The organism is Streptomyces sp. NPDC021115, assembly GCF_044333065.1.
Classification (GTDB): domain Bacteria; phylum Actinomycetota; class Actinomycetes; order Streptomycetales; family Streptomycetaceae; genus Streptomyces.
This window is the reverse complement of record NZ_JBIRQF010000017.1, coordinates 56802-113931: the sequence shown is the minus strand read 5'-3', so window position 1 is coordinate 113931 and position 57130 is coordinate 56802. Positions and strand designations below refer to the sequence as shown.

The 57130-nt window shown below is 71.0% G+C and carries 47 protein-coding genes and 1 pseudogene (2 of these 48 only partly in view); 22 read left to right on the top strand and 26 right to left on the bottom strand.

Annotated features, from left to right (window positions below; all coding sequences use genetic code 11):
- The 7 genes from ACH4TL_RS35545 to ACH4TL_RS35515 form a co-directional block, all read left to right on the top strand.
- Positions 1–996, top strand: the 3' portion of a protein-coding gene (locus tag ACH4TL_RS35545) for an ROK family protein (protein ID WP_398324746.1). The gene continues 231 nt to the left of window position 1, outside the view; 996 of the gene's 1227 nt are visible here — the last part of the coding sequence; the start codon falls outside the window, past its left edge; its stop codon occupies positions 994–996.
- Positions 997–1039: 43 nt separating this feature from the next.
- Positions 1040–1147, top strand: coding sequence for a putative leader peptide (locus tag ACH4TL_RS35540; RefSeq protein ID WP_398324743.1), 108 nt, complete (start codon positions 1040–1042; stop codon positions 1145–1147).
- Positions 1148–1301: 154 nt separating this feature from the next.
- On the top strand, positions 1302–2891 hold the full coding sequence (locus ACH4TL_RS35535) for an ABC transporter substrate-binding protein (protein WP_398324740.1): 1590 nt from the start codon (positions 1302–1304) through the stop codon (positions 2889–2891).
- Positions 2892–2893: 2 nt separating this feature from the next.
- Positions 2894–3838, top strand: coding sequence for an ABC transporter permease (locus ACH4TL_RS35530; protein WP_398324737.1), 945 nt, complete (start codon positions 2894–2896; stop codon positions 3836–3838).
- A gap of 20 nt (positions 3839–3858) precedes the next feature.
- Positions 3859–4722 (top strand): ABC transporter permease, encoded by an 864-nt coding sequence (locus ACH4TL_RS35525; protein WP_398324734.1) that lies wholly within the window; start codon positions 3859–3861, stop codon positions 4720–4722.
- Positions 4719–6545, top strand: coding sequence for a dipeptide ABC transporter ATP-binding protein (locus ACH4TL_RS35520; RefSeq protein ID WP_398324731.1), 1827 nt, complete (start codon positions 4719–4721; stop codon positions 6543–6545). The genes ACH4TL_RS35525 and ACH4TL_RS35520 overlap by 4 nt, the downstream gene beginning before the upstream one ends.
- Entirely contained in the window at positions 6542–7564 is a 1023-nt protein-coding gene (locus tag ACH4TL_RS35515; protein WP_398324728.1) for an LLM class flavin-dependent oxidoreductase, read from the top strand. Before ACH4TL_RS35520 ends, ACH4TL_RS35515 begins: the two co-directional genes overlap by 4 nt.
- Positions 7565–7643: 79 nt before the next feature.
- On the opposite strand, the gene ACH4TL_RS35510 is transcribed toward ACH4TL_RS35515, so the two are convergent.
- A complete protein-coding gene (locus ACH4TL_RS35510; RefSeq protein ID WP_398324725.1) occupies positions 7644–8213 on the bottom strand; it encodes a sigma-70 family RNA polymerase sigma factor in 570 nt (189 codons plus the stop codon).
- A 49-nt stretch (positions 8214–8262) separates the two neighbouring features.
- On the opposite strand from ACH4TL_RS35510, the gene ACH4TL_RS35505 reads away from it, so the two are divergent.
- Positions 8263–8487, top strand: a complete 225-nt coding sequence (locus ACH4TL_RS35505) for a zf-HC2 domain-containing protein (RefSeq protein ID WP_398324722.1) — start codon at positions 8263–8265, stop codon at positions 8485–8487.
- A gap of 218 nt (positions 8488–8705) precedes the next feature.
- Here ACH4TL_RS35505 and ACH4TL_RS35500 read toward each other — a convergent pair whose 3' ends face one another.
- Positions 8706–9422: a PE-PGRS family protein gene (locus ACH4TL_RS35500; protein WP_398425416.1), complete on the bottom strand. Its 717-nt coding sequence runs from the start codon at positions 9420–9422 to the stop codon at positions 8706–8708.
- Positions 9423–9613: 191 nt separating this feature from the next.
- Between ACH4TL_RS35500 and ACH4TL_RS35495 the strand changes: the two genes are divergently transcribed.
- Together ACH4TL_RS35495 and ACH4TL_RS35490 are read left to right on the top strand one after the other, a co-directional pair.
- Complete coding sequence (locus tag ACH4TL_RS35495) at positions 9614–9844, top strand: hypothetical protein (protein WP_398324716.1); 231 nt, start codon at positions 9614–9616, stop codon at positions 9842–9844.
- Positions 9844–10197 (top strand): annotated as a pseudogene (locus ACH4TL_RS35490) (cation transporter); the annotation flags it as partial. The gene ACH4TL_RS35495 and the pseudogene ACH4TL_RS35490, both read left to right, overlap by 1 nt.
- A 287-nt stretch (positions 10198–10484) precedes the next feature.
- On the opposite strand, the gene ACH4TL_RS35485 reads toward ACH4TL_RS35490, so the two are convergent.
- The 6 genes from ACH4TL_RS35485 to ACH4TL_RS35460 form a co-directional block, all read right to left on the bottom strand.
- A complete protein-coding gene (locus ACH4TL_RS35485) occupies positions 10485–11468 on the bottom strand; it encodes a trypsin-like serine peptidase (protein ID WP_398324713.1) in 984 nt (327 codons plus the stop codon).
- A gap of 176 nt (positions 11469–11644) precedes the next feature.
- The gene (locus tag ACH4TL_RS35480; RefSeq protein ID WP_398324710.1) at positions 11645–12565 is read right to left on the bottom strand and encodes a carbohydrate ABC transporter permease; all 921 of its coding nucleotides are present in this window, start codon (positions 12563–12565) and stop codon (positions 11645–11647) included.
- On the bottom strand, positions 12562–13533 hold the full coding sequence (locus ACH4TL_RS35475; protein WP_398324707.1) for a carbohydrate ABC transporter permease: 972 nt from the start codon (positions 13531–13533) through the stop codon (positions 12562–12564). Before ACH4TL_RS35475 ends, ACH4TL_RS35480 begins: the two co-directional genes overlap by 4 nt.
- Positions 13534–13575: 42 nt before the next feature.
- On the bottom strand, positions 13576–14925 hold the full coding sequence (locus tag ACH4TL_RS35470) for an ABC transporter substrate-binding protein (RefSeq protein ID WP_398324704.1): 1350 nt from the start codon (positions 14923–14925) through the stop codon (positions 13576–13578).
- Complete coding sequence (locus ACH4TL_RS35465; protein ID WP_398324701.1) at positions 14922–15881, bottom strand: sugar phosphate isomerase/epimerase family protein; 960 nt, start codon at positions 15879–15881, stop codon at positions 14922–14924. The genes ACH4TL_RS35470 and ACH4TL_RS35465 overlap by 4 nt, the downstream gene beginning before the upstream one ends.
- A complete protein-coding gene (locus ACH4TL_RS35460; protein ID WP_398324698.1) occupies positions 15878–17005 on the bottom strand; it encodes a Gfo/Idh/MocA family protein in 1128 nt (375 codons plus the stop codon). Before ACH4TL_RS35460 ends, ACH4TL_RS35465 begins: the two co-directional genes overlap by 4 nt.
- 402 nt (positions 17006–17407) lie before the next feature.
- Here ACH4TL_RS35460 and ACH4TL_RS35455 point away from each other — a divergent pair, with 402 nt between their 5' ends.
- Both ACH4TL_RS35455 and ACH4TL_RS35450 read left to right on the top strand, forming a co-directional pair.
- Positions 17408–18631, top strand: coding sequence for an ROK family protein (locus tag ACH4TL_RS35455; RefSeq protein WP_398324695.1), 1224 nt, complete (start codon positions 17408–17410; stop codon positions 18629–18631).
- 93 nt (positions 18632–18724) lie between these two features.
- Complete coding sequence (locus tag ACH4TL_RS35450; RefSeq protein WP_398324692.1) at positions 18725–21175, top strand: Orn/Lys/Arg decarboxylase N-terminal domain-containing protein; 2451 nt, start codon at positions 18725–18727, stop codon at positions 21173–21175.
- Here ACH4TL_RS35450 and ACH4TL_RS35445 read toward each other — a convergent pair.
- Both ACH4TL_RS35445 and ACH4TL_RS35440 read right to left on the bottom strand, forming a co-directional pair.
- On the bottom strand, positions 21124–21444 hold the full coding sequence (locus tag ACH4TL_RS35445; protein ID WP_398324689.1) for a VOC family protein: 321 nt from the start codon (positions 21442–21444) through the stop codon (positions 21124–21126). The genes ACH4TL_RS35450 and ACH4TL_RS35445 overlap by 52 nt on opposite strands.
- 24 nt (positions 21445–21468) lie before the next feature.
- A complete protein-coding gene (locus tag ACH4TL_RS35440; protein WP_398324686.1) occupies positions 21469–22341 on the bottom strand; it encodes an MOSC domain-containing protein in 873 nt (290 codons plus the stop codon).
- A gap of 88 nt (positions 22342–22429) precedes the next feature.
- On the opposite strand from ACH4TL_RS35440, the gene ACH4TL_RS35435 reads away from it, so the two are divergent.
- Positions 22430–23599, top strand: coding sequence for an MFS transporter (locus tag ACH4TL_RS35435; RefSeq protein WP_398324683.1), 1170 nt, complete (start codon positions 22430–22432; stop codon positions 23597–23599).
- A gap of 3 nt (positions 23600–23602) precedes the next feature.
- Here ACH4TL_RS35435 and ACH4TL_RS35430 read toward each other — a convergent pair whose 3' ends face one another.
- Together ACH4TL_RS35430 and ACH4TL_RS35425 are read right to left on the bottom strand one after the other, a co-directional pair.
- Positions 23603–24124, bottom strand: coding sequence for a hypothetical protein (locus ACH4TL_RS35430; RefSeq protein ID WP_398324680.1), 522 nt, complete (start codon positions 24122–24124; stop codon positions 23603–23605).
- 126 nt (positions 24125–24250) lie between these two features.
- Positions 24251–25981 (bottom strand): cellulase family glycosylhydrolase, encoded by a 1731-nt coding sequence (locus tag ACH4TL_RS35425; RefSeq protein ID WP_398324985.1) that lies wholly within the window; start codon positions 25979–25981, stop codon positions 24251–24253.
- A 106-nt stretch (positions 25982–26087) separates the two neighbouring features.
- Between ACH4TL_RS35425 and ACH4TL_RS35420 the strand changes: the two genes are divergently transcribed.
- Positions 26088–27176, top strand: coding sequence for a LacI family DNA-binding transcriptional regulator (locus ACH4TL_RS35420; protein WP_398324677.1), 1089 nt, complete (start codon positions 26088–26090; stop codon positions 27174–27176).
- A gap of 87 nt (positions 27177–27263) precedes the next feature.
- Entirely contained in the window at positions 27264–28784 is a 1521-nt protein-coding gene (locus tag ACH4TL_RS35415; RefSeq protein WP_398324674.1) for a glycoside hydrolase family 43 protein, read from the top strand.
- 23 nt (positions 28785–28807) lie between these two features.
- Here the strand turns inward: ACH4TL_RS35415 and ACH4TL_RS35410 are convergent, their stop codons facing one another.
- The 7 genes from ACH4TL_RS35410 to ACH4TL_RS35380 form a co-directional block, all read right to left on the bottom strand.
- On the bottom strand, positions 28808–30304 hold the full coding sequence (locus tag ACH4TL_RS35410; RefSeq protein WP_398324671.1) for an aldehyde dehydrogenase (NADP(+)): 1497 nt from the start codon (positions 30302–30304) through the stop codon (positions 28808–28810).
- 49 nt (positions 30305–30353) lie between these two features.
- Entirely contained in the window at positions 30354–30896 is a 543-nt protein-coding gene (locus ACH4TL_RS35405; RefSeq protein WP_398324668.1) for a flavin reductase family protein, read from the bottom strand.
- A 64-nt stretch (positions 30897–30960) separates the two neighbouring features.
- The gene (locus ACH4TL_RS35400; protein ID WP_398324665.1) at positions 30961–32250 is read right to left on the bottom strand and encodes a flavin monoamine oxidase family protein; all 1290 of its coding nucleotides are present in this window, start codon (positions 32248–32250) and stop codon (positions 30961–30963) included.
- A 39-nt stretch (positions 32251–32289) separates the two neighbouring features.
- Positions 32290–33717 carry an LLM class flavin-dependent oxidoreductase gene (locus ACH4TL_RS35395; RefSeq protein ID WP_398324662.1) on the bottom strand — a complete coding sequence of 476 codons (1428 nt, stop codon included), beginning with the start codon at positions 33715–33717 and terminating at the stop codon, positions 32290–32292.
- 320 nt (positions 33718–34037) lie between these two features.
- Complete coding sequence (locus ACH4TL_RS35390; protein WP_398324659.1) at positions 34038–34832, bottom strand: IclR family transcriptional regulator; 795 nt, start codon at positions 34830–34832, stop codon at positions 34038–34040.
- Between the two features lie 145 nt (positions 34833–34977).
- A complete protein-coding gene (locus ACH4TL_RS35385; protein WP_398324656.1) occupies positions 34978–35406 on the bottom strand; it encodes an NUDIX domain-containing protein in 429 nt (142 codons plus the stop codon).
- A gap of 99 nt (positions 35407–35505) precedes the next feature.
- A complete protein-coding gene (locus tag ACH4TL_RS35380) occupies positions 35506–36876 on the bottom strand; it encodes an MFS transporter (protein ID WP_398324653.1) in 1371 nt (456 codons plus the stop codon).
- A gap of 340 nt (positions 36877–37216) precedes the next feature.
- On the opposite strand from ACH4TL_RS35380, the gene ACH4TL_RS35375 reads away from it, so the two are divergent.
- From ACH4TL_RS35375 to ACH4TL_RS35360, 4 genes are all read left to right on the top strand, one after another.
- Positions 37217–38008: a 2-keto-4-pentenoate hydratase gene (locus ACH4TL_RS35375; RefSeq protein WP_398324650.1), complete on the top strand. Its 792-nt coding sequence runs from the start codon at positions 37217–37219 to the stop codon at positions 38006–38008.
- Between the two features lie 64 nt (positions 38009–38072).
- Complete coding sequence (locus ACH4TL_RS35370; protein WP_398324647.1) at positions 38073–38852, top strand: SDR family NAD(P)-dependent oxidoreductase; 780 nt, start codon at positions 38073–38075, stop codon at positions 38850–38852.
- 58 nt (positions 38853–38910) lie between these two features.
- Positions 38911–39411, top strand: a complete 501-nt coding sequence (locus ACH4TL_RS35365) for a flavin reductase family protein (protein ID WP_398324643.1) — start codon at positions 38911–38913, stop codon at positions 39409–39411.
- Positions 39412–39441: 30 nt separating this feature from the next.
- Positions 39442–39861 (top strand): ester cyclase, encoded by a 420-nt coding sequence (locus ACH4TL_RS35360; RefSeq protein WP_398324640.1) that lies wholly within the window; start codon positions 39442–39444, stop codon positions 39859–39861.
- Positions 39862–40282: 421 nt separating this feature from the next.
- Here ACH4TL_RS35360 and ACH4TL_RS35355 read toward each other — a convergent pair whose 3' ends face one another.
- Positions 40283–41194 (bottom strand): MerR family transcriptional regulator, encoded by a 912-nt coding sequence (locus tag ACH4TL_RS35355; RefSeq protein ID WP_398324637.1) that lies wholly within the window; start codon positions 41192–41194, stop codon positions 40283–40285.
- 536 nt (positions 41195–41730) lie between these two features.
- Between ACH4TL_RS35355 and ACH4TL_RS35350 the strand changes: the two genes are divergently transcribed.
- From ACH4TL_RS35350 to ACH4TL_RS35340, 3 genes are all read left to right on the top strand, one after another.
- A complete protein-coding gene (locus tag ACH4TL_RS35350; protein ID WP_398324634.1) occupies positions 41731–49020 on the top strand; it encodes an SDR family NAD(P)-dependent oxidoreductase in 7290 nt (2429 codons plus the stop codon).
- A complete protein-coding gene (locus ACH4TL_RS35345; RefSeq protein WP_398324631.1) occupies positions 49017–49808 on the top strand; it encodes a thioesterase II family protein in 792 nt (263 codons plus the stop codon). Before ACH4TL_RS35350 ends, ACH4TL_RS35345 begins: the two co-directional genes overlap by 4 nt.
- Positions 49809–49951: 143 nt before the next feature.
- The gene (locus ACH4TL_RS35340; protein ID WP_398324628.1) at positions 49952–50632 is read left to right on the top strand and encodes an FG-GAP repeat domain-containing protein; all 681 of its coding nucleotides are present in this window, start codon (positions 49952–49954) and stop codon (positions 50630–50632) included.
- Between the two features lie 77 nt (positions 50633–50709).
- Here ACH4TL_RS35340 and ACH4TL_RS35335 read toward each other — a convergent pair whose 3' ends face one another.
- The 6 genes from ACH4TL_RS35335 to ACH4TL_RS35310 all read right to left on the bottom strand — a co-directional run.
- Positions 50710–52038: a right-handed parallel beta-helix repeat-containing protein gene (locus tag ACH4TL_RS35335; RefSeq protein ID WP_398324625.1), complete on the bottom strand. Its 1329-nt coding sequence runs from the start codon at positions 52036–52038 to the stop codon at positions 50710–50712.
- A gap of 41 nt (positions 52039–52079) precedes the next feature.
- The gene (locus ACH4TL_RS35330; RefSeq protein WP_398324622.1) at positions 52080–53120 is read right to left on the bottom strand and encodes a glycosyl hydrolase 53 family protein; all 1041 of its coding nucleotides are present in this window, start codon (positions 53118–53120) and stop codon (positions 52080–52082) included.
- Between the two features lie 130 nt (positions 53121–53250).
- The gene (locus ACH4TL_RS35325; RefSeq protein WP_398324619.1) at positions 53251–54255 is read right to left on the bottom strand and encodes a hypothetical protein; all 1005 of its coding nucleotides are present in this window, start codon (positions 54253–54255) and stop codon (positions 53251–53253) included.
- A 37-nt stretch (positions 54256–54292) separates the two neighbouring features.
- Positions 54293–55579 (bottom strand): transporter, encoded by a 1287-nt coding sequence (locus ACH4TL_RS35320; RefSeq protein WP_398324616.1) that lies wholly within the window; start codon positions 55577–55579, stop codon positions 54293–54295.
- Positions 55567–56160 carry a hypothetical protein gene (locus ACH4TL_RS35315; protein WP_398324613.1) on the bottom strand — a complete coding sequence of 198 codons (594 nt, stop codon included), beginning with the start codon at positions 56158–56160 and terminating at the stop codon, positions 55567–55569. Before ACH4TL_RS35315 ends, ACH4TL_RS35320 begins: the two co-directional genes overlap by 13 nt.
- Positions 56157–57130: the 3' end of a hydantoinase/oxoprolinase family protein gene (locus tag ACH4TL_RS35310; RefSeq protein WP_398324610.1), read on the bottom strand. Its footprint extends 1159 nt past the window's final position; only the last 974 of its 2133 coding nucleotides appear in the window; its start codon lies beyond the right edge, outside the window; it ends in the stop codon at positions 56157–56159. The genes ACH4TL_RS35315 and ACH4TL_RS35310 overlap by 4 nt, the downstream gene beginning before the upstream one ends.

The window sequence follows — 57130 nt, the reverse complement described above, 5'->3', positions numbered from 1 at the left end:
CCGCAGATCCCGGTGGACCTGCACACCGGCGACGCGGGCGGGCCGCTCGTGGCGGGTGTGCACATCGGGGTCCCCGGGTCGAGCTTCGGCCTGACCGATCTGCGCGGCACGGTGGTGGCCCGGCAGGACTTCCCGCACGACGCGGTACCGCCTGCCGAGCTGCGGGAACGCCTGGGGCGGGCGCTCGCCGCGTTCCTCGCCGAACACCGGCCGGACGGCGGCACGGTCCTCGGGGTGGGCGCGGCCATCGGCGGCTGGGTGGACCCGGTGCACGGCACCGTCGTACGGCATGAGGCGCTCGGCTGGGACCACTACCCGCTGGGGGCCGACCTCCGGCGGCACACCAGGCTGCCCGCCCGGGTCGACAACCACGCCCGTGCCGTGGCCCTCTCGGAGTTGCTGTTCGGACGGCCCGCGGCGCGCCGCTCCCTGGTGCATCTGTTCGTCGGCAACGTGGTGGACGCGGCGCTCGCCATCGCGGGCGTGGTGCACAGCGGGCCCCGGTCGGGGGCGGGCGACGTGGCGCATCTGCCGGTGCCGGGCAGCACGGCGCCGTGTCCCTGTGGCCGTACCGGCTGCCTGGAGGCGACCGTCTCCGACACCGTCCTCGCCCGGCGTGCGGTCGCGGCGGGCCTGATACCCGAGCCCCACGCCGGGCTGCTGGTGGACGCGGCGGCAGCGGGGGACCGGCGGGCCGACGCACTGCTGCGGGAACGCGCGCGGGCGGTGGGCCGGGCGACGGGACTGCTCCTCGACGTGCTCAACCCCGACCTCGTCGTGGTCACCGAGCGGTCGAGCACACTCCAGCCCGCGTACCTCGACGAGATCCGGGCGGCCGCGATCGCGCACGCACACGTCTGCGACGACCCCGAGCGGATCGTGGTCCCACATGCTGGACCGGCGGCCCTTCTCGTGGCGGCCGCCACCGTCGTCCTGAATCCGCTGCTCACGAGCCCGCTGCAAGCTGTCGGCAATACGGCCGCAATACTCCCGTAGAACTGGCAAGCCGCCCTGGTCAGAGCGTTGTTGACCATGGGCTGTGACCGCTGCCATTCTGCTGCGCGTGCCCCCGGACCTGCGCCTCGTGTCCCGCTGGCATGTCGATCTGTGTCGGCAGGCCAGCGCGATCTGTGCTGCCCGAAACTGACACGGCGCCGAGCCGCCGCTGATCCGGGTCCGGCCACGTACGGACACCCATGGCGCATCTCGTCACCACACGGCCGATCCACGGCCCGTGCACCGCCGCGCGCTCATCGCCGTCGATTACTTCCTGCCGAAGCGAAAAGAACGGGTCTTCCCTCATGCGCACACCTCCCCTCCCGCCCGCGGACTCACCGTCCCGGCGCACCGCCCTGCGGGCCGCCGGTGCCGGTGCCCTGATGTTCGGGGCGGGCGGCGCGCTGACCGGCTGCCGGTCAGCCGTCTCCACGGTGGGCGGGTCGGGGGACGGGCCCAAGCGCGGCGGGACGCTCACGGTCGGGGTCAACGAGGACGTAGAGCCCTCCCTGCTGTTCACCCAGGCCGACCAGTCGCTCCAGAACCGGCTGATCTACAACACCCTGATCCGCTACGACGACCGGTTGCGGCCCCAGCCGGAGCTGGCCACGTCGTGGCGGTACGCCGCCGACGGCCGGAGCATCACGCTCGCGCTGCGCGACGACGTGACGTTTCACGACGGCCGCCCGTTCACCGCGGACGACGTCGTCTTCGCCGTCAAGAACCTCTGGAAGCCGGAGCGCTCGTCCCAACTCACCGCCACCGCCAAGGCGGTTACCGGTTTCGAGAAGCGGGGCGACCACGAACTGGTGCTGAGACTCGCCCACCCGGTGAGCAACCTCTTCGACCTCTTCGAGTTCATGATCATCACGGATCGGCACACCCTCGACGACGCTCTCGCGGGCAGGAAGCTCAACGGCACCGGCCCGTTCAGGTTCGTCAGCCGGAGGCCCGGGGTGGGCCTGAGCCTCGTACGCAACGAGACGTACTGGATCCCGGACCGCCCCTACCTGGACGCCGTCGAGCTTCGCGTCTACACCCAGCCGGACGCCCTGCTGTCCGCGCTGCGCTCGGGCCAGGCGCAGCTGTCGTACCACGTACCGGGCAAGTACCTGGCCACGCTCAAGATCGGCGCGAGCTTCAGCGTCAAGAGGTACGACACCGGCACCGGCGCCATGTACGTCGGCGCCACGGTCACCAAGGCACCGGCCGACAACAAGGCGTTCCGGCAGGCCGTCGCCTGGGCCGTGGACCGGGACCGGATCGTGTCCCAGGCGCTCGGCGGCTACGGCCTCGCCTCGGCCGCGCCCTGGCCCAGGTCCTCGCCCGCGCACAGTGAGGCGACCCGCACCCACTACACCCACGACCCGGCCAAGGCCCGCCGGCTGCTGAAGTCCTCCGGGGTGTCCACGCGGCAGACCCTGCCGCTGGGACACCCCACTACGGCGGCGCACACCACCATCGCCGAGATCGTCCAGAACGACCTGAAGCAGGCAGGCATCAGGACCCGGCTGGAACCCACCGACCCTGCCGTGTTCCAGAAGCAGCTGATCTCCGGCACGATGCCCACGCTCTGGATCAACACCCACTCCTTCTCGCAGGTGCACCCCTCGACCCTGGCCATCAGCGCCTACCCCTTCAACGAGGCACAGAACACCTCACACTTCCGCTCCCCGGAGTACACCGAGGCCGTCCACGCGGCCTGGCGGCACGAGGAAGCCGACGGCGCCGCCGCCAACGCCCGCTACCGAAAGGTCTCCGACCTGCTGCTCGACCAGGCGTTCATCATCGACCTCGCCATCGAGGACGCGGTGCAGGTGGCGTCGAAGCGGCTGCACGGGCCGACGCTCAACAAGTACATGTATCTCAACCTCGACAACGCCTACCTGGACTGACCATGCGTGGCTATCTCCTGAAGAAGATCCCCTCGGCGCTGCTGGTCCTCCTCCTCGCCTCCTTCCTCATCTTCGCGATCCTGCGACTCGTCCCCGGCGACGCCGCGGACGCGCTCGCCGGGCCGGACGCCTCCCCCGCGTCCGTCGAGGCCATCCGCCATCAACTCGGTCTCGATCAGCCGGTGTTGACGCAGTACGTGAGCTGGATCGGCGATCTTCTCGCCGGTGAACTCGGCCCGTCGTACGCCATCGGCGGAGAAGTGGCCGATCTGATCGGCGACGGATTCGCGGCCACCGCCGAACTCACCGCGGGAGCACTGTTCTTCACGGTGCTCATCGGCCTGGCTCTCGGCGTGCTCGGCGCCACCTCCCGCCGCCCCGCGGTGCGGTCGGCCGTACGGGCGCTCACCACCGCCGCCCTCGCGGTGCCGCCGTTCGTGACGGGCGTGGTGCTCGTCCTGGTCCTCGCGGTGCAGTTCGTCGTGCTGCCGTCCGGTGGCCGGATCGGGCTCCTCGAAGCGCCCGACCTGGAGCTCCAGTACCTGCTGCTGCCGTCGCCGTGCCTGGCCCTGCCCAGCGCGGCCGTGCTGGGCCGCTACCTGAAGGACAGCCTGGAACGCGCCCTGGGCGAGGACTACATCCGCACCGCCACCGCGGCCGGAGTACCCCGCCGCAGACTGCTGTGGCGGCACGCCCTCCCCAACGCCCTGCCACCCGTCGTCACCCTGCTCGGCATCCAGACCGGCCAGCTCCTCGGCGGCGCCGTCCTGGTGGAGGCCATCTTCGCCTGGCCGGGCCTCGGCCAACTCGCCGACCAGGCGCTCACCCGGCGCGACTACCCCGTCGTCCAGGACGTGCTGCTGCTCCTGGTCGCGGTGTTCGTCCTCATCCAACTGCTGACCGACATCGTCTACGCGCTGCTCGACCCGCGCATCCGGTGGGAGTGAACCCGGGAGTGACCACCACCATGACCACGCCCTCGACCGCGATGGCACGCAGAGTACGCGCGCGGGCCACCCGCCATCCCTATCTCACCGCCCTCACCACCACCCGCGGCCGCGTCGGCCTGCTGCTGGTCGCCCTGGTGGTGCTCGGCGGACTGCTCGCCCCGCTCCTCACCTCGTACGACCCCACCGACCAGAGCGGTGACACCCTGCTGGGCCCCGGCAGCGCCGGACACCTGCTCGGCACCGACGACCTCGGCCGCGATCTGCTCAGCCGGGTGCTGTACGGCATCCGCGCCGACTTGGAGGTGATCGCCACCGGGGTGCCCCTCGGGGCGCTGCTGGGCTGCGCCTTCGCGCTGCTCGCCGCCGTCCATCCGGTGCTGGACACCGTGGCGCAGCGGCTGTTCGACCTGGTGCTGGCCTTCCCCGGGCTGATCCTGGCGCTCGCCATCACCGCCGTCCTCGGCCCGGGGCGGCTGCCGGTGATCGTCGTCATCGCGCTCGCCGAGATCCCCGTCTTCGGAAGGCAGTTGCGCGCCGCCATCCTGATCCAGCGGGAGCGCGAGTACGCCGTCGCCGCGCGGGTCGGCGGCACCGGCCGGGTGCGGCTGCTGCTGCGGCACATCCTGCCCAACTGCGCCGACCCGCTGGTCGTCCAGCTCGCCGTCTCCCTCACCATCGCCGTCTTCCTCGAAGGCGCGATGAGCTTCCTCGGAGTCGGGGTGCGCCCGCCCGAACCCACCCTCGGTAGCCTGCTCAGCCAGGCGCTGCCCTATCTGGCCCAGGCGCCCTTCTTCGCCGCGGGCCCCATGCTCTCCGTCACCCTGCTCGTCCTCGGCTTCTCGCTGCTGTCCGAGGCCCTGAACCGGGAGGTCCGCCGATGACATCCCCCCTGCTGGAGGTGCGCGGCCTCGGCGTCGACTTCCAGACCCCGGACGGACGCACCGTCCACGCCGTACGCGATGTGAACTTCCGCCTGGAGCGCGGCGAAACCCTCGCCGTCGTCGGCGAGTCCGGCTCCGGAAAGTCCACCACCGCCCTGGCGCTGACCCGGATGCTGCCGGGCACGGGACGGATCACGGCCGGATCGGTGCTGCTGGACGGCACCGACCTCGCCGCCGCGACCGACGAGGAGCTGCGCGCGGTGCGCGGCGCCCGGATCGGGACGATCTTCCAGGACCCGATGACCTCCCTCAACCCGGTCCTGTCGATCCGCACCCAGCTCGACGAGGTGCTGCGGGCCCACCGCCACGGCGACCGCGCCATCCGGCGGGCCCGCGCCGAGGAACTGCTCGGCCTGGTGGGCATCCCGGAGCCGCGGCGCAGACTCCACGACCACCCGCACCAGTTCTCCGGGGGCCAGCGCCAGCGCATCCTCATCGCGATGGCCCTCGCGGGCGAACCGGACCTCCTGGTGGCCGACGAACCGACCACGGCACTCGACGCCACCGTGCAGGAACAGATCCTCCAACTGCTGGCCACCCTCAATGAGGAGACCGGCACGGCCCTGCTCCTCATCACCCACAACATGGGCGTGGTGTCCCGCTCCTGCGCCCGGGCGCTGGTCATGTACGGCGGCACGGTCGTCGAGAACGGCCCCACGGCCGACGTCCTCACCCGGCCCCGGCACCCGTACACCGCGGGGCTGCTGGCCGCCGTACCCCGGCTGTCGTCGCCCTCCGGCACCCGGCTCACCGGCATTCCCGGCGCGCCGCCCGACCTGTCGCTGCCCCTTTTGGGATGCGCGTTCGCGCAGCGGTGCGCGGCGGCGGACGAGCGGTGCCGGACCGAGGCGCCACCCCTGGCCGACGGCGTGGCGTGCTGGCACCAGGACACCACGCGGCCGGTCACGGTGGCGCCGCCCGCCGAGCGCGCCGATGTCGCCACCGCCGAAGAGCGCACACCGCTGCTGGAGGCCGTCGCGCTGCGCAAGGAGTTCCGGGGGCGCCGCCACGCCCCGCTCGTCGCCGTCGACGACGTCTCCCTCACCCTCCACGCCGGGGAAACCCTCGGCATCGTCGGAGAGTCCGGGTCCGGCAAGTCCACCCTGGCCCGGCTGCTCGCACACGCCCACCCGGCCGACGGCGGCACGATCCGGCTCCGCGGCGAGGACGTCACCCGGCCCTCCCGTACCGCGCTGCGGGACCTGCGCCGCCATGTGCAGATGGTGTTCCAGGACCCGTACGCCTCGCTCAACCCGCGGATGACCGTGGGCGACATCGTCGGCGAACCCCTCCTCGTCCACGGAATCCACCCCGATCGCGCCGCCCGCGCGCGACGCGTCGCCGAACTGCTGGAACTCGTCGGCCTGGACCCGGCCGTCGCCGACCGGCTGCCCCGCGCGTTCTCCGGCGGCCAGCGCCAGCGCATCGGCATCGCCCGCGCCCTGGCCCCCGAACCCTCCGTGCTGCTGTGCGACGAACCCGTCTCGGCGCTCGACGTCTCCGTACAGGCCCAGATAGTCAACCTGCTGACCGACCTCCAGCGTGACCTCGGCCTGGCCCTGCTGTTCATCGCCCACGACCTGGCGGTCGTACGGCAGGTCAGCCACCGCATCGCCGTCATGCACCGCGGCCGGATCGTCGAGACGGGCCCCGCGGACGAGGTCTGCGTCGCCCCCCAGCACCCCTACACCAGCGCCCTCCTGGCGGCCGCACCCGAACCCGTCCCGGTCGGCGCCGCGGTGCTGGAGACTCAATCCCTATGAAGTCACCGACCTCGAAACCCCTGCGGAAACTGGGCTTCTTGACCATCGGCCTGTTCGACGAGGCCGATCCGCGCCGGGGCCACGAATCCACACTGGAGATCATCGAACTGGGCGAACGCCTGGGTTTCGACAGCGCCTGGGTGCGCCACCGTCATCTGCAATACGGCATCTCCTCACCCGTCGCCGTCCTGGCGGCGGCGACGCAGCGCACCAGCCGCATCGAGCTGGGCACGGCCGTCATCCCCATGGGCTGGGAGAACCCGCTGCGGCTGGCCGAGGACCTGGCGACGGTCGACATCCTGTCCGGGGGCCGCCTCAACCCGGGGGTCAGCGTCGGCCCGCCGAACCACTACGACCAGGTGAAGGGCGCGCTGTACCCGGACACCGCCGAGGCCGAGGACTTCAGCCACGCACGCGTGCGACGGCTGCTGGACTTCGTACGCGGCGAACCCGCCACCGACTTCAGCGGTGTCGAGGGCTTCGAGGTCTTCTCCGACCGCGTCCAGCCGCATGCCCCGGGGCTCGGCCGCCGCATGTGGTACGGCGGCGGCAGCCTGCGGTCGGCCAGGTGGGCCGGTGAGCGGGGAATGAACCTGCTCACCAGCAGCGTGGTGAAGGCGGAGGAGTCCGAGGACTTCGCCGAGATCCAGCTCTCGCACATACGGACCTTCCGCGCCCACCACCCCGACGGCGACCGCGCCCGCGTCTCCCAGGGACTCGTCGTCATCCCCACCGACACCGCCACACCGGAACAGCGCGCCACGTACGAGGAGTACGCCCGGAAGCGGTTGCCGCGGACCGCCACGCCACAGGGACCGGCGCGCATGATGTTCGCGCCCGACCTCGTCGGCACGTCGGAGGAGATCGCCGAACGGCTGGCCTCCCACGCAGCCTTCCGCGAGGTCGAGGAGGTCGCGTTCGCGCTGCCGTTCACCTTCGGCCACGAGGACTACGTCCAGATCCTCACCGACATCGCCACCCGGCTCGGCCCCGCACTGGGCTGGCAACCGGCCACCTGACCCCGCGCGGCCCCGCCGCGAAGGGCGCCGGGGTGTGGCGGACGGCGCGCGGGCGCGTCCTCCGCCACACCCCGGGGCGTCAGGCCAGGGCGCCGACCGGCTCGTCCTCCGCCGCGCTGAGCTGCGCGATCAGGAATTCCCTGGCCCTGGCCACGCGCGAGCGGATGGTGCCGACCGGGCAGTCCGTCACGGCGGCGGCCTCGGAATAGGGCAGCTCCAGCAGCTGGGTGAGCACGAACGCGTCCCGCTGCGCCGTGGGCAGCGCCGCGAGCAGTTCGCCCAGGGCGACACCCTCGTCGAAGCCCGGCACACCGCACGGCTGCCTCCGCTCCGCGGCCGCCTGCCAGTCGTCGGTTCCGGCGATCCTGGGGCGGGCCGACAGCGATCGGATGCGATCGGCCACGACCCGGCGCGCGATCACCAGCAGCCAGGTGCGCGCCGACGATCTCCCCTCGAAGCGGGGAAGGCTCCGCAGCGCACGCATGTACGTGTCCTGCACCAGGTCGTCCGCCGCCTGCGGATCCCCGCTCAGATGCGCCACATAGCGGCGGACGTCCGCACGGGTGGCGCGGACGAACTGCTCCACGGCGGCCGGGTCGCCGTCACGGGCCGCGAGCGCCCATGCCGTCACGGTTGCGTCATCACGCATGACGCCCCTCCCCACGCCGAACGCCGCACACATCGGGGAGGATGGCGGCATGCACTGCTCGCGCATCCGAACGGCCCTCTCCGCCCGCCTCGACGGCGAGGAGATGCCCCCGGGCATCACCGAGCGGCAGATGGCGGCCCACCTCGGCACGTGTGCCGACTGTCGGCTGTGGGAGGACCGGGCCCGCCGGCTCACCGAGCACATCGCGGGACTGAGGGACACGGAGACCGACCCGGGCACCGAAGCCCCGGAGCCGCCACCGCAGGTGTTCTGACGCCGCGCCGCGCGCTGCCCCGGCACCGCGAAGAGGGGCAGAAAGCACTGACGCGCGCACGGATGCCCTCGGCATCCGGACAGGAGTCATCATCGGAAGTCCTTCGCATGGATCCGGTCACCGTGTTCGCACGGCACCGGCACAAGGGGTGACCAGGGCGCGGCAGCCCCGGGGCGGATGGCACACCGGGAACGCCCTGGCAGGGAACAGACCAGCTGTCAGCCGACAGCGGGCCCCGATGGTGGACCCCGCAGCGAAATGGAGTGGGCGAGCAGCAACTCCCGCACGGTGCGGCGCGGCGTCTCCCTCAGCGGGCCCGCCGACGGCGGCGCGTCGGGAACCGCGGCAGCGAAGACGACGATCAGCGGCGCGAACAGGCGGACGGCCGCCGCCCGCGCCAGCCGGAAGGCGGCCCGTTCGCCACCGCACAGCCACCAGGCGCTCAGGAGCGCGACCAGAAGGTGCGCGGCGACCATTCCGGCCGTGTTTCCGTGCATCACGACGTCGTGCTGTCCGTGCCCCGCCATCGCGGGGGCCGCGCCCTGGTGGAGGTGGCGACTCAGCCCGGCGTCCCGCACCACCCGCGCCGCGTCGCTCTCGGAGAGCCGTGTACGCCCAGGGCCGCACAGCAGGGCCTTGGCCCACTGCCCGGTGGGGCCCATGCTGCCATCACTGGACCGGGCGGTCTGGCCGAACGAGAAGGCGGTGTGCAACACCGCCTGGGTGCCCACCGTGAGCAGCCCCACCGCCACCGGGCCGCGCTCACGCCCGGCGCAGCACCACGCACCGACCGCGGCGACCGCCAAGGCGGCCAGCAGGGTCGAGGTGGGCACCGGCATCCCCGACATGACCAAGTGCCCCAGTGCCGCGGCCAGTACGCAGACCACCGCGAACACCGTGGCGCGCACCGTCCTGAGCACCTGCCCCGCATCCATGTCGCCGCCCATCGTCTCAGCAGGGCGGACCCGCCGGGCGCCGGGCCCCGGTCCGGACCGCGAAGGTCCCGCCGCCGAGGGGCATGTGGCGCACACCACGGGAGCGCCGAGGGAACCCGGTCCCTTCCCGATCCGACTCCCTGTACCGGTACGGCTCGAACCACGACCCACGGCGACATCAGGAGACCGGTATGGACGAACCCCGGACGGGCGCAGTGCCGCCAGGGTGGGCACCGCCGCCCGCCCTCTGCGGCTTTCTGCTGCTGCTCGCGCTCGCCCTCGGCGTGTCGTACGCCGTGGGCGTGCACGCCGGACCCGTCGCACCCGGCATGCAGGCCCCCTCGACAGGCGGCGACCGCAAGGGCGGTGGAGGCGCGGACATGGGCGACATGCGGAACATGGAGCACGGGGACGGCGGCTGATGGCCGCGGAATCGCTCGCGCTGACCACCGACCTGGCCATCGGCGGAATGACCTGCGCGGCCTGCGTACGGCGCGTCGAGAAAAAGCTCGCCAAGCTGGACGGAGTGTCCGCGTCGGTCAACCCGGCCACCGGGCGGGCCCGCGTCAGCCATCCGCCGCACATCCGGCGCGGGGAACTCGTCGCGGCGGTCGAGCAGGCCGGGTTCACGGCCGCGCTGCCCGAGCCGCTGAAGCCGCGCCGGGACGACCCTGACACGACCCCGCCCCCGCAGGGCGAACGGCTCCTGGTCACGGCGCTGTTCGCCCTGCCGGTGCTCGTGCTGTCCATGGTGCCCGCCTGGCAGTTCCGCAACCGGCGCGGATCGCGGTCACCGAGGGCCGCGTCCTCCCCTCGTACGGCGACGGCTGGGACACCGCCGCGTTCTTCCGCATCACCAACTCCGGCGGCAGCGACGACCGGCTGCTGAAGGTGACGTCCTCCGCGGCGGTCGGTGCCCCCACCCTCAGCCGCCACCGCATGACAGGCGGTTCGGCGGCGTACGGGCAGAAGGTGGTCCGCGCGGACACCTCATGACGGCATCGAGCAGCTGACGCGAACAGGCCCGGGCCCCGCATGTCCCGCCCCCGGGCCGGTGCGCCGCTAGGCGGCCTGGGCTTTGTCGTACAGGGCCTTCGCCACGTCGCCGAAGTACGGGCCGAACATCGTGTTCGGCAGGAAGACATAGCCGAAGCTGTTCACGGAGACCTGCAGCCCGGTGCCGGCGGTCTCGTTGAAGCCGGTGAGCCAGGGGCCGCCGCTGGAGCCGCCCGTCATGTTGCAGGAGAGGCCGTGGTCCTGGGTGAGGAGGAAGTCCTTCGAGCTGTTGCCGCTGCAATAGATGAGCTTCGTGCCGTCGTACGGCGAGGCGGCGGGGAAGCCGAAGGAGTACATCTGCTTGTTGTAGCCGCCGTTGAACTGGACCCCCTGCGCACCGACGACCGAGGTGAGCTTCTGGCCGTTCAGCGGGGTGACGACCGCGGCGCCGATGTCGTAGTTCATGTCCTCACTGGCTTCCCACTGCGGCGTGGTGAGCGTCGTCGCCGCGGTCCACTGGCCGTACGGCGCGTTGCCGTTGTTGTAGGCGGGCACGAAGACCCAGTTGGTGTGCCAGCTGCCCTGGTACTTCACACAGTGCCCGGCGGTGAGGACGGTGCTGGCGTTCTGGCTGGTCACGGCGTTGCCGGTGCAGGAGGCCGTACGCCCCTGGAAGGTGAAGAACACCCGTCCCGAGGTGGTGACGACGTCCCCGCTGCCGGTCCACGGGCCACCGGCCTGCGGGAAGGCGGCGGGCGCGGCGGTGGGTTCGACCGTGGTCGGCTGTCCGCCGGGCTCGGGGGCCTTCAGGCGCTTGGCGGCCTGCCGGGTCAGCAGCAGATCGAGCGGGGTGGCCGAGCGCATCCGCTCGGCGGTCCAGTAGGTGCGGGCCCTGTGCTGTTCGGCGGACGAGGCTGTGCGGGCCGCCGCCGACGGCCCGGAGGCCGGTGCGGAGGGTGCGGCGTTGGCCGCGCCGGTGCCGAGGAGGCCGCCGGTGAGCAGGGCTCCGGCGGCCAGCAGGATGCCCGCGGCGGTGCGATGGCGTCTCACGCATGTCTCCTTCTGCCGTGCCCGGCCGGGTCGCGCCCGGGCAGGGTGGGGGAACGAAGAGCGGTGCGGATAGACGTGCGTGAGGCAGGGTGCCACGGGAATCTTGACTTGTCAGGGGCGGCATTGAGGCATTTCCCGGCCGAATACGCCACCGATGCGGTCGGGCCGGTGGTGCTTCAGCCCTTGACCGACCCGCCGAGGATGCCGCGGATGAAGTAGCGCTGGAGCAGCAGCAGTACGGCGAGCGGCAGCAGCACGGAGAGCAGCGCGGCGGCCGCGAGGGTTTCCTGCCCCTGGCCGGTGGATTGCAGCAGCCCGGCGATCTGGACGGTGAAGGGCGCGTTGGAGCTGCCGCCGCCGAGGAACAGCAGCGGGGTCAGCAGGTCGTTCCACGACCAGATGAACTGGAGCATGGCCAGAGCGGCGAGCACGGGCGTGGCGGTGGGCAGCACGACGCGGCGGAAGATGGTGAACTCGCCCGCCCCGTCGATGGCCGCGGCCTCCAGGAGTTCGCGCGGTACGGAGGCGAAGAAGCCGTAGAGGAGGAAGATGCCGAAGGGGACGGTGAATCCGACCTGGTACAGCCACACCGCGGGGGTGCTCCCGGTCAGGCCCATGGCGTTGAACAGCCGCAGGACGGGGACGAGGGTGAGCTGCGGCGGGGTGACCTGGAGCGCGATGACGAGCAGCAGGAAGGGAAGCCGTCCGCGGAAGGGCATGCGGGCGAGCGCGTAGGCGGCGACCGCGGAGACGGTCACGGTGCCGACGGTGGCCGGGACGGCGATGGCCAGGCTGTTCCCGGCGGCGGTGCCGAGGTCGATGAGGGTGGCGGCGTTGCCGTAGTTCTCGGGCGTGAAGGCGGGCCGGGTCAGCGCGGTCCACCAGCCGCTGGTGGCGACGTCACCCGTGGTGCGGAAGGAGGTGACCAGCAGGCCGACGACGGGGGCGGCCCAGGTGACGGCGATGACGGTGAGGACGAGATGCAGCGGGGAGCGGCCCAGGGCGCGCAGCCGTCCGGCCGGGCGCCGGTCGCCGCGCGGCGGCCCGGCGGGGTGGTGGCGTTCCCGGGTGGTGGCCGGGGGAGCGGTGGTGGTCATCGGGCAGCCGTCTCCTGCCGGAACTGGCGGATGTTCAGGAACATGACGGGGGAGGCGATGAGCAGCAGAATCACCGCGAGGGCGCTGGCGTGGCCGAAGTTCCGGGCGACGAACAGCTCCGCGTAGATGCGGTTGGCGGCTACATCGGTGTCGTACTGGCCGTTGGTCATGACGTAGACGATGTCGAACACCTTCAGTGCGAAGATGACCTGGGTCGTGAGGGCGACCAGGATGCTGGGCCACAGCGTCGGCAGGGTGACCGAGCGGAAGATCCGCCATTCGCCCGCGCCGTCGAGGCGGGCCGCCTCGATGAGTTCACCGGGGATGTTCTTCACCCCGGCGGACAGGATGAGCGAGGTGGTGCCGAGCGTCATCCAGCAGCCGACGAAGATGAGCGCGAACGTGGCCACCGAAGGGTCCGCGACCCACGCTTTCGGTTCGCCGCCGACCGCGGTGAGCAGCCCGTCGACGGTGCCCGTCTGCGGGGCGCCGGACGGCTGGTACTCGTACATCAGCCGCCAGATCACGCCCGCCGCGGCGAACGAGATCCCGGCGGGCAGCAGGACGAGGGTGCGGACGGTGCGTTCGTAGCGGACCCGGTCGCCCAGGACGGACACGGCCAGCCCCAGGACGAGGGTGAACACCGGCAGCAGCACCAGCCAGAGGGCGTTGTTGCGCAGCGTGGGCAGCAGACCGCTGCCCAGGGACCAGGAGAAGTTGCCCAGCCCGGCCCAGCCGCCGCCGTCCGCACGGCGGAAGCTGAGCAGCACGGTGTCGGCGAGCGGATAGACCAGGATGGCGCCGCTGAGCACGCAGGCCGGAAGCAGCCAGACCCACGGCCGGACCCGGGCGGCGTGACGGGGACGGCGGCCGAGGGCACGTTCGGCGCCGATGATCAGGGCCGCGGTGATGGCGGGCGCGGCGATCACCGCGGCGGCGATCTGCAACAGCCGTGGCAGCGGGCCCATGGCGCTCACCTTCCTGTACGGATACGTGTGCTCGGGTGGCGGTCAGCCGCGGGTGGCGGTGCGCTGGAGACCGGCCAGGATGCTGTCGAGGGACCCGGGATGCTGGATGTAGTTCACGACGCCCTTGTGGTAGGCCGTGATGACGTCCGGGGAGCCGTACATGGTGGGGCCCGCGGCCAGGTTCTTGCCCTTGAGGAGTTCCTGCGAGGCCTTCTTCAGCAGCGGGCTGGAGTACGCGGACGCGGGGATCTTGGTGTTGGCCTCGGTCCACTGGCCACTGGCGACCAGCAGCGTCTGCGCCTGGGTGGACGCCCAGTACTTCATCAGGGCGCGGACCCGCGGGTTGTCGTTGAAGGCGTAGGCCACGTGCCCGCCGAACAGCTCGTCGTCCGCGTAGGCCGGGGAACCGGCGGGGACCGGGTAGAAGTCGAGGTCGGTGCCCGCCTTGAGCGCCTTGTTCTGGCCGAGGGTGAGCCCTCCGCCGTACACGCCCCACAGCATGACCGAGCACTTCGGCGGTGAGGAGATCAGCCCGGTGCCGTTGTTGACGATCGAGGCGGACAGCACACCGGTGGGGCCGCCGTTGACCATCTTGGGGTTGGTGGCCACGGCGCCGAACGCCTTCCACGCCGCCTTGACCTCCGGCGAGGTCCACGCGAGCTTCCCGTCGGCCCAGGCGCGGAGCTTGGCGGCTCCGTAGTGCTTGACGAACCAGCTCTCGATCCACTGGGTCCCGGGGAAACCACTGCCCGCACCGGCGTTCTGCGCCATGCACCACGGGGTCTTCCCCGCGGCCGCCTGCTTCTCGGTGAACGCCTCAAGATCGGCCCAACTGCCCGGATTCTTCGGCCCCTTGTACGCCTTGGGGTCGTACCAGACCATGAAGTTGTCGACCTCGGTGAAGACACCGTAGGTCTTGCCGCCCACGGTGGTCGCCTTCAGCAGACTGCCCGGGAATTCGCCCTTCAAGGTGTCGGTCCCGATCAGGGTGTCCAGATCGGCGAGCTTGCCCTTCTTCGCGTACTCGACCATGGAGCCGATGTCAGCGGAGTCCACCACGTCCGGCGGATTCCCGGCCTGCACACGGGTCTGCACGATCGCGTTGAGGTCCTGGGAACCGGTGTAGTCGACCTGGATCCCGGTGGCGTCGGTGAAGGGCTTCAGCGCGTTCTTGACGAGCTGCGCCTCGCTGCCGCCGTTGACGCCGAGCATGGTGACCTTGCCGCCGATCTTCTTGCCACCGGCGGCGGCGAGCGCGGCCTTGCGGGCCGCGGCGGTCAGGCGTGGCGACTGCTCGTTGCCACCGGTGGACGCGGTGGACTCGGCGTTGGTGGCGCAGGCGGCGGTGGCCAGCAGACAGGAGGCGAGGAGAACGGTGGGCAGGGGCCTCATGGGGTACTCCCGTGCAGCTGGGGAAGGAGGTTGTCCTGGATGAAGGCGCGGGCGGCGCGGAGTTCGGCCACCGGGTCGGGTACGGCGTCCACTTCCAGCAGGACGTCATCGCGCAGGCCGGTACGGAACATCAGGTCGGCCCAGGCGGCCCAGTCGAGCGCACCGGCCCCGACGCGCCGGAAGTAGCGGCGGTGATCGGCGTGGATGTTCTCGTCGATGGGGATGTCGAAGGGCGCCGTACCGGAGGCGTCCTTCCAGTGGGCGATGGCGATCCGCTCACGATGCCGCTCGGCGACGCCGACGGGCTCGCTTCCGGCCAGCGCGATGTGGCCGGTGTCGGGGCAGAAGGACACATACAGCGGGTCGGTGGCCAGCATGAACAGGTCGATGTCGCGCGGTGTCCAGAACACCGAGTGCGCCTCGGTGTGCAGCGCGAGCCGCACCCCGTGTTCGCGCTGTACGGTGGCGGCCAGCTCGTTGAGGCGGTCGCCGAGCGCCCGGGCGTAGCCGAGCCCGGCGAACAGCGGGTTCTCCCCGTCGCGGGTGGTGCGCATCGGCAGCCCGGCCACCATCAGGGAGCAGCCCATGGCGGCGAGGAATTCGGCGTACTCCACGGCCTGCGCGGTGACCGCGCTCCAGTCGGTCGCCTCCAGGCTCGGCTGCCAGGCGATGTCCACGAAGAAGCCGGAGAGCACATCGAGCCCGCGCACGTCGAGTTCCTTGCGGAACCCGCCCGGGGAGCCGAACGCCGCGACCGCGGTGCGCCAGTCGCCGGGCGGAAAGGTGAGTTCCAGGGTGGACAGCCCGGCTTCGACGGCGCCGTCCAGCACCCGGGTCCAGAACCACTCGGGACGCTCGGCGGCGGTGGCGGCGAGCGCGCGCTCGTCGGCCACCTGCCAGAACGCGGGATCGTAGAAGGTGATCAGGTCGGCGCCGAAGCGGGTGCTCACGTTCATGCCTCCAGGGGGTGCAGGGCCCCGTAGGTGCCGTCGAGTGGCGCGGGGCGTTCACAGCTGCTCGTGAGGGCCACCGGGGCGCCGGTGTCCGCGGACACGGCGATGGCCTCCAGGACGTCGAGGGTGTGGAAGGCCAGCCCGGCCGTGGCCCGGTGCGGGGTGCGCTCACGCAGCGCGGCGGCCAGGTCGGCGACGCCCATGCCGCGCAGCAGCTGCTCCTCGCCGCCGGGCCGGGCCAGCGGCGGGACCACGGGGGGAAGTTCGGCCCAGTCCGCGTCGCCGTGGCGGCGCAGGCGCACCGGACCGTCGTAGCCGTTGGGGTCGGGCAGGGAGAGCGTGCCCCGGGTGCCGTAGATCTCGATGAACGGCAGATGGTGGTCCCACACGTCGAAGCTCATCATCACGGTGGCGAGCACTCCGCCCGCGAAGGTGACGGTGGCGGCGGTGTGGGTGGGAACCGTCACCTCGATGGTGTCGACGAGCCGTCCGGGAGCGGTCACGGTGCGGTGCGGGGCGCCGATCCTGCTGGTCCCGTACACCGTCGACACCGGGCCCAGGCAGTTGATCAGGGCGGTGAGGTAGTACGGCCCCATGTCCAGGGCGGGGCCGCCGCCGGGCCGGAACAGAAACGTCGGATCGGGGTGCCAGGTCTCCGCCCGCGAGTGCGTCACGAATGCCGTCGCCCCGACCGGCTCACCGATCACACCGTCGTCGATCGCGGCCCGCGCGGTCTGCCCGGCCGAGCCCAGGAACGTGTCCGGCGCGGCCCCGAACAGCAGCCCCCGCCGGTCGGCCTCGGCGAGTCCGGCACGGGCGGCGGCCACCGTGTCGGCCAGCGGTTTCTCGGCGTACAGATGCTTGCCCGCGGTCAGGGCCCGCTCGCTGACGGCGGCATGCGCGGTGGGCGGGGTGATGTTGACGACCACGTCGATGTCCGCGCGGTCGAGCAGCTCATCCACCGCGCACGGGGTGGCGCCGGACGCGGCGGCGGCCGACTCGGCGCGTACGGGATCGGCGTCGGCCACCGCGACCAGCGCCAGCGCTGGGAAGCGGGACATGCCGGTGGCGTACCGGCCGAAGATGTTGCCGCAGCCGATCACACCGACACGGACGGGGACGTGCATCGTGCCTCCTGCCTGACCTGCCCTGAAGCGCTCAGAGGGGGTGGGAGCGGTGGCCGCCGCGAGCGGGCGGACCTTGTGTGGTGGGGCGGCGCGCCGGTGAGAGCGATGCCGGACACCCGCACCTGAGAACGGGAAACGGTCCTGGCGGGCCCGAGACCGGGTGACGGTCTTCCGCGGGGCTCCGCCGCCCGGCAACTATCACTCCGTGGACGAGCCGAAGACAATACGGAACTTATGGCAGATCCGGCGAAACCCGCCCGGACACCCAGCCGCCCCGACCGGAGGAGACGGGGCGAATCCGCCCATTGACTCCCCGGCCGCGACCCGCCTAGCCTGCCGCACACCACCGGGACACCAGCCGGACGCAGCTCACCCGGCTCACCGGGGAACGGAGCGATGCGTATGCCATCGACTTTCGCCGGATCCGGCGAAACCGGCCCACTCGGCGAGGAAGCCCCCGCACGTGCGGGACTCCGGGACCTCAGCGAACTCGCCACCCTCATCGCCACCGGGCGCGCCGCCTCCAAGAGCGACCTGGCCCGGCTGACCGGCCTGTCCCGCACCACGGTCAGCAAACGCCTGGACGCCCTGGTCCGGCGCGGACTGCTCACCTCCCACCTCGGCGACTCCACCGGCGGCCGCCCCGCACTGGAACTCGGCATCGACCCGGCCGCCGGAGTCGTCGCCGCCGTCGACGTCGGCGCCGCACACTGCCGCGTCGGCGTACTCGACCTCGGCGTACGTCTGCTCAGCGACACCTACGTCGACTTCCGCCCCGACGCGGGCCCCGGCCCCGCGATGGCCGCCATCCTCGCCAGCCTCGAAGAACTCCTCACCGGACTCGACCGCCGGTGGTCCGATGTGCGCGCCATCTGCATCGGCGTCCCCGGCCAGGTCGACGCCGAGACCTCCGTCCCGATCCGGCCCGTGATGCTCCCCGGCTGGGAGGGCTTCAGACCGCAGGAAGCCCTCTCTCAGGTGTGTGACGTGCCCGTCCTCGTCGACAACGACGCCAACCTGATGGCCCTCGGCGAATACCGGGCCCGCGCACAGCCGGTGGACCAGATGGTCTTCGTCAAGGTCGGCTCCGGACTCGGCTGCGGCATCATCAGCAACGGCACCGTCCACCGGGGCGCCAACGGAATCTCCGGCGAGATCGCCCACGTACGGCTGCGCGGCACCGACTACCAGGACCGGCTCTGTGGCGGCTGCGGCAACTCCGGCTGCCTCGGCGCGGTGGTCAACGGCGAGGTCATCGCCGCCCGGCTCGCCCGGGAGGGCCTGCCGGTGAAGACCAAATGGGACGCCATCCGGCTCGCCCAGCAGGGCGAACCCCGCGCCCTGCGCGCCGTACGAGAAGCCGGTGAACGCCTCGGCGAAGTCCTCGCCGCCATGGTGTGCTTCCACAACCCCGACCTCATCGTGGTCGGCGGCGCCTTCGCCATCCTCCAGGACGACCTGCTCGCGGGCATCCGCAGCGTCGTCTACGAACGCGCCCTCGCCCAGGCCACCCGCCGCATCAGCATCGAGACGACGACCCGCAACGCCGACCTCGGCCTGCTCGGCGCCGGGTATCTGGCCGTGGAACGCGCCCTGTCACCCGCGGGCCTCGCCGCCTGGCTCTGACACTTTCGGGTGGACTTCCCCCGACTGCCCCGCCCCGCGTGGATCCGTCCCCCGAAACTCTGACGGGCGGGGGCAGAGGCTGAGGAGGGGGATATGGCGGGCGACACCGTTCTGTTCGCGGTCCGGGAGCACCCCGGGGACGACACGGCCGGGGCCGAGCAGCTGCACAGGATCCGCGAGGCGGTCGAGACCGCCGGATTCGCGGTGCGCTGGGCCGGGACCGGAGCCGAGGCCCGCACGGTGCTGCGCACCGAGGCCGGGCTGGCCGCGGCGCTGGTGGACTGGCAGCTCGAGCCCGATGGCGATTCGGACGGCGATTCGGACGGCGATTCGGATGGCGCGAAGGGTGGCGAACCCGGCGGCGGCTCCGCGGTCCTGCGCGACATCGGCCGACGGTTCCAGGGCCTGCCGGTCTTCCTCATCGCCGCCGACGAAGGCTTCGAGGACCTGCCCCTGTGGGTATCGGAGACCGTCGTCGGATATGTGTGGCCGGAGGAGGACACCGCCTCCTTCATCGCCGGACGCGTCTCCAGCGCTGCCCGCGCCTACCGCGAAGCCGTACTGCCGCCGTTCTTCAAGGCGCTGCGCCACTTCGACGACACGCACGAGTACTCCTGGCACACCCCGGCCCACGCGGGCGGCGTCGCCTTTCTGAAGTCACCGGTGGGCCGGGCCTTCCACGACTACTTCGGCGAGCGGCTGTTCCGCAGCGACCTGTCCATCTCCGTCGAAGCCCTCGGCTCCCTGTTCGAGCACACCGGGCCCATCGGCGAGGCCGAGCGGAACGCCGCCCGGGTCTTCGGCGCCGACCTCACGTACTTCGTCCTCCACGGCGATTCGACCTGCGATCGCCTCGTCGGCCACTTCAGCGTGACCCGCGACGAGATCGCCCTCGTCGACCGGAACTGCCACAAGTCGGTGCTGCACGGGCTGGTCATCTCCGGCTCACGGCCGGTGTATCTGATCCCCACGCGCAATGGCTACGGCCTCTCCGGACCGCTGCCCCCGGGCGAGATCGAGGCGGACAACGTGGCCGCACGCATCGGGGGAAACCCGCTGACGCGCCATGCGCTCTCCCGCCACGCCCAGTACGCGGTCTTCACCAACTCCACCTACGACGGCCTGTGTTACGACGCGCTCCAGGCCGCCCGGGCCTTCGCCGCCAGCACACCGCGGGTCCACTTCGACGAGGCGTGGTTCGCCTACGCCCGCTTCCACCCCCTGTACGCCGGGCGCTACGGGATGTCCGTAGGACCCGACACCTTCCCCGGCCCGGACCGGCCCACCGTCTTCGCCACCCAGTCCACCCACAAGCTGCTGGCCGCGCTGTCGCAGAGCGCCATGGTGCACATCAAGCCCGCGCCCCGGGCCCCGGTGGAGCACGACCGGTTCAACGAGGCGCTGATGATGCACGGCACCACCTCCCCGCTGTATCCGATGATCGCCTCCTTGGACGTCGCCACCGCGATGATGGACGGCCCCCAGGGCCGCTGGCTGATCGACGAGGCGTTGACCGAGGCGGTCCGCTTCCGCCAGGCGGTGGTGCGGATCGGCCGCCGTATCGAGGCCGCCGGTGACCGCCCCGCCTGGTTCTTCGGCGTCTGGCAGCCGGATACGGTGACCGATCCGTCCACCGGCGAGCGGCTGCCCTTCGACCGGGCCCCGGCCGAGCTGCTGCGCACGGAACCGTCGTGCTGGGAGCTGGAACCCGAGGCGGAGTGGCACGGCTTCCCCGGCCTCGACCAGGGCTACTGCATGCTCGACCCCCTCAAGGTGACCGTGACCTGCCCGGGGATCAACGCGATTGGCCACATGGCCGATTGGGGAATCCCCGCCCGGATCCTCACCGCCTACCTGGCCACCCGCGACGTCGTGGTGGAGAAGACCGACACCTACACCACCCTGGTCCTGTTCTCCATGGGTATCACCAAGGGCAAGTGGGGCACCCTCCTGGATGCCCTGATGGACTTCAAGTCCCTCTACGACGAGGACACCCCGCTCGACCGTGTCCTGCCCGGGCTGGTCACCGCGTACCCGAACCGCTACACCGGTGCGACGCTGCGCGGGCTGTGCCAGGAGATGCACGACCATCTGCGCGAGGCGAACCTCGTCCAACTGCTGGACACCGCCTTCCAGGAGCTGCCGGAGCCGGTCGCCCCTCCGCAGCTCTGCTACCAGTGCCTGATCCGCGGCGGTACGGAGCGCGTCCGGCTGGCCGACGCGGCGGGCCGGGTGGCCGCGGCCATGGTCACCGTCACGCCGCCCGGCATCCCGGTCCTGATGCCCGGCGAGGGCATCGGCACCGTGGACGGTCCGCTGCTGCGCTATCTGACCGCCCTGGAGTCGTTCGACCGCCGCTTCCCCGGATTCCGCAGCGAGACCCACGGGGTGACCATCGACTCCGAAACCGGCGACTACCTCATCGAGTGCCTGTCCCGCGACGAGAGCACCCACCACGATGCCCTGCCGGAACCCCGCACGGTCGTCAGACCTCAGACCACGTACACCTCCACGGCGCGCCCGTCCGGATCGTCCACCACCTGACGGCCGGGAGCCAGCGGCGGAGTCATGGTGCGGCCGTCGACCGTGAAGCCCAGCCGCACACGGGACGCGGGCCGCTCGGCGGTGGCGGGATACAGCTCGATCACCGTGCCGTCCGGCAGGGTGGCGGCGTAGTGGACCGGCCCGCGCCCGTGCCGCTCCTGGACGAAGGACAAGCCCAGGCCGGTGTAGAACGCGCGGCACTCCTCCACATGGTCGCTGTAGAGGACCAGGAGGGCGATGCGGGTGGCCTTGACGGGTGCGGCGGACATGAAGCTCCCTACTGATCGTTCGAGTCAGACCTCCGACTCGCCCCACGAGGTGACGCGCACGTCGTCGCCCACGGACAGTTTGCCGGAGCGCAGCACGGCGTACTTCGTGCCGAAGGCCACGCCACCCTCGGCGGCCCGGCGGTAGGCGGCCAGGGTGCGCAGCGGCTCGGGGCCCGCCTTGGTGCCGGACCGCTGGTCGACCATGGCGACGGCGCAGCGGATGGCGAGCTTGGCGTAGCCGAGCTCCGTGTCGCCGATGGCGATCCGGTGGGCGCGGTCCTCGGTGTGCGGGGTGTCCCAGCCATCGACGACGATGTTCGGGCGGAAGCGGTCCATGGGGAGGGGCGGGGCGCCGCGCTCGCCCAGCCGCTCGTTCAGCAGAGCCAAGGTGGACCGGGAGAGGACGTGCACGGCGCAGCTGTCGGCGTACCCCGAAGTGCCGGGCGTACGACCGTCGGTGACCCGGTCGTGATCGGCCGGAACCCGCACCAGACGGCTCGGGGCGCCGAGGACGTCGGACAGCCACGCGGCGGCTCCGTCGCCCTGGTCGATGCCCCGGAACGGCGCCCCGAACAGCTCGACGTCGCGCGGCCGACCGGACGTGTCGACGTCCACCCCGACCGGGCCCGACCCGCCCGGGGCGCGCAGGGTGAGTCGTAACCCGTCGGTGCTGACCTCGGGGCGGATCAAGGCCAGCCGCGGGTCGCGCCGTTGGCTGCGGAAGACACCCTCCTCGCTGATGACCATGAAACTGCGGTCATGAGCGAGCCCCGCGGGTGTCAGCACCGCGGTGGGCACCGGCATTCCGGCACACCCCTTGATGGGATAGGACAGCAACTCCACGACCCTGGCCACATGATCCCCCTGTCTCCGTGCAGGCCATATCACTGTGATCATATGGAGGCGATCCCCCCTACACTCGTGAAATCCGAACTCGGGCCCCTAAGATGTTTGCGTAAACATGCGACGGGAGGGGGAGCGGAGCATGCCTGCCGGGTTGGTCGCGCTGGCGCTGGGCAGTTTCGGGATCGGCCTGACCGAGTTCGTGATCGCGGGCCTGCTGCCCCAGGTGAGCCGCGACCTGGACGTCTCCGAGGCCATGGCCGGGTGGCTCATCTCGGGATACGCCCTGAGCGTCGCGATCGGCGCGATCCTGCTCACGGCCGCCACCACCCGACTCCACCGCAAGGCCGTCCTCGTGGGGCTGGTGGCGTTGTTCGTCCTCGGCAACCTGCTGTCCGCTGTCGCGCCCACGTACGCCATGGCGCTGCTCGGCCGCATAGTGGCGGCCCTGTGCCACGGCTCGTTCTTCGGCATCGGCTCGCTTGTCGCCCGCCGCATGGTCCCGCCGGAGCGGGCCTCGCGCGCGGTCGCCGTGATGTTCGCGGGGCTGACGGTCGCCAACGTGCTGGGCGTGCCGTTCGGCGCCCTGGTCGGCGAACACTACGGCTGGCGCGCCACGTTCTGGGCGATCACCGGGATCGGTGTGCTGGCCGTGGCCGCCATCGCCGGGTGGGTTCCGGCCTGGGCGGGCGCGGTGGACGAGGCCCACCGCACAGCCGGGCTGCGCCCCCAGCTACGCGCCTTCCGCTCGCATCAGGTGTGGCTGACCCTGACCGCCACCGCCCTCGGCTACGGCGGCATGTTCGGGGCGTTCAGCTACATCGCGTACACCTTCACCGAGGTCACCGGCTTCTCCAGCGCCGATGTCGCCTGGCTGCTCGTCGTCTACGGCAGCGGCCTGGTCGTCGGCAACGTCGCCGGGGGCCGTGCGGCCGACCGGGACCGCGACCGCACGCTGATCGTGTCCCTGGCCGGGCTCGCCGCCACGCTCGCCGCGTTCGGGCTGCTGGCCGAGGGGCGAGTGGCGTCGGTGGTCCTGGTCTTCCTGATGGGCGTCTTCGGGTTCGCCGCCGTCCCCGGCATGATCACCCGTGTTACGGACGCCGCCCATGGCGCGCCGCTGGCCGCCAGCGCCAACGTCTCGGCCTCCAACGTCGGCAACGCTCTGGGCGCCTGGCTCGGCGGCCTCGCGATCAGCACGGGCCTCGGTTACACCGCACCGCTGTACGTGGGCGCCGCGGTGGTGACGCTCGGCCTCGCCGTGATGGCGGTCACCGCCCGCACCGCCCCGGCCGCCGCATCAGTGGGGTGACGGTCAGCCGCCGATCTTCGCCTTGGTGGCCTTGGCGACCTCGCACGTCTTCGGCATGGCCGCGGAGTCGCCCTTCCACGCGGAGGACGCGAGCGCCGTCTTCATGGCCCCGGCCTGGACGGGCAGCTGGCTGAGCGTGGTGTAGGCCGCGTCGTCGGGATGCGCGGAGTTCAGGAAGCGGACCTTGACGGTGTAGGCGTAGTCCGCCGCGCCGTGCACGTTGTTGACCTGGACGACGGCGAACAGCTTGGCCGCGTCGCGTATCTGGCAGGACTTGATGCTCACTTCCACCTTGGACGTGACGGGCTGTGTGGTGCCGGACGCGCCGTCCGACGAGCCCTTCGCGGCGGTCTTCGACGGCGTCGCTTTCGAGTCCGCTGCACCGCTGCTGCTGGTGCCCTTCTTCTCGTCCTTCCCGCCCTTCCCGGCGGCGGAGCCCGCGTCGTCGGACCCGCCGCCGGAGCAGGCCGTGAGGGCGAGGAGGGCGGAAACGGCGAGCGCGGCGGCGCGCGGAAGGTGGCGCATGGTGGGACAGTCCCCCGTCAGGACATGGATTCGCCGGCGGACCGGCCCAGTCCGCTTCACGCTAGCACCCGCCGGAGGAGGCAGGCGCACCGGAGGACGCCGGGGTGGCCGCCCGATGGGCACTGCTCAGGAGACCGTGCCGGTCACCGAGGCTCCCGTCTTCGTGACGTGGTACGTCACCGAGGCACCGCTCCAGAAGTGGAAGGTGAGCGTTACCCGTGAACCGTCCCCGAGCGAGCTGAAGAAGTCGGGGGTGAGCTTGATGGCGTCGCCGGTGTACGCCGAGAAGGCGGCGTCCCACTGCTGGTACGGGGTCCAGTCGGCCGGTCCCGCGTTGCCGCCGTCGTCGTACCTGGCCTCCATCGTGGCCAGCAGGTCCCCGCGGAACCGGGTGGGGATGGCGAAGGCATCCGTGGTCCCGGTGACGCTCGACAGCACCGGTGTGTCGTACGTGATGATGTCGATCCGCCAGGGGACACCCCGCGAGAACCTGGCCTCCAGCGTGGCGTTGACCCCGTAGGCGCGGTCACCGGCAAGCCGGGTGAGCGCCGTGGCCGTCAGCGTGAGCTGGTTGCCCGAGACGGTGTAGTCCTGCCCTTCGACCAGGTTGCGGCTGCCTTGCCGGAGGCCCTGGAAGTCGGTGCCGTTCGGGTTCAGGGCCATCGTCTGGCTGGTGATGTCGCCGGATTTGGGCAGGAACACCATGTCGCTGGAGGCGGTTCCCGACGCGGTGGTCCAGCTGGACTTGATCTGGCCGAACAGCTCCGGGTCCCGCCACGTCAGTTCGTTGCGGTTCAGGAACTGACCGGCGTCCCACAGCATCGTGGTGAGGTTCCGCTTGCGCGCGTAGTTGCCCACGAACTCGAAGTACTTGCGCACCTCGCCCCGTTCGATGATGCCGGGCCGGTTGTGGTCATAGGCGAGCAGGGCGTACTCGCCGATGATGACCGGGACACCGTGTGCGACGAAGGTGTTGTACGCCCGGTCGAACGTCTCGGTGAGGTCCCGTTCCGAGGTGGCGTCGAAGCGGGTGTACCCGGCGATGTTCACACTGAACGGCCACCATCCGTAGAAGTGGACGGTCGCCGCCACCATGGGATCGTCCAGCTCGGCGATCTCGGTGGCCAGCGCGTCGAGGCGGTCCTGATCGGCGTTGGTGTACAGGGTGGGCAGGATGAGCAGCCGCTTGGCGTTCCCGCCACCGGAATCCCGCACGATCCGGTGGAACGCGCGGTTGAGTTCCGCCAGCAGCCGGTAGCTCTGGTCGTCCCCGGAGGTGTTGGTGAACGTCGGCTCGTTGATGCTCTCGAACACCAGCCGCGACGACGCGTCCCGGAACTCCGCGGCGATCTGCGTCCAAGTCGCGGTGTACCGGGCGAGGACGGCGTCGTGGTCCGTCGCCATGTCGTCGACCCACATCCACGAGTCGTGATGCGAGTTGACCATGACGTACAGGCCCTCCGCGAGCGCCCAGTCGACCACCTTGCGGACCTTCGCCATCCAGACCGGATCGATCAGGTAGCCGGGCGCCGCACCCTGATGGCCGCCCCAGGTCACGGGCAGCCGAATGCTCTTGTAACCCTGCGACTTGACCTTCCGGATGAGCGCCTGGGTGACGGGAGGATTGCCCCAGGAGGTTTCGTCGGGGATGGCGTCGTACGTGTTGCCCAGGTTCCATCCGGGCTGCATGGCCGCCACCGCGCTGCGGGCGGCCGGGGCACTGGGCGGCGGTACGGACCGATCGGCGGCGGAGGCGTACGCGCCGGGCACCACCGGGAGCAGGGCGAACGCCAGGACGAACGCCACCAGCCGCACCCTGGGCCACCGGGGAAGCAAACGTGCCGGTTTCCTCAACATCACGTGCACCCTCCACCTTCGAGCCGACGGAGAACTGCGTACCGAAAGAAACTTTCGTCGTGTGCGGCGGAGAACCTAACATGGCGTCACGGAAGAGACCACAGCCATGCCGCAGCCCAGTTGGCGCGATCGGAAGGCGACCTTGGCGGACCACGCAGCGGAGCGACCGGCGGACCGGGAAGGCCGACAGGGCGACGCGTCCAGGCCGGTCACGATCGCGTACATCGCCGAGTCGGCGGGGGTGTCGGTCCCCACCGTGTCGAAAGTGCTCAACGGGAAGTCTGGAGTGTCCGCGGACACCCGCGCCCGGGTCGAGGAGCTGATCAACCGCCACGGGTATCGCAAACCCACCGGTGCGGGCCGCAGCAACGTGGTGGAGCTGGTGTTCCGCGAGCTGGAGAGCATGTGGGCCGTGGAGATCATCCGCGGTGTGGAGCGGGTGGCCCGCGAGCGCCGGGTCGGCGTCCTGGTGTCCGAGTTCGGACTGCACGACACCCCCGCCCCGACCTGGGACGACACCGTTTCCCGGCGCCCGAACTGCGTGCTGTCGGTGGCCCAGCTCTCCGAGGCCGAGCGTGCGCAACTGACGGCAAAGGGGATCCCGTTCGTCGTCTTCGATCCGACGACCGAACTGCCGGACGACGTCCCGTTCGTCGGCGCCACCAACTGGTCCGGCGGCCGGGCCGCCACCCGCCATCTGACCGAGCTGGGACACCGGCGCATCGCCATGATCAGCGGGCCCGAGCACGTACTGTGCTGCTGCGCCCGCGTGGACGGCCACCGGTCCGCCCTCCGGGCCGCCGGCCTGGCGGCCGACCCGGAGCTCCTCGTGTACACCGGCCTCACCCGCGACGACGGCTGCGCCGCGGCGCGCACCCTGCTGTCCCGCGCCGACCGCCCGACCGCGATCTTCACGGCCAATGACCTCCAGGCCCTCGGGGTGTACCAGGCCGCACGCGAGGCGGGCCTGCGCATCCCCGACGACCTGAGCGTCGTCGGCTTCGACGACCTGCCGGTCGTCGCCTGGGTGGACCCGCCCCTGACCACCGTTCACCAGCCCTTGACCGAGATGGCCGTGGCGGCGACGGAACTCGCGCTCGCCCTCGGCCGAGGCGAGAAGGCACCGCAAACCGGTCTGGAGATCGCCACGACCCTGACGGTCCGGGAGAGCACGGCACCGCCGAGGAGCCATTGACCGCCGTTGAGGCCGTCGCTAGCCTCCGGAAGAAACTCTCTGTGGCAGATGCGCGAAAGTTTCTCACCGCTTCCTGATCGGGGACTCATGAGAGCGCCGGGCGTGTCCGAGACCAGCGACAACACCATCGAGAACCCGGTGCTCCCCGGGTTCCATCCCGACCCCAGCATCTGCCGGGTGGGCGCGGACTACTACCTGGCGTGCTCCAGCTTCGAGTACGTCCCCGGCGTACCCCTCTTCCACAGCCGCGACCTGGTCCACTGGACGCAGATCGGCAACGCCCTGGAACGGCCGAGCCAACTGCGCCTGCCGCCCGAAGCCACCTCATCCGGCGGGATCTACGCGCCCACACTGCGCCACCACGACGGCCGGTTCTGGCTGATCACCACGAACGTCTCCGACGGCGGCCACCTCCTGGTGACCACAACCGATCCGGCCGGTCCCTGGTCCGACCCGGTCCGGCTGCCCGGAGTGCCCGGCATCGACCCGGATCTCGCCTGGGACGACGACGGCACCTGCTGGTGCACCTATGCCGGAGTCGAGCAGATCCGCATCGACCCCCACACCGGGCAGTCCTTCGGCCCGCCGCGTCGGCTCTGGTCCGGCACCCCCGGCGCCAAGGCCCCGGAGGCGCCGCACCTGTACCGCATCGGCGACCACTGGTACCTGCTCATCGCCGAAGGCGGCACCGAGCGGGGCCACGGCGTGTCCATCGCCCGAGGCCCCGCGCCCACCGGTCCCTTCGAGCCCTGCCCCGACAACCCGATCCTGACGCACCGCGGTATCGACCACCCCATCCAGAACACCGGCCACGCCGATCTCGTCCGGGCGCCCGACGACTCATGGTGGATGGTGCTGCTCGGGGTGCGCCCGGGCGGTGGCACCCCCGGCTGGCACGTACTCGGCCGCGAGACGTTTCTCGCGCCCGTGAGCTGGGCCGACGGCTGGCCAGTCGTCGGCGAACTGTCGCTTGCCCTGCCCGCACCCCCGTGGCCGCTTCAGCCGGATGCGGTCCCGCCGGTCCGGGACGACTTCGACCGCGGCGAACTGGCCCCGTACTGGATCTCGCCCCGTCAGCGCCCCGCGGAGAACTGCACCACCAGGGAGCGGCCCGGCTGGCTGACCCTGCGCGCCCTCGGCAGCTCCCTCGACGGTCCGGACGTGATGTTCGTCGGCCGCCGACAACAACACCTGTCCTGCCGGGTACGCGCCCTGATCGACCCGGCGGACGGGCGCGGCGGGCTGGCCGTCCGCCTCGACGAGCGGCACCACTACGCCCTCGAGGCGGCACCCGGCGAGGTGCGCGTCCTCGCCCGCATCGGCCCGCTGCACACCGTGGTGGCGACCCGGCAGGTACCCGCCGGCCCCCTGACCCTGAGAATCGAGGTGGTCGCCGCGCGGACCGTGACCGAGGCGCGCACCGGCCCGGACACCCTCTCCCTCGGCTTCGAGGAACCGGACGGCACGTTCGCCGACCTCGCCACGCTCGACGGCCGCTATCTGTCGACCGAGGTGGCGGGCGGCTTCACCGGCCGGGTCATGGGAATGTACGCCTCGGCCGGAGCCGTGCTCATCGACTGGTTCGACTACGAACCGCTCGGCGACTGAGCCTGACCTGTACCGACGGCTTGTTACTCGGGCTGCCCGTTGACGGTGCGGAGCAGCCGCAGCGGATTGTCGTCCCTCAGAGCGGGAGGAAGAAGATCCTCCGGCGCGTCCTGGAACACCACCGGCCGCAGGAAACGCCACGCGGCGGCCGTTCCCACGGAAGTGTGCACGGTGGTGGCCGCCGGGTAGGGGCCGCCGTGGTTCTGGGCGTGGGTGACCGCGACGCCCGTGGGCCATGCGTTGAAGACGACCCGCCCGGCGCGCTGCTGGGCCAGCTTCACCAAGCGCTGACAGCCGCCGTCGGCGGACCCGGCCGTGTGGATGCTCACCGTCAACGCGCCCTCGACGCTGGCGAGAGCGTCACCGGCCTCCTCGATGCTGTCGTGGGGAACCACCACGGCGGCAGGGCCGAAGCATTCGTCGAGCAGGACCTCGGCGGCATCGCGGAGCCGGGCCACGGAGGTGACACCGATCAGGCTGGGGGAGACCAGCGGTGCTCCGCCGTCGTCCCGGGTGACGGCGCCCTTGACGAGCACATCCGTCCCCGCGGTCCGCGCGATCTCCTCGAGCCGCCGCTGATACCCCTCCGCCATCGCCGGGGTCAGCATCGGCGCGGCGGACACCTTCCGTACCTCCTCGGCGATGAGGTCGATCATTCCCGCGTCCCGGGGCACCAGGAGCACACCGGGCTTGGTGCAGAACTGACCGTTGCCGAGGGTGTAGGAGCCGACGAAACCGGCGGCGATCTCGGCACGCCGCTGCGCGAGCGCCTCGGGGGTGACGATGACGGGGTTGATGCTGCCGAGTTCGCCGTAGAACGGGATGGGCGTCGGGCGAGAGGCGGCGATGTCGAACAGGGCGCGGCCGCCCTGAAGGGAACCGGTGAACGCCGCGGCCGCGACCCGGGCGTCTCGCAGCGCCTCCGTCCCCGCCTCCCGGCCACTGATCATGGCGAACGTGCCGTCAGGCGCCCCGGCACCGGTCAGGGCCTCGCGCACGATGGCCGCCGTCGCGGCGGAGGTACGGGGGTGTCCCGGATGGGCCTTGAGGACGACGGGACACCCCGCCGCGAGGGCGGACGCGGTGTCGGTCCCGGCGACGGAGAAGGCGAAGGGGAAGTTGCTGGCAGCGAAGACGAGGACCGGTCCGATGGGCACCTGGTGGCGCCGCAGTTCGGGGCGCGGGCCCAGGACGAAGTCGGGGTCGGCCCGGTCGATCGTGACGTCGAGGTAGGCACCGGAGCGGACGTGGTCGGCGAACTGGCGCAGCTGCACCGTGGTGCGCCGTACCTCGCCGGTCAGGCGGCCGGTGGGATATCCGGTCTCTCCGGCCGCCACCTGCGCGAGGTGTTCCGCGTTCGCGTCCAGGGTATCGGCGACGGCCGTGAGCGCGTCGGCCCTGGCCCGGGGCGTGAAGCTCTCCCAGAGTGGGGCGGCTTCGGCGGCCCGGGAGAGGACGCGGTCGATCTCCTCGGGGGAGGTGTCCGGCAGAGGTTCGGATGGGCGGGTGGTGGTGCTCATGGGTTTCATGTCCCTCGGGGTTGTCGATCTGGCTCTGGCCGCCGGTGTTTCAGGCGGCGAACGTGTCCCGGTAGCTGCCGAGCCTTCCCTTGTGGAAGACCAGCGGCTCTCCCGGTCCGGTGGCCATACGCAGGACGCGGGCGATGACGATGATGTGGTCGCCGCCGTCGAGTTCCTGGGCCAGCCGGCAGTCGATCCAGGCGACGGCGCCGTTGACGCGCGGGACGCCGTCGGGGGAGGGGTGCCATTCCACATCGGCGAACTTGTCGCCGCTCTTGCGGGAGAGGGACCGGCAGACCGCGTCCTGGCCCTCGGCGAGGACGCTGGCGCTGAAGAGGCCGGTGTCGCGGACCTTGGGCCAGCTGCTGGAGGTGCGGGCCACGCTGAAGGCGGCCAGCGGCGGGTCCAGGGAGAGCGACTGGAAGGTCCCGACGATCAGGCCCGCGGGCCGGGCGGTGGACGGCTCGACGCCCGTCACCGCCACCACGCCGGTGGGCAGGTGGGACATGACGTGACGGAAATCCATCTGGTCGATCTGGAGCTCGGCGGTGGCGGCGGCAACAGGGGTGGTGGCGGCGATGGCGGTGGTCATGGCGGACGCTCCCTTCGATGGAGTCACAGCGGATGAGAACGGTCGGACAGCGGGCGCGACGGACTCACCACGCCGTCGCGATGTCCCGCGCGACGCGCAGGCCGCGCTCGATGGCGCCGTCGATGAAACCGGCCCAGAGATCGGCGTTGTCACTGCTGGCGAAGTGCAGGACACCTTCGCTGCGTTGCAGGCCGGGCAGGTACGAGGTCAGCTGGCCGGGGCGCTGCATCAGCCAGGTCTCCCGCGCGTACGGATCGGCCATCCAGTCGTGGCCGGTGACCTCCAGCACCTCCAGGTCGTCCCGCCACACCCGCAGCGCCTCCCGGACGGCGGCGGTGTCGTCGGGGCTGATGCGGGTCGCGTCCGCGCCGAAGGAGACCAGCACGGCGTCGTCGGCACCGGTGTACTCGGTGCGCACCACCGACAGCGGGTGCCGCGCGGAGGAGTAGGCGAAGAAGGGCGTGATCGGCCCGCGCACCCGGATCCACACCTTCACCCCCTTCGAGGCGGTCTTCTCCTTTGCCGCGGCCCGCTTCTCGTGGCACAGCGGCGGCGTGAGGTCGATGGTGTCGAGGAGGTTCTGCCCGAGGGTGACGACCACGGCCCCGGCGGTCATCGTGGTTCCGTCGGCGAGGTGCACACGCGCCTGGTTCTCGTCGTGCTCGATGGCGCGCACGGGGGAGCCGGTACGGATCTCGGCCCGCGTATCGGCCACGATCGCCGAGATCAGGGCGCGCGTGCCACCGGCGAGCCGGAAGACCGCCGAGGCCTCGTGCATCAGGTGCCAGCTTCCGGCCGCGGCGGCGGTCCAGCGCAGGGCGGCCGTGTAGGCGCCCTCGTCCAGGGGCGCGTTGAAGTGCCCGACCCACGCGGCCTCGTTGGCCTGGTACTCCTCCACGCCCAGCCGGAGCTCGTCCAGTTCGTCCTGCAAGCTCCGGCCGTCCACCGACGCCAGGCGCGCGTTGCGCGTGGGGTCGTCCGGACGCGGGATCCAGCCCATCGTGCCCGCCAGCAGACGGCGCATGCCCGGGTCGATGAGCTCCATGAACTCCGGCAGGGAGCCCTTGCGGACCTCGTCCCCGGCCAGCCAGTACGCCTCCTCGGGCCGGGGGCCGCGGGTGACCTCCAGCCCGTAGCGCGTGACCTCGGACCAGCTGTGGGGCTGGGTCCAGTGCAGCCACGTCCCGCCGATCTCCAGGTCGCGCCCGAGCCGGTGGTCGGTCCACACCCGACCGCCCAGCCGGTCGCGGGCCTCCAGCACCACCACGCTCCGGCCGGTGCGTCCCAGCTCCCGAGCGGCGATCAGACCGGCCACACCGCCGCCGACCACAATGACGTCAGCGTCCACCGACATCGCGTCTCACCCTTCCTTCTTCTTCGCTGTGCCGGGCGGTCAAACGGGTGATCCGCTGACGGCGTCCTGGAGCGCGCCGCCCCGCTGCCGGGCGGTGGCGCGCATCTTCGAGGCCGGGTGGTCGGGCAGCGTGCGGCGCTGCCCCACTCCGTAGAAGGTCTCGCGGAGCGTGGCGGCCTTCTCGTCGTAGCTGTCGCGCGCCAGACCCTGCCGGCGCAGCTCCGGAAGGGCCAGCTCGATGAAGTCCTCCCAACCACCGGGCTTCGTCGCGTAGTTGACGTTGAAGCCGTCGAGATCGGCCACATCGCGCCACGTGCGCAGCTCGGCCGCCACCGTCTGCGGGGATCCGACGATCACGGCACCGGTGCCGCCGATGCCGATGAACTCGGCGATCTGCCGGGAGGTCCAGGTACGGGTGGGGTCCGCCTTGGAGAACATCTCCACCATCGAGCGCGAACCGTCCACCTCCGCGTACTCCAGCGGCATGTCCGGGTCCAGGGTGCTGAGGTCGATCCCGGTCCAGCCCGCGAACCGGGCCAGCGCGCCCTCGTAGCTGACGTTCCGCAGATGCCGCTCGTACTTCTCCCGCGCCTGCGTGTCGGTGGGCGCGACGACCACGGTGATCAGCGCGAGGACCTTCACGCTCCTCGGGTCACGGCCCGCCTCCGCGACCGCGGTCCGGACCTTGTCGACACCGCGCCGGGTCATCTCGGGAGTCATCGTGTTCACGAAGACCGCTTCCGCGTTCTGCGCGGCGAAGAGCATGCCCCGGGAGGAGGCACCGGCCTGGAAGAGCATGGGGGTGCGCTGTGGGGACGGCTCGCACAGGTGCACGCCGGGGACGTCGAAGTACGTGCCCTTGTGGTGGATGGGGTGGACGCGCCGCGGATCGACGTAGGCACCGGCCCCGGCGTCGCGGACGACCGCGTCGTCCTGCCAGGAGCTCTCCCAGAGCTGGTAGCAGACCTCCAGGTACTCGTCCGCCATGTCGTAGCGCTTGTCGTGCGGGATCTGCGTACCGAGGCCGAGGTTGCGCGCGGCCGACTCGTTGTACGAGGTGACGATGTTCCAGCCGACCCGGCCTGCCGTCAGGTGGTCCAGCGTGCTGAACTTGCGGGCCAGCGCGTAGGGCTGCTCGTACGTCAGGGACGCGGTGACGCCGAAGCCCAGATGCCGGGTCGCACCGGCCATCGCCGAGATGACCAGAGCGGGGTCGTTGATGGGGAATTGGGCGGCGTCGCGGATGGCCGCGTCGGGGGAACCGCCGTAGACGTCGTGGTAGCCGACGGTGTCGGCGAAGAAGATCCCGTCGAAGCAGGCGTCTTCCAGCATGCGAGCCGTGTCGGTCCAGTAGCTCAGGTCGGTGTAGCGCCAGCCCCCGTCGTTCGCGTCCCGCCAGGAGCCCGCGGTCAGGTGTGCGGGCGCGGACACGTCGAAGGCGAAGAACTTCATCGGCTGATTGCTCATGCTGCGCTCCAAGGCGAGAGGCAGGGCCTTCCTGCGGTGTCGTTCGCGTTCACTTAGCGAACGTGACGTTCATGTTGAGACCTGGTGTGGGGTCGTGTCAACAGGTGAATCGCGGCCTACTGGAGGTGCGAGATCGATTAATGAACGCCACGTTCAGAAGCCAGAGCGCAAAGGCTGCCCACGAAGGGGGTGGCGCTGGGGGAACTCAGGACGTACCTGGGGCGGGCGTGCGGCGCCCGCCGAACGCAAAAACGTCGCCGACGGGAAGCGCTGCGGGCTTGGACCCGCTGCGCCCCGGCGGCGACGCCGTGGCTGTCGCTCTACGCGGAGGCAGGATCCTGCCAGAACACCTCGGTCAGGCTGTCGACGGTCTCCTGCATCTGCTGGAGCGCTTCGGGGATCTGGGCCCGCCCGAACCGGTACCGGGGCCCGTTCATCGTCAAGATCGCCACCAGGTTCCCGGAGGAGTCGCGGATGGGGCGCGACAGCGACAGCAGCTCCTCCTCGAATTCGTTGTCGATGACGCCGAAGCCCTGCTCGCGGATCTGGTCGAGTTCCTTGAGCAGGGTCGTGCGATCGGTGATGGTGCGGGAGGCGTAGCGCTCCAGCTTCTCGGGGAGGAGCGCGAGCACCTTCTCCACGGGCATCTCGGCGAGCAGCACCTTGCCGGTGGAACTGGCGTGCAGCGGGTATTGCTGCCCGACCATGTTGTGCGGCACGATGCCGACCACGTGGGAACCGGCGGCCTGGGTGACCAGTTCGAGGCCGTCCTGGAGGTTGGGCACCGACAAGGTCACCTGCTCGTTGAACTTGTCCGCCAGCTCTTGGAGCAGCGGCTGGGCGCGGGCGACGAGGCCCGCGTGGGGGTCCGCGTAGCGGCCGAGCCGGGCCAGCTCCCAGCCCAGGATGTAGTTGTTGTCGATGCGGTCGACGAAGCCCGTCTTCTCGAAGCTGTGCAGCAGGCGGAACGCGGTGGGCCGCGAGATCCCCGCTGCCTTCGCCAGGGTGGTCACGGTGGCCCCGGACCGAGGTTGTGCCGCCAGCTCGCGCAGCAGCCGCACGCCCTTGGTCACCGACTTGTTGGTCATCTCCGCCGGTGTGGATGCGTCGCTCATGGGGCCCTTTCGTGCTGGAGAAACACCGCGCGTGCGTCCACGCACGAATCTTCTCCGCCCACCCTAACGCCTGCACGTTCAGATAGTGAACGCGCCTGCGCCGAGATGAGTGCGAGGCCCGGGGCGGGCAAGGGCTTCCGATGGGCTATGCGGGCATCGCCGCCAGCACCTCGCGCAGCCAGGGCGCCTGTCCGTCGAACCGCGTCACGGATCGCGGGGGCACCCACCGGTAGGTCTCGTACTCCCCTTTCAGCCGGAGCCTTCGCCGCTCGGTTGCGGCACGGAAGGTGTGCACACGCCACCGGCCGCCCTGCGCGTCCTGAAGCTCCAGGACCGGGCCGGAGTGGAAGTCGACCAGCCCGGCGACCGCGATGCCGGTCCCCTCGAACAGCGTGAGCAGCGCCCGGACGCGCGCCGAGGCACCCTCTTCGAGTACGCCGGTGAGGCAGTGCCACCGTCCCGCGTCGTGTCCGACGTGGCGGCTCCGCTTGAACAGGCCGACGCGTCCGCGCCAGACGAGGACGACGGCGACGGCGGCGCCGGGCTCGACCGTCCGGTCGTGCGACTCACTCACGATCATCCTTGTGGCAGCGTGGGGAAGCCGCTCGCATGTCCGGCCGGTCCGGGCGTCGTGCGAGCGGCTGCCAGGGCAATCCGTCGTCGTGGCCGTCCCCTACAGCGGCGCCTTCTTCATGCGGAGGCCGCGGCGGTGCGGCGCCGAGGTCTCGCTCAGGGAACGGCCCATGGTCTCCGGCGCGAGGACCTGGGAGACCAGGGCGCCGACCGCGCAGATGCCCGCGGCGATGAGCATGCTGGGCCCGGCGCCGAGGTTGTGCATCGACCACGGAAGCAGGAAGGTCCCCATGCCCGCGCCGACGCGGCTGAACGCGGTGGCGAATCCGATCCCGATGCCACGGACCTCCGTGGGGAAGACCTCTCCGGGGTAGACCCCGGTCAGGGCCGTACACATGGCGTTGGCGAAGGCGAAGACGAAGAAGCAGGTCAGCACCACGACCGGGGGTGCCGAGACCCACAGGCCGATGATCACGAGCACGACGGCGCACACCCACTGCTGGGGGATGGTCAGCTTGCGGCGGCCGATGCGCTCGATGAGCAGCAGCGAGACCAGGACGCCGGCGAGGGCGAGCCCGTTGACGCCCAGTGCGCCTGCGAGGCCGTCCCCGAGACCGTAGTCGGACAGCACGCTGGCCGCGAAGGTGGCGATGGCGAAGTACGGGGTGACGGTGCAGAACCAGAACACGGAGGTGAAGGTGGTGGCCCGCCAGTAGTCGCGCGAGAACAGCATCCCGAAGGTGCCCTCACGGGTGGATTCGCTGGTGATGTCGAGGACATCGGAGGGGGACTCGAGGTAGTCGTGGGCGATCCGGTGCGCTTCCTCGGTACGGCCCTTGTTCATCAGCCAGCGCGGGGACTCGGGGAGGCCCAGCCTGGCCAGGAACAGGATCACCGCCGGTACGGTGCTGGTGCCGAGGACGATCCGCCAGTCCGCCGAGAACGCCGAGTTCATCGCGTAGCCGATGCAGAAGGCCAGCATGAATCCGAGGTACCAGGCGACCTGTGAGACGGACAGCAGGCGCCCGCGCAGGCGCGCCGGGGCGAATTCGGTGAGGAGGGGCCAGCCCACCGAATAGTCGGCTCCGATGGCGATGCCCATCAGCAGCCGTACGGCGATCAGTTGCCAGGCCGAGTCGACGAACAGCTGAAGGACCGAGCCGACGAGGAACATCGCCAGGTCGATCGTGAACAGGGGCTTGCGGCCGAGCTTGTCGGCCAGCCAGCCGCCGAGCGGCCCGCCGACGAAGATGCCGACCAGGGCGGACGCTCCGGTCAGGCCCTCCCAGAACAGGGACATGTGCAACTCGGCGGTGGCGGCTGCGATGACCGTCCCGATGATGCCGAGGATGTAGCCGTCGATGAACATGCCGCCGGTGATCAAGCCGGTCATTTTGATCATGAAGCGCTGTTTGTCGACCGGGCTGTCCTCGTCCGTCGCGACGGCATCGGGGTTGCTGGTGGTGGTCACACTTCAGTCCTTCCTGAGGTGAGCATTGCGGTCCGTGCCCGCCCGGGTGACGGCGACGAGGGGTGAGCACTCGGCGTCACGAGCGGTTCGCGCGGGTACGGAGGCGCGGCACGGACACGGATCGGACGAGGCGCTGCCGAGACAGATGATGGCGTTCGGATAGTGAGCGCGACGACCAAAAATTTTCGGAAGCCTGACACGAACCTCGGGGCCCGTCAAGGCTGCCGGTCGCCCTTGCGGGTCGGTTTCACAACCCTTGACAGGCGGATGTGCGCGGCCCACCATCGCCACATCGAGTTGAACGTCACGTTCATTATATGAACACTCAAAGAGGGATCCGATGCAGACTTCCGAGCTCCACGACATCGCCGCGACCCTGCGCACCGCACGGGCCGACGCCACGCCCGTGGCCCCGCCGACGAAGACCTGGCCCGCCCTCGACGTGGACAGCGCCTTCGCCGTCCAGCGAATCGCCACCGAAGCGGCCGTGGCCGAGGGCGACCGAGTCGTCGGCTACAAGCTGGGCAACATCGCCAAGGTGATGCAGGCCGCCTTCGGCCTCGACCAGCCCGACTACGGCTATCTGCTGGGCTCGACGTTCGCCTACGAGGGCGTCCCGCAGAACCGGCGGCACTACATCGAGCCGTTCGTCGAACTCGAACCCGCCTTCGTCCTGGGGCGCGCCCTGCGAGGCCCTCACATCACCGTCGCCGATGTCATCAGCGCCGTCGACTACGCCGTGCCCGCCATCGAGATCATCGACTCGCGCGTGGAGAACTGGACGATCGACCTGCCCGACACCCTGGCCGACAACGGCTCGACCGGCGCCGTCATCCTCGGCGGAACACCGCGCCGGGTCACCGACCTCACTCTGGGCGACACCCGCGGCGTCCTGCACTTCAACGGCCGCCAGGTCATCGAGGGCAACACCAAGAACATCCTCGGCAACCCCTTCGCCGCCACCGCCTGGCTGGGCAACCGGCTTGCCACCTACGACATCGCCTTCGAACCCGGACAGGTCATCCTCCCGGGCAGCTGCCTCCAGGCGATCCCCATGAACGAGACCGGCCACTGGGTGGGCGCCTTCGACGCCTGGGGGACCGTCGAATTCGACGTCACCGACGGCGCATGACGGCCCATTACGGCGTACGTACCGCACGGAAGACCGGCACCACATGACCCGGAGGAGCAGCGAGTTGAGGTTTCCGGAAAAGGTCGCCATCGTCACGGGAGGCGCTGGAGGTGTCGGCAGGACACTGGTGCGCAAGCTGACACACGAGGGCGCCGCCGTCATGATCGCCGACGTCTCGGCGGAAGGCTCCGGCTCGCTCGCGAAAGAAGTGGAGGCCGCCGGCGCCACCGTCGCCTTCGAGGCCGGTGACCTGCGAGAGCGTTCCTACTGTGAGCACGTTGTCGCCCGGACCGTGGAACGCTTCGGCGGGGTCGACATCCTCATCAACAACGCCGGGATCATGTTCGAGCACAGCCTCTCCCGCCTCCGGGTGGAGGAGTGGGATCTCATGATGGCCGTCAACCTGGGAGCCCCGCTGTTCCTGGCCCAGGCGGCCCTGCCGCAAATGCGCGACCGCGGTGGCGGGAGCATCGTCAACATCGGCTCCATCGAAGGGCTCGGGGCAAATCCCGGCCCCACGGCGTACTGCGCCTCCAAGGCGGGAATCCACGGCATGACCCGCGCCATGGCGGTCGATCTCGGCGAGGACAACATCCGCTGCAACGCGATCGCCCCCGGGTGGATCACCTCCGAACTCAGCGAGAAATACCTCGCATCCCACGCCGACCCGGACGCGGCCCGCGACGCGTTGAACCGCCTGCACCCCCTGGGACGGGTGGGCCGGCCCACCGACGTCGGCGATCTCGCCGTCTACCTGGCCGGTGACGGCTCACGCTCCCTGACCGGGAAGACCGTGGTGCTCGACGGCGGCAGGACGGCGAAGCTCCCCATGCCGTCGTCCTAGCCGCCGTTCGACGCGATCCCCGCCGACCCGCAAAGCGACGACGAGAGACACAGAGGACATGAACAGCCTGACCACACACATCACCCCCGAGCACTACCGCAAGGTGATGGGCCGCCTGCCCACCGGAGTCGTGGCGATCACCGGGGTCGACGAGGACGGAAACGACGTGGGCTTCATCGTCGGCTCCTTCCATTCCCTCTCCCTCGACCCGCCGATCGTCACCTTCAGCGTGGGCCACACCTCCTCGACCTGGCCCCTGATCCGCCGACAGCATGTCTTCACCGCGAACGTGCTCTCGCACACCCAGGTGGACACCTGCCGTGCCCTGGCCCGCAAGGGAGCGGGCAAGTTCGAGTCGGTCGCCTCCAGCCGCGGGCCGATGGGCACCCGCCACCTGACCGGCTCCATCGCTCTGATCGACTGCCGAGTGCAGGCCGAAGTGCTGGTGGGAGACCACTTCATGGTCGTCGCGGCCGTCGAGTCGATGGAAGCCGCGCCCGGCGATCCCCTGCTGTTCCAAGCCGGGGACTACGGCACGTACACCACCCTCTCCACCTGACCGAGCACGAGCACCGAAGGAAGCCGACCCATGGAACACGACCGGATCGAGTTCATCCTCCGCGCCTGGCGAGCCGCCTGGGAAGAAGGGGACACCGACACCTTCGCGAAGATCCTCGCCCCCGGCTATGTGCGCTACACCAAGACCGGCTCCGAGGACATCGACGCCCTCCGCCGGACGATCGAGGCATCCCGCACCGCCTTCCCCGACCTGAAGGTCGAGATCCTCGACACCGTCGAGCAGGCCGACACGCTCGCCCTCCGCTGGCGCAGCCACGGTACCCACACCGGTTCCTTCATGGGCGTACCGCCCACCGGGAGGGCGGTGACGGTGACCGGAGCGAGCTTCTGCCGCTTCGCGGGCGAACTCCTCAGCGAAGAGCAGGTGGTGTGGGACCCGAGGGAACTCCTCAACGCCATGAACATCTGGGCGGTGGGATCCCACGCGTAACACCTGGACAGCCTGGGGGCGCTGCCGGTGACGTCAAGGGCCGTGGCGAGGGCGAGGCGGGACGCCGCCGTGCCCGACGGGGGGTTCGCTTCGGCCAGACGCCAAGGTGTGCCGGCCCTGTTGCTGCTGTTGACGGTGTTCGGGCCGCTCTCTCCGACCAATGCGGCCGGCGCGGCATCCTCCTCGCAGGCGTCACCGAGCACATCGTCACCTCCGAGCCGTGCGCCGTCTGCCCCATCATCGAGGCAATCATCCTTGCCCGCCTGGTGCAGGGGGGGCTTGCCGTCATCGCCCAGGCTGCGGGCCGTGACCTCTACTCCGGCGGTCAACTGCTCCTCTTCTACGGCCGTCTCGCCGTCGTCGGCGGCATCGCCGCGTTCATCGGCCCGATGCTGGGATCGAGAGAGACCTCGGCCGTGTTTCAGGTGGCGGGTGAGTCTTGGGCGGATAGCTCTTCGGCCAGTTCCATACAGCGCAGGCGGGCTGGGGAGAAGTCGTAGGGCATCTTGCCGATGGCTTCGAACACGCTCATGGAGTCAGCCTCCCGCCTGCCAGAGCTGAGGTCGGCCTCGTCCTCACCGTCATCGGCGGTAGCAGGGTGCAAAGTGTCCCAGGCGTCGAAGAGGGCATCGTCGTCCTTACCCAGGCCGGACTCCTCGATGACGGCCTGCAGGGCGCGTTCGAAGGCGCGCCGCTCGACGGCCACTTGAGCCACCAGTGGATCATCGACGGCGACGCTGTCATCGAGTGCCTCCTCGGCGTCATCGATGCGGTCGGAATCCTCCCGCAGAGCGGGATGCGTGGCCAGGACGACGAAACGGGTGGCCTGGACGGCCGCGCCGAGCGGGCCGAAGATCCGCTCAGTGACCAGCAGACTGTCCAAGTCCGCCTGACGCAGGGAGCCCTCGGGCAGGCTCTTGAGGCGTTCGGTGACGAAGTCGGAGAGCAGGCCCATCCGGCTGCCTTCGGTGCGCATCCGCTGCACGGCGGTCCGTTTCCGCCGCAATTCCGCCTCCTGCTCGGCGAGGGTTTCCTCCAACCGCTCCAGGATGCCCGCGATACCGTCTCCGCTGTCCGCACCGGCGGAAGCCGTGCCGGTGGTAAAGGCGTCCCGGATGTCGTCCAGGGCGATCCCGGCGTCGGCCATCTTGCGAATCCACAGCAGGCGGATCATGTCCTCGTACCCGTAGCGGCGGCGGTCATCGCCGCCCCGCTCAGGCTCGGGGAGCAGGCCGATCGCGTGGTAATGGCGAATCGCCCGCGGCGTGCTGCCGACGAAGGCCGCCGCGTCACCGATCTTGACCTGGCGGGGTGGCATGAACGACGAATGCATGAGCAGGGATCTTTCCTCAAGGGAACGAGACGTAAGTCCACCGAATCACATGCCGCTACGGAAGGTGCAACCCCTGACACGCCGCCCCGCGCCAATGCCAGGAATGCGCCCTTCCTCCGTCCTTCTGCACAGCACCGCGCCGACGGGCACCGGCAGCATGCTGGTGTGCCCGGCAGATGGTGGAGTCGACACCGACCTCCCAGAAGATCAGCCCGGCCGCATCAGTCCTCGCCTGCAACAACGTCAGCAGCCGGACCTACACACCCCGACGCTGCCATCTCCGGAACAGTCCATACACCGTCTGCCACGGTCCGTACCAGGCCACTTGCGGCTTATGCCCACCGCAGGCAGCAACGACTCCAGCACCGACCACTGTTCATCGGAAAGATCCCCTCGCCCCACATCTTGATCACCATCGTGCAGGACGCGCACAGGAACCCGAACCTGGAACACGGCCTGACGGAGTCCTACCAGCGGCCGCGACTCGCCCGTCACAACCCACTGACCAGCGGCCGCCGTTGGTAGGGTCGGCGCTGATGGCGCCTAAGACGATATCCACGCTGCCCACCCCGTTCGCCCGCGCGGAGCGGCCCGACGATATCGCCGTCGTCGGGCTCAGCTGCCGGTTGCCGGGCGGCATCACGGCGCCCGAGGAGCTGTGGGCCGCGCTGGCCCAGGGGCGCGATCTGGTCGGGGAGATACCCGCGGACCGGTTCGACGCACGCCGATTCGTGGACCCCGATCCACGACGCCCCGGCAAGACCTACTCAGCTGCCGGGGGATTCCTGGAGGACATCACCGGATTCGACGCCGCTTTCTTCGGGCTGTCGCCCCGTGAGGCGAGCCGGATGGACCCGCAGCAGCGGCTGCTGCTGGAGATGGCCAGGGAAGCCCTCGATGACGCAGGGACGGACCCGGGGGCCCTCGCCGGATCCGCCTCCGGGGTCTACGTGGGGGTCAGCAACGCCAACTACGGCCAGCTCCAGTACGCCCGCCCCGAGGCCATCACGGCGTACACCATGGCGGGCGCGGCGCTCTGCAACACCGCCAACCGGATGTCGCACCTGTTCGACCTGCGGGGACCGTCCATGGCGGTGGACACTGCCTGCTCGTCCTCCCTGGTCGCCCTGCACCAAGCCTGCGCACACCTCCGAGACGCAGCCACCCCGGACGGCGGGATCGCGCTCGCCTGCGGCATCAACCTGCTGCTGAGCCCCGGGGACTTCATCGGCTTCTCCAAGGCGTCCATGCTCTCCCGCGGCGGGCGCTGCCGCCCCTTCTCCGCGGACGCCGACGGATACGTCCGCGCCGAGGGCGGCGCGGTGATGGTGCTCAAGCGCCTCGCCGACGCCAAGGCCGACGGGGACACCGTGCACGCCGTCGTCCTCGGCACCGGAGTGGGCGCGGACGGACGCACCCCCGGGCTCTCGCTGCCCAGCGCTCAGGCCCAGGAACAGCTGATGCGCCAGGTCCACCACCGCGCCGGGGTGCGCCCTGAGGACGTGTCCTACGTGGAAGCCCACGGCACCGGTACGCAAGCGGGCGACCCGATCGAGTGCCGGGCGCTGGGCCGGGCATTCGGTGCGGGCCGCCGCCGTACCCCGCTGCCCATCGGCTCGGTGAAGTCCAACCTCGGCCACCTGGAGTCCGGGGCGGGCATGGCCGGTCTGCTCAAATGCGTACTGATGCTGCGCCACGGCCAGATTCCGGCGTCGCTGCACGCCGAACCGCTCAATCCCGCCATCGACTTCCCCGCCCTGGGCCTGGAGCCGGTGACCGCGCCACGGCCCCTGCCCCCGGGGGCGCTCGCGGTCAACTCATTCGGGTTCGGCGGGGCCAACGCACACGCCGTCCTCGGCCCGCCGCCCCCGACCTCCGCCACCGCGCCGACGGAGGCGGCATCCCTGCCGGTGCTGGTCTCGGCGGCCACCCCGGAGGCGCTCACCGAGGCGGTCACCCGCACCGTCGCCCGGCTCCGGGACACCACCGACGCGTTCTATGACATCGCGTACACCAGCTGCCTGCGGCGCGGACACCACCGCGAACGGGCCGCCGTCGTGGCGGACAGCGCCGAGGAGGCCGCCGCCCTGCTGGAGACGATCGCCGAGGGCACCCCTGGTGGCGGGGGAGCGGCGGCGGGCGCGAGCCCCGGGCCGGTGGCGTTCGTGTACTCCGGCAACGGCGCCCAGTGGGCGGGCATGGGCGCCGAACTGCTGGACACCGAACCGGCGTTCCGCGACACCGTCACCGAGGTCGACGCCGAGCTGGCCGGACACCTGGGCTGGTCGGTGCTCGCGGAACTGAGGTCCGTGGCACCGGAGCTGCACCGGACCGAGATCGCCCAGCCGCTGCTGTTCGCGGTGCAGCTCGGCCTGACCGCACTGCTGCGGGAGCGTGGCATCCGGCCCGCCGCGGTGGCGGGACATTCGGTGGGCGAAGTGGCCGCGGCACACGCCTGCGGCGCGCTGGACCTGGCGACGGCCTGCCGGGTCATCGCCGAACGCGGCCTCGCGCAGGCCGACACCGCCGGTGACGGCCGGATGGCAGCGGTGGGCCTCCCCGCCGACGAGGTCGGCGCGCTGATCCACGGCCGGGACCTGGAGCTGGCCGGGGTGAACAGCCCCACCGATGTGACCCTCTCCGGATCCGCCGAAGAACTGGCCGCGCTCGGGGACGAGTTGCTGCTCCGCGGGGTGTTCTTCCGCGAACTGGACCTGGACTACGCCTTCCACAGCCGGTCGATGGACCCGATCCGCGACCGGCTGCACACCTCGCTGGCCGGGCTCTCGCCACGGCCCGGGACCGCTGCGTTCGTCTCCACCGTCACCGGCGGGACCCTGCCGGGCACCGAGCTGGGCGCCGGATACTGGTGGCGCAACATCCGGGAGCCGGTCCTGTTCGGCCCCGCCGTCACCACCCTGGCCGACGAGCACGGCTGCGGCACCCTCGTGGAGATCGGCCCCCACCCGGTGCTGCTGGGCTATCTCCGCAGGCAGTGCGCCACCGTGGACCGGCCGATGACCACCGTCGGCACGCTGTCCCGCAACGCGGCCGGTGCCACCGCGGTACGGACCACCTGCGCGGCCGTGCTCGCGGCCGGGGCCGACGTCGACTGGGACACCTGGTTCCCGGTACGCGGCCGGGTGGTGCCGCTGCCCGCCTACCCATGGCAGCGCGAGCCGCATGTCAACGGCGCCCCGGACTGGTGGTCGGCAGGACCGGGCGGCGCGGAGCAGTCGGGACACCAGCTCCTCGGCGACCGGCTGCCGACCGTGGAACCCACCTGGCAGACACCGGTCGAACCGGCCCGGCACGGCTGGATCGGCGACCATCGGGTCAGCGGTTCGGTGGTGATGCCCGGCGCCGCCTATCTGGAAGTGGCGCTGGCGGCGGGCCGGGACGCCCATGGCGCGGCGGTGGAGGTCACCGGGCTGGACATCGGCAAGGCGCTGGTCCTGCCGTGGGACGACCCCGGCATGGACGTCACCGTGCAGACGAGCCTCGCCGGTGAAGTGTTCCGGGTGGCCTCCCGCCAGGGCGGCGAGGACTGGCAGGAACACGCGAAGGGGCGGGTGCGCCGACTGCACGGCGGGCCACCGGCGCCCCTCGACCTGGCGGCCCTCCGCGCGGCGGCCCGCACCGAGATGTCCGGGGAACGGCACTACGCGCGGATGCGGCAGGTCGAGCTGGCGTACGGACAGGCGTTCCGCGGTGTCCAGCGGCTCGCCGTGGCCGACGACACCGTGCTCGCCGACTACGCCAACCCCTCCGGGGCACAGGGTTTCCACGCCCACCCCGCCCTCATCGACTCCACGCTGCAATCCATCGCGGCGCTGCTTCCCCGCGCCGAGAACGGACAGGTCCACCAGTTCCTGCCCGCCCGACTGGAACGGGTCGCCTTCTGGCGCACCCCCGCCGACCAGGGCGTGGCACTGATCCGGGCCCGGAGCCTGACGCTGCGCGAGGCAGCGGTCGACGTCACCGTCGCCGATCCGGACGGCACCGTCGCCATGGAGCTGCGCGGAGTCCACGTACGCCGCAACAAGGGCGCGGCGAGCGGCGTCGACCGCATCGTCAGCACCCTCCGGGCCGCACCGCTGCCGGGGACCACCGGCCCCGCCGGGCTGCCGACCGCCACCGCGCTCGCCGCCGCACGCGCCACCGAAGTGGCGGCGCTGAACGAGGCGGTCCGGCGCCACGACGGCGCCGCCTTCGTACGCCGGGTCAAACACCTCACCGGCCACTTCGCCACGGCCGCGCTCGCCGAACTGGAGGCGAAGGGCGCGCGCCCGGCCAACCGCAAGCTGTACGAGAACCTGCGGGCACTCGCCGAACGAGAAGGCGTGCTCGGCCGGACCCCCGAACCGGACCGCCTCCTCACCGGCCTGCTACGGGACTTCCCCGCCATGGCCCCGGACCTGCTCCTGTACGCGCGCTGCGGCCCGCAACTGGCCGGAGTGCTCACCGGAGACGTCGATCCGGTGCAGTTGCTCTTCTCGGACACCGAACGCCTCGCCGAGCTGCACTACACCACCTCCGTGGTGCACCAGCACCTGAACCGCACGGCCGCGGAAATGCTCACCGCGCTGGTCGACGCCTGGCCAGCGGACCGGCCACTGCGGATCCTGGAAGTCGGCGCGGGCACCGGCTCCACCACCGCCTGGCTGCTGCCCCGGCTGCCCGCCGACCGCACCACCTACGCCTACACCGACATCTCCCCAGCCTTCTTCCCCCGCGCCCGCCACCGCTTCGCCGACCACCGGTTCCTCGACTACCGGACTCTCGACCTGGACCGGGACCCCGGCGAACAGGGCTTCGCGGCCGCCTCCTTCGACCTGGTCATCGCCGCCAACGTCCTCCACGCCACCACCGACGTGCACCGGGCCCTCGGCCACCTCACCGAACTCCTCGACACCGGCGGCCGGTTGCTCGCCGTGGAGTTCCACGACAACGACCTCTTCGCCCCCTGCTACGGACTGCTCGCCTCGGCCACCGGCTTCACCGACACCGACCTGCGCGAGGACACGCTGCTCACCCGTGAGCAGTGGCCCCCGGTGCTGCGCTCCGCCGGATTCACCGACGTGGCGCAGCTCGGCGAGGAACCCACCTGCTCGGTCCTCCTCGCCGACCGGGGCGCACGCGAACACCCCGCGCCGCAGCCTCCGGACACCGCGCCCGGCCACTTCCTGGTGGCGACGGACGGCCTCGACGACCTGGCCGCGTCCGTCGCGGCGCGGCTGCGCGGCCCTGACCGCTCCGTGAGCCACATCGAAGCCTCCGGCGACGCCGCGCGATGGGCCGCCGCACTGAACGACACCGAAGTCAGCACCGGAATCCTGGTCATGCTCGGTGACGAGACCACCGGGGACGACCCCGTCGGCCCGGTCGTCCGGCAGGCGGCGATCCTCCGCGCGATGGTCACCGCCTGCCAGGCGCTGCCCGAGACCCGCGAGGTACGTGCCTTGGTGCTGACGCCCGCCGAGCACACGGCCGTCCCCGAGCGCCCGGGACCGGCCGCCGCCTGGGCCCAGGCACGCACCCTGACCAGCGAAAACCCCCTGCTGAGGGTGCGCAGGATCGCGGTGGCCCCCGGAGCGACCGCGGCGGACATCTGCGCGGAACTGCTCGCCGCGACCGACGAGGACGAGACCGTGCTCACCGCGGGCGGACGCTTCGTACCCCGGATCACCCAGCGCCGCCCCACCACCCACCCCGTCCACCCCTACGCACTGGCCGTCGCGGACGACGGACCGGCCTGGACGGCGGTGGCCGCGAATGGACCCGCACCCGGAGAAGTGGTCATCGAGGTGCGGGCTGCGGCACTCAACTACGCTGACATCATGGTCTCCCGTGGCCTGGTGCCGCCCATGGCCGAGACACCGGACACCGGAATCCCGCTGCTGGGCCTCGAATGCGCCGGAGTGGTGACCCACGTCGGCGCCGGAGTCACCGACCGGGCCGTGGGCGACCGGGTGATGGCCGCCCAGTCCGGAAGCCTCGCCTCGCGGGTGCGCTGCCCGGCCCGGCTCACCGTCCCCATCCCCGAGCACATGCCGTTCACCGAAGCGGCCACCATCCCCACGGTCTTCGCCACCGTGCACTACGGCCTCGACTACCTGGCCCGGCTCCGCCGGGGCGAGACGATCCTCGTCCACGGAGCCGCCGGGGGAGTGGGGCTGGCCGCGCTCCGCTACGCCGAACACGTGGGGGCCACCGTCATCGCCACCGCGGGCACCCCCGCCAAACGCCAGCTGCTGCGCCTGCTCGGCTACACACACGTACTGGACTCGCGAAGCCTCGGCTTCGCCGATGACGTCCTCGACATCACCGACGGCCGCGGGGTGGACGTGGTGCTCAACTCAGTGGCCGGGGAGGCGCTGGGCCGTGGCATGGAACTGCTGCGCCCGCACGGCCGGTTCGTGGAACTCGGGAAGCGGGACATCCTCGCCGACAACGCGCTCGCCCTGCGCCCGTTCTCCCGCGACCTCTCCTTCTTCGGGGTCGACCTCACCAGCCTGCTCCAGGGCGACAGCCCGGTGGCCGGGCAGATGATCGACGAACTGGCCGAGCGCGTGGCGTCCGGGGTGTACCCACCGCTGCCGCACCTCACCTACCCCGCGGAGCAGATCAACGACGCCATGGCGCTGCTGCGGGACTCCCGGCACATCGGCAAACTCGTCATCACCTTCGACCCCGCGGAACCGGTCCCCGTACGCGTACCACGTCCTCCCGTGGCCCTGGACCCGGAGGCGACCTACCTCGTCACCGGCGGCCTGGGCGGGTTCGGTGCCGCCACCGCCCTCTGGCTGGCCCGCTGCGGGGCGCGCCACCTGGCGCTGGCCTCCCGCAGCGGCGCCACCCACCCCGAGGCCGGTGCGGTGCTCGCCCGCATCGCCGAGGAAGGCGCGCGGGCGACCCCGTACGCCACCGACATCACCGATCCGGCGGCCGTCCGGGAACTCGTGGCCGCCATCGACGCCACCGGCCGCCCGTTGCGCGGTGTCATCAACGCCGCCATGGTGCTCGACGACGTCCTCGACGACGCCACCGCGGTGGATCTCGACGACGAGCGGACCCGCGCCGTGGTGAGCCCGAAACTCGACGGGACGGCACACCTGGACCGGCTCACCCGTGACCGGCCACTCGACTTCTTCGTCTTCTACAGCTCCATCTCCGCGCTCGCGGGCAACCTCCGGCAGAGCACCTACGCCGCGGGCAACCTGGCGGGCGAGGCGATCATCCGGCGGCGCCGGGCCGCCGGACTGCCCGGACTGGCCGTGCAGTGGTGTGCCATCTCCGACACCGGATACGCCGACCGGGCGGGCATGGTCGACACCATGCGGCAGGCCGGATTCGGGGAACTCGACTCCACCACCGCCACCCGCGTGCTCGGCGAACTCATCACCGACCCCGACGCGGACGTCGTCATGGTGGGAAACACGGACTGGGCGCAGACCGCGAAGCTCCTCCCCGCCGTCGCCGCACCGCGCTTCGCCGAGATCCTGCCCGCGCCGGACGCCGACACCCTTGACGCTGACCGGAACATACCGGAGCTGGTGCGCTCGGCGGACGGGGCGGAGGCGCTGGCCATCGTCACCGAGGTGCTGGTCGCGGCGCTGGCCACCGTCCTGCACACCACCCCGGAGCGCATCGACCCCGACACCCGGCTCGACCAGCTCGGCCTGGAGTCGCTGATGGCGGCCGAGCTGAGCGCCGTACTCCAGCGCAGGCTGGACTGCGTCGTCCCGACGATGGAACTCGCCACCGCGGCCGGTGTCCGGCAGCTCGCCCCACGCCTCCTCGGGCGGGTCAGGCGGAACGCATGACACCACAGGCACCCTTCCCCACACCGGAGCTGAACCGGCTCACCGACCGGCAGACCGCGCGGATCCGGGTCTACTGCGTGCCCCCGTCCGGCACCGGATCGGAATTCTTCCTGCCCTGGGTCGCCGCGTTCTCCGAACTCTTCGACCTGGTGGCCCTCGACCTGCCGGGCCGCGGCACCCGCACCGGGGAACCGTCGATCACCGACATCGACTGGGCCGCCACCGGCATCGCGGAAGAGATCGCCGAGGACCTGCGCCACCGGCCACCCGCCGACGGCTTCTACGCCGTCTTCGGCCACAGCTTCGGAGCGCTGCTCGCCTTCGAGGCCACCCAACGGCTCCGGTCCGCCTCGCACACCGAGCCGGACCTGCTCGCGCTGTCCGCCGTTCCGCCACCGAACCGCGACGGACTCGACGACCACATCGCGCGCAACCTCGGCTCCGGGATCACCGCCATCACGGAGATCATGGGCTGGGAGCCACCGGCCGACGCCACGCTCACCCGCACCGTCTACACCCCGTTCCTCGCGGACGCGGTGGCGCTGCTGCACCACACCCGCCGGACGTGGCCGCCGCTGCGCGCGCGGCTGACCATCCTCGGCGGACTCGACGACCCGATGGTCGACCCCGAGACCCTGCACGAGTGGAGCGCCTGCACGACATCCGACACCCGGGTCCACCGCTTCCCCGGCGGCCACCACTATCTGCGCACCCAAGTGTCCGACGTGGTCGCCCGGCTCACGGACGATCTGCTGGCCGCGTACCGCAAGCCGACGGGTGGCATGTAACCACCGGGCCCTCCGGCCTGAATGTCACATTCCTGTTACGTGGCGATCAGGGCTCAACTCATCTGGCAGCACGCATATCTCACTGGGCGTCAGCAACAGATAGGAGCTCATCAGTGCTTCGGAAGCGCACACGTTTCATCGCCGTGCCACTCGCGGCCGCCGCCCTGACTCTGACCGTCGCCGGTTACCAGGCCGGTGCGGCCGAGCCGTCGGCCGCCGCGGCCCCGTGCCTGGCGGACGCGACCACCCTGGTCGGCGATCTCGACGGGGACGCCCACCCGGACAAGATCAGCAACCCGGGCCACACCGGCACCGGGATGACGATCCAGTGGGGCACCGCGAACGGCTCGTTCGGCAACAAGGTCCAGGTCAAGGACCTCCTTGGCGCGAAGAAGGGCGAGATCGCGACCGCCGCGGTGGCCGACTTCGACAACGACGGCACGCTGGACATGGTCGTCAATATCGTCGAGCCGGCCGACGGCGACGACCCCAACACGGCCCGCCTCGCGGAGGTCCGCCCCGGACCGCTCAACCGGACCAACCTGGGGTCCGCCGATGCCCGGCACTCCGACATCGGTGACCGTGGCGAGGCCAAGCAGCTCGCCATCGCCCACTACAACGACGACGCGTACCCGGACCTCGCGGTCCGCAACAACGCCGGTGACGGCGTGATGGACCGCGACGTGCGCCTGTCGAAGCCGGGCGGCGGTCTGGCCGACTTCGACTACGACGCGTACCTGAAGTACGGCGAGTCCGGGACCTGGGCCGAGCCCCCGGCCATGCCCACCGGCGGTTGGAAGCAGTTCTACAAGCCCTGCTCATAACCACCGCCACCGGGCGGTCGCGGCACGCCGCGGCCGCCCGGTGCCGTCCCGTGCCCGGAAGCAGGTCACGAGGCCGGTCAGGAGGCTTCGAAGGCACCGAGATCCGGCGCCCGCCCGCTGTACGGCAGGCCCACGCCGACCCCCTTGTCGATCAGGGTGCTGTTCGCCGCGAGCCGGAGATTCGGCAGCGAGGGCAAACTGCCATCGGCCTGCCGGGCCGCGTCCCAGCCGGACGTCGACACACTCCGGAACTGCGCGTCCGACACGGAGACGCCCACGTTCCAGGAGTTGTACGCATCGTTCGTGCCGCTCATGTTCGACGTCAGCGTGCCGGTGTAGGCGATGTTGTTACGCAGGTTTCCCCGCCCCACGGCGGCGCCGCTCGAATCGACTCCCAGCATATTGAAATCCGGATGGTTCCCGTAGCCGGTGTTGTTGAAGAAGTCGTTGGCGAGCGGATGGTGGTTGGCGTAGAAGCCCGCCGCCCTGTTGGCGAAGGCCACCGAGGTGCGGACGGTGTGCTTGACGGCGCCCGCGTCGTAGTCGCCCCCGTAACCACCCGCCTTGAAGCCGCTTCCGTTACCGGCTGCCGTGGTCGTTCCCGGAATATATCCGTTCCGCCACGACCAGGAGTTCTCGATGGTCACGGACGAATAGGCGCTGATGAGGTCGAACCCGTCGTCGGAGTTCCACCACGCCCGACAGCCCCGGAACACGTTGCCGGGATTGTTGGCCGAGATGTGGGCGCCGAACCCGTCAGCGTTCTCGCCCGCCCCGCTGGAACTGCGCGGATCGTAGTTGTCGTGCGAGTCCGAGTTGAGGACGAGATTGCCGCCCCCGTTCTGGATGAACAGTCCGGGGCCCATGTGGTGATGGGAATCGATCTGCTCGAAGGTGTTGTTGCTCCCGGAGATCCAGATCCCCCAGGACTCGTGGTTCAGATTGTTGTTCTGCGGCACGCCGGTGACGCCCAGCCCCTTGAGGTGGATCCAGCTGCCGGTGACATCGAAGCCCTTGATCCGGCAGTCGTCCGTCATCCGGGAGAAATCGAAGACCGGCTTCTCGCCCGGGTAGGCCATGTAGCGGATGGGGCTGCCCGCGCTGCCGCTCTTGTTCAGCGTGATCGCGTCGACTCGGTCCGTCTGGCTCTTGCAGCTGCTGATCGCGCGGGCGTAAGCGTACGTACCGCCCCGGAAGTACACCGTGTCGCCCGCCCCGGCGACGGACTGCGCATGGGCGACCGACGCCCAGGGCGCGGCCTGTGTCCCCGCGGCAGAGTCACTGCCCTGCGGGGCCACGTAATACGACTTCCCGGCCGCCGATGTGGGGGTGACCGTGAGGGCGCTCAAGAGCAACGCGACGATCGAAGCGAAGAGAGCAGGCGTCATACGCAGGGCAGGTCTCATGGCTCACCTCAGGGAATGGCCGAAGAAGTATCCAGACGTGCTCAGAGGAAGCCGTCCATGGCCGCCGTGGGCCGTCGGCTGCTCTCGTCCCAGGCGGAGCTGTTGTAGCTGTTGAACGAGGGATAGCCCTCCGGCTCCCAGAAGAACGTGCCCAGACCACCGAAGCCCTGCACCCCGCTGACGAAGGCGCGCAGCGAATCCCGCACCTGGGTGGGTTTGCCCACCGGCCCTCCGTACTCCACCTGCATGACCGGCTTGCCGTAGCTGGACTGGATCGTCTTCATGTTCGCCAGCACACCGGGCACATTGCCGCCTTGTGCGTACGAGGACAGCCCGGTGATGTCCCACTTCCCGCCGTTGTCCCGATAGGCGTTGAGGAAGTTCTGGATGCTGGCCAGGTTCTGCGGCTGGGCCAGGTGCACCAGCACCGGGGTGCTCGGGAACACCTGCTTGGACATGTCGTACGCGGCGTTCAGCAGCCCCGTCATCTGGTTCGCGCGGCTTATGCTGCCGACCGGTTTGCAGATGCCGGAGTTGGTCTCGTTGCCGATCTTCACCCAGCCCGGTGTCACGCCGTAGTACTTGATGACGTTGCACGAGTGGTAGACGTAGTCGTACATGGCGTCGAGCATCTGGCTGTAGCTCATCCCGGCCCAGGCCGCGGGCGGATTCTGCACACCGACCGAGTTCCAGGTGTCGCCGAAGTGGAATCCGATGAGGACCTGCATCCCGGCATTCTTGGCCCGCTGTGCCAGCTGCGCGGTCTCCTCGATGCCGCAGTGCCCGTTGGCCGGGTCGCTGGAGGGGTTGACCCAGGTCCGCAGGCTGACCGCGGTGATCCCGTACCCCTTGAGGATGGTGAACAGGTCCTGCCGTGCTCCGGCACTGTTGTTCCAGTAGTACCCCCGCGCTTCCATCTGCGGCATCCAGCTGATGTCGGCGCCACGGACGAACGCCGCGGCCCGTGCCTGGGCGGGGGCGACACCGGCCCCGAGCGCCACCGCTCCGGCACCGGCGGCAGCGCCCAGCAGCACCGTCCGGCGGCGCACACCGTCCGGTCGTCGCTCATGCGCCTGTCTCATGTCCACTTCCAACCCTCTCTGCTCCAGGCGGGCACATGCGCATCACGAAGCAACAGTTTGCTGCGTCATGCTGAACGTTGAAGCGTCAAGTGTCAATGAAGACAGGCGAGTTGACCAGACGGGCGGGCGGTCAGGCCCGGGCCACCGCGATGGAGCCCTTGAGGCGTTCCCCCGCCTCGAACACCATGTAGGGCACTCCGCGGTCGGTGCCGAACGCGGGCGCCGCCGCCCTGCCGTTCTCGGGCGCCCCCGAGCGAGATTTGTAGAAGACGCCGAGGTGGCGACGGCGTGAGAAGTCCGCGCCCACCTCGGTGATCATGATGTCGCCGCCGCTCTCCTTGTCCTTGTTGTAGACCACGTACGCGGAACCGTTGCGCGTGAGCAGATGGGGGCCGCCGACGTTCACGGCGCCGACGTCCGAGTGGCGCACCAGCGGAGTCTGGTCGAAGGTCCAGTTCCGGCCGTCGGCGGACCAACCCCAGCAGATGTCACGGTGGTTGGTGGTGTTGTTCAGCATGAACAGCATCACGTAGCGGGCTCCGCGTGACGGCAGGTCGTGCCGGAAGACGCGGGCGTACGACGTCTCGGTGGTGCCCGAGGGCATCATCGACGTGGACAGGACGACCTTGTCGTACGTGAAGCGGACACCGTCCCGGGACCGGGCGAGCCGTGTCGTGGTGTTGCCGCCGTGGAAGTACAGCCAGAACTCCTTCAGGTCCGCGTTCCACATCACATGCGGCGAGGAGACATGATTGACCGAGTAGTGCCCGGCCCACTTGTTCGACACGATCGGGTTCGCCGGGTACTCCGTGAACGGACCCTCCAGCGAGTCCCCGTAGGCGAGGCAGATGCCGCCGGGCGCGTCGTGGGGCGCGTAGTAGAGGTAGTACCGGCCGAGCGGTGACGCCAGCTTGTCGTAGACGCCGCGCACGGTCGGGAAGATGATCTCGCCCGTCGGGTTGTACTTCAGCTGCGACGGCTTCAGCAGTGTCCGTACGTAGGTGTAGTCGGGGAAGCCACCGGGCGCGGCCGACGCGGACGGCGCCGACAGGCCGCCGAGGGTCAGCGCGGCGCCGGTGACGGCGGTCGCGCGCAGGAACATACGACGGTCCGGGCCGGACTGCGGCTCTTGCATGATCGGCTCCTTAGGTCGGTTCGCTGGTGAAGGGATGTCACAGGTAGGTCGCGGCGGTGACGCACAGACCACCGAACGCCACGGCCCACACATACGGCAGCGTCCGCACCATCACCTGCTGCGGTGAGACGCCCGCGTACTGGGCGGCCCACACCGTCTGGGTGCTGGTCGGGTCGGCGACGCCGAAGACCTGGTTGTACGAGGTGGCCATGCCGAGGACGGCGGTGGCCGGGTAGATGCCGGTGGCGATGAGGACGCTCGCGATGCCCGCGCCGAGGCCGAAGACGTTCAGCGGACCGCGGTACAGGCACAGCGGCACCAGCAGCGTGAACACCAGCACGAACAGCACCGCGTTCTGCGGACTGACCGCCTTGACCAGCGGCTCCAGCGCGTCGACGGCGCCGGGCAGCTTCACCGCGGCGAGCAGGATGCCGATCGCCACGAACAGTGTGACCGGGGCCGCCGCCACCTCGAAGCCGCCGTACAGGGTGCGCAGCAGGCGGCGGTTCATCTCCCGCGGCGGCGTGGTCGTCACCAGCGCGTACAACACCCCCGCCAGCAGCGAGGGGATGATGGCCACTTCGAAGCCGAGGGCCATCAGGAGCGGCACCCCCGGTGTGAGGAGCGCGTACCACGGGGCATCCCCGAGTGCCTGTCGGCGGCCGCGCGACCGCGGCTCCCGCCGCATCGACGCGAGCGACCACGTGTGCTCCACACCGCGCCGCCGCGACTCCACCAGGACGTACGCCACCGCCGCCACCAGCGCGAACGGGAACAGCTTCACCATGAAGCCGCGCACGGTGTCCACGGGCAGTTCCAGCGCCGTGGAGAAGAACTGCCACACCGGCAGCTCGAACGGGATGCCCACCGCGATTCCCATGAGGATCGTACCGGCGGCCGTCACCTTCGGGATGCCCACCGCGATCATGGCCGGGATCCCGATGAGCCCGGCGAGCATCGCCGCGGGCGCGGACCCCGTCACCGTGCCCACCAGGGCCGACACCGCGAGCACGCCGAGCGCCACGAACACCGGCCGGTCGCCGCCGAATTCGACGATCTTACGGACCAGGGTGCCCGCGATGCCGGTCTCCTCCAGGAGCTTGCCGAGCCACGAACCGAGCAGGATCGCGATCATCGTGGCCGCCAGCGCGGGCGCACCCTCCTGGAGCACCGTGTCGAACACGCTGTTCTTCCCGGTCAGCGGCGCGCCCGCGGCGAACGCGATCGCCACGGCGAGCAGCACCAGCGCGAACGCGGTGGGCAGCCTGCGGGTGAGCATGGCGGCGACGCCCACCGCCATGAGGAGCAGAATCACGACACCCATCGATCACTTCTCGCTTTCGGACGTCTTTCGCTTTCGGAACACGCGGCGGCCAGCGCCTCGGTGAGCAGCAGGGGGCTGCGGCCCAGGCCGCAGGTGGCGCGGGCGTAGGCGTGCGCGGCCAGCTCGTCGGCGCCCGCGACATGCGCGTACAGGCGGCGCCGTCCGAGCCGCAGGGCGGTGTGGCCCAGCGCCCGCTTGAACTCGGCCCGCACGGGCGCGTGATGGAGCCAGGCGTGCGCCTGCTCATGGGCGAGGGCCGCGGCCAGCACCGATCCTGCGGGGAACCAGCGCCGCCAGCCACGCTGGGCGATGAGCCGTTCGGCGCGGTCGACCGTGTCGACGTACACCTCGACCACCGGCGGCCGCGACCGGTACCGGGCCAGCAGCCCGGCGGCGAGCCCGCCGTCCCGCTCGACCACCCGGACCGGCGCCGGATCGGGGGCCATACGTCGCCCGAACTCCTCGGCCGCCTCGGCCCATCGGCGCAGGACCAGCGGATCGCGGCCCTCGTGCGTGGGCGTCCCCGAGAGAAAACGCACGGCCAGGTCCACGTCGTGGTCGAGGGCGTGGTCGCCGCTCATGCGCGGGACTCCACGACCGCCACCACCGGCTCGTCGGCCGCACGCGCACGCAACTCGCCGCGGGCCAGCGCGAGCAGGGCCCCGGGGTCGAGCACACCGGACAGATCCGCGATCCGGCCGCCCACCAGCAGACGCACCGCGGGCGCCCGCACCCCGCCGTCGCCGTACGAGGTGGCGTCCCGTACCAGCGCGGCCAGCGCCTCGCCCGCCGCGCCCACGGTCGTCGTCCTCACCCGCGCGTCGGACACCCCGAGCCGCACCACCCCGTCCGCGTCCACGACCCGCACCGGCCGGCGATGGGCGCGCATCCGGCGCCGCACCTCCGTGCCGTACACCGTGTACGCGTCCGTGCTGGCCAGGATCCTCACCCGCGTCTCCTGCGCCTTGAGGCTCGTGGCGGCCGCGCGCAGCCGCTCGGCGTCATCGGCGCGGTGCGCCCGGTCCTGGCTGCGCAGTTCGGTCGCTCCGGTGGCGACGGCCCGTACGGTGCTGGTCTGCGGGTCGACCGTCACCTCGACCTCGACGCCCTCGGCAGTGGCGCCCTGCGCGACGACCGCGCGCTCGGCCTCGGCCCGTACGGCGAGGATCTGCTCCTGGGTGGCCCCGGGGATGATCCGCTCCACCTGCTCACGGACCAGCGCGAGCGCCACCCCGATCGGGCTGATGACCTCGTTGTGCCGGGCGATGCGTCCTTCCAGACCGGTGGCCCGGGCCAGGTGCGGGGTCACCGCCGCCGCTCCGCCACCGCCGCCCACCAGGACGGCGGTCTCCCGGCCGAGCCGGTAGTCGCGGATCATCGCGTCCACGACCGTCCTCACCGACGCGGTCCCCGCGTCCAGCACGGTCCGCGCCGCGCCCGCCACGTCCATGCCGAGCAGGGCGGCCAGCGGGGCGAGCGCCGCGTGCGCCACCTTCGGATCACAGCGTGCGAAGTCGCCCTCGGGGACCCGGCCGAGCGCGTTCGCCGCGC

Bases quoted from the DNA above. Each gene is read 5' to 3' on its own strand.
- ACH4TL_RS35415 (WP_398324674.1), top strand. From the start codon at position 27,264: ATGAGAGCGCCGGGCGTGTCCGAGACCAGCGACAACACCATCGAGAAC.
- ACH4TL_RS35500 (WP_398425416.1), bottom strand. From the start codon at position 9,422: ATGGATGCGGGGCAGGTGCTCAGGACGGTGCGCGCCACGGTGTTCGCG.
- ACH4TL_RS35495 (WP_398324716.1), top strand. From the start codon at position 9,614: ATGGACGAACCCCGGACGGGCGCAGTGCCGCCAGGGTGGGCACCGCCG.
- ACH4TL_RS35450 (WP_398324692.1), top strand. From the start codon at position 18,725: ATGGCGGGCGACACCGTTCTGTTCGCGGTCCGGGAGCACCCCGGGGAC.
- ACH4TL_RS35320 (WP_398324616.1), bottom strand. From the start codon at position 55,579: ATGGGTGTCGTGATTCTGCTCCTCATGGCGGTGGGCGTCGCCGCCATG.
- ACH4TL_RS35375 (WP_398324650.1), top strand. From the start codon at position 37,217: ATGCAGACTTCCGAGCTCCACGACATCGCCGCGACCCTGCGCACCGCA.
- ACH4TL_RS35330 (WP_398324622.1), bottom strand. From the start codon at position 53,120: ATGAGACAGGCGCATGAGCGACGACCGGACGGTGTGCGCCGCCGGACG.
- ACH4TL_RS35455 (WP_398324695.1), top strand. From the start codon at position 17,408: ATGCCATCGACTTTCGCCGGATCCGGCGAAACCGGCCCACTCGGCGAG.
- ACH4TL_RS35345 (WP_398324631.1), top strand. From the start codon at position 49,017: ATGACACCACAGGCACCCTTCCCCACACCGGAGCTGAACCGGCTCACC.
- ACH4TL_RS35435 (WP_398324683.1), top strand. From the start codon at position 22,430: ATGCCTGCCGGGTTGGTCGCGCTGGCGCTGGGCAGTTTCGGGATCGGC.
- ACH4TL_RS35535 (WP_398324740.1), top strand. From the start codon at position 1,302: ATGCGCACACCTCCCCTCCCGCCCGCGGACTCACCGTCCCGGCGCACC.
- ACH4TL_RS35350 (WP_398324634.1), top strand. From the start codon at position 41,731: ATGGCGCCTAAGACGATATCCACGCTGCCCACCCCGTTCGCCCGCGCG.
- ACH4TL_RS35470 (WP_398324704.1), bottom strand. From the start codon at position 14,925: ATGAGGCCCCTGCCCACCGTTCTCCTCGCCTCCTGTCTGCTGGCCACC.
- ACH4TL_RS35510 (WP_398324725.1), bottom strand. From the start codon at position 8,213: ATGCGTGATGACGCAACCGTGACGGCATGGGCGCTCGCGGCCCGTGAC.
- ACH4TL_RS35395 (WP_398324662.1), bottom strand. From the start codon at position 33,717: ATGAGCAATCAGCCGATGAAGTTCTTCGCCTTCGACGTGTCCGCGCCC.
- ACH4TL_RS35315 (WP_398324613.1), bottom strand. From the start codon at position 56,160: ATGAGCGGCGACCACGCCCTCGACCACGACGTGGACCTGGCCGTGCGT.
- ACH4TL_RS35445 (WP_398324689.1), bottom strand. From the start codon at position 21,444: ATGTCCGCCGCACCCGTCAAGGCCACCCGCATCGCCCTCCTGGTCCTC.
- ACH4TL_RS35430 (WP_398324680.1), bottom strand. From the start codon at position 24,124: ATGCGCCACCTTCCGCGCGCCGCCGCGCTCGCCGTTTCCGCCCTCCTC.
- ACH4TL_RS35440 (WP_398324686.1), bottom strand. From the start codon at position 22,341: ATGATCACAGTGATATGGCCTGCACGGAGACAGGGGGATCATGTGGCC.
- ACH4TL_RS35335 (WP_398324625.1), bottom strand. From the start codon at position 52,038: ATGAGACCTGCCCTGCGTATGACGCCTGCTCTCTTCGCTTCGATCGTC.
- ACH4TL_RS35420 (WP_398324677.1), top strand. From the start codon at position 26,088: ATGCCGCAGCCCAGTTGGCGCGATCGGAAGGCGACCTTGGCGGACCAC.
- ACH4TL_RS35410 (WP_398324671.1), bottom strand. From the start codon at position 30,304: ATGAGCACCACCACCCGCCCATCCGAACCTCTGCCGGACACCTCCCCC.
- ACH4TL_RS35465 (WP_398324701.1), bottom strand. From the start codon at position 15,881: ATGAACGTGAGCACCCGCTTCGGCGCCGACCTGATCACCTTCTACGAT.
- ACH4TL_RS35480 (WP_398324710.1), bottom strand. From the start codon at position 12,565: ATGACCACCACCGCTCCCCCGGCCACCACCCGGGAACGCCACCACCCC.
- ACH4TL_RS35460 (WP_398324698.1), bottom strand. From the start codon at position 17,005: ATGCACGTCCCCGTCCGTGTCGGTGTGATCGGCTGCGGCAACATCTTC.
- ACH4TL_RS35515 (WP_398324728.1), top strand. From the start codon at position 6,542: ATGAAGTCACCGACCTCGAAACCCCTGCGGAAACTGGGCTTCTTGACC.
- ACH4TL_RS35525 (WP_398324734.1), top strand. From the start codon at position 3,859: ATGACCACGCCCTCGACCGCGATGGCACGCAGAGTACGCGCGCGGGCC.
- ACH4TL_RS35405 (WP_398324668.1), bottom strand. From the start codon at position 30,896: ATGACCACCGCCATCGCCGCCACCACCCCTGTTGCCGCCGCCACCGCC.
- ACH4TL_RS35355 (WP_398324637.1), bottom strand. From the start codon at position 41,194: ATGCATTCGTCGTTCATGCCACCCCGCCAGGTCAAGATCGGTGACGCG.
- ACH4TL_RS35520 (WP_398324731.1), top strand. From the start codon at position 4,719: ATGACATCCCCCCTGCTGGAGGTGCGCGGCCTCGGCGTCGACTTCCAG.
- ACH4TL_RS35425 (WP_398324985.1), bottom strand. From the start codon at position 25,981: ATGTTGAGGAAACCGGCACGTTTGCTTCCCCGGTGGCCCAGGGTGCGG.
- ACH4TL_RS35360 (WP_398324640.1), top strand. From the start codon at position 39,442: ATGGAACACGACCGGATCGAGTTCATCCTCCGCGCCTGGCGAGCCGCC.
- ACH4TL_RS35390 (WP_398324659.1), bottom strand. From the start codon at position 34,832: ATGAGCGACGCATCCACACCGGCGGAGATGACCAACAAGTCGGTGACC.
- ACH4TL_RS35400 (WP_398324665.1), bottom strand. From the start codon at position 32,250: ATGTCGGTGGACGCTGACGTCATTGTGGTCGGCGGCGGTGTGGCCGGT.
- ACH4TL_RS35365 (WP_398324643.1), top strand. From the start codon at position 38,911: ATGAACAGCCTGACCACACACATCACCCCCGAGCACTACCGCAAGGTG.
- ACH4TL_RS35325 (WP_398324619.1), bottom strand. From the start codon at position 54,255: ATGCAAGAGCCGCAGTCCGGCCCGGACCGTCGTATGTTCCTGCGCGCG.
- ACH4TL_RS35505 (WP_398324722.1), top strand. From the start codon at position 8,263: ATGCACTGCTCGCGCATCCGAACGGCCCTCTCCGCCCGCCTCGACGGC.
- ACH4TL_RS35530 (WP_398324737.1), top strand. From the start codon at position 2,894: ATGCGTGGCTATCTCCTGAAGAAGATCCCCTCGGCGCTGCTGGTCCTC.
- ACH4TL_RS35475 (WP_398324707.1), bottom strand. From the start codon at position 13,533: ATGGGCCCGCTGCCACGGCTGTTGCAGATCGCCGCCGCGGTGATCGCC.